Source organism: Bombella sp. ESL0385 (assembly GCF_009725755.1).
GTDB classification, from domain to species: Bacteria; Pseudomonadota; Alphaproteobacteria; order Acetobacterales; family Acetobacteraceae; genus Bombella; species Bombella pollinis.
In genome coordinates, this window is sequence record NZ_WNIJ01000001.1 from 974,777 (window position 1) to 1,030,984 (window position 56,208).

At 50.1% G+C, this 56,208-nt stretch carries 60 protein-coding genes, 1 tRNA gene and 1 pseudogene (2 of these 62 only partly in view); 38 read left to right on the top strand and 24 right to left on the bottom strand.

Features of this window, described 5'->3' with window-relative positions; all coding sequences use genetic code 11:
• The 3 genes in view from GM557_RS04500 to GM557_RS04510 are tightly spaced (each overlapping or abutting the next) and all read right to left on the bottom strand, a layout consistent with a single transcriptional unit that may run on beyond the window.
• Positions 1-383, bottom strand: the 5' portion of a protein-coding gene (locus GM557_RS04500; RefSeq protein ID WP_230880594.1) for a hypothetical protein. Its footprint begins 55 nt before the window's first position; only the first 383 of its 438 coding nucleotides appear in the window; its start codon is at positions 381-383; its stop codon lies off the left edge, out of view.
• Complete coding sequence (ssb, locus tag GM557_RS04505) at positions 383-877, bottom strand: single-stranded DNA-binding protein (protein ID WP_155573130.1); 495 nt, start codon at positions 875-877, stop codon at positions 383-385. Before ssb ends, GM557_RS04500 begins: the two co-directional genes overlap by 1 nt.
• Complete coding sequence (locus tag GM557_RS04510) at positions 877-1,644, bottom strand: hypothetical protein (RefSeq protein WP_155573131.1); 768 nt, start codon at positions 1,642-1,644, stop codon at positions 877-879. Before GM557_RS04510 ends, ssb begins: the two co-directional genes overlap by 1 nt.
• A gap of 308 nt (positions 1,645-1,952) precedes the next feature.
• On the opposite strand from GM557_RS04510, the gene GM557_RS04515 reads away from it, so the two are divergent.
• The 13 genes and pseudogenes from GM557_RS04515 (at position 1,953) to GM557_RS08915 (ending at position 10,415) form a co-directional block, all read left to right on the top strand.
• Positions 1,953-2,645 (top strand): helix-turn-helix domain-containing protein, encoded by a 693-nt coding sequence (locus GM557_RS04515; RefSeq protein WP_196424591.1) that lies wholly within the window; start codon positions 1,953-1,955, stop codon positions 2,643-2,645.
• Positions 2,646-2,690: 45 nt separating this feature from the next.
• Positions 2,691-3,464 (top strand): ABC-three component system protein, encoded by a 774-nt coding sequence (locus tag GM557_RS04520; RefSeq protein ID WP_155573133.1) that lies wholly within the window; start codon positions 2,691-2,693, stop codon positions 3,462-3,464.
• Positions 3,461-3,688, top strand: a complete 228-nt coding sequence (locus tag GM557_RS09020; RefSeq protein ID WP_370513426.1) for an ABC-three component system middle component 6 — start codon at positions 3,461-3,463, stop codon at positions 3,686-3,688. The genes GM557_RS04520 and GM557_RS09020 overlap by 4 nt, the downstream gene beginning before the upstream one ends.
• A complete protein-coding gene (locus GM557_RS04525) occupies positions 3,685-5,403 on the top strand; it encodes a DUF2326 domain-containing protein (RefSeq protein ID WP_155573134.1) in 1,719 nt (572 codons plus the stop codon). The genes GM557_RS09020 and GM557_RS04525 overlap by 4 nt, the downstream gene beginning before the upstream one ends.
• Positions 5,404-5,711: 308 nt before the next feature.
• Positions 5,712-5,993, top strand: coding sequence for a hypothetical protein (locus tag GM557_RS04530; RefSeq protein WP_155573135.1), 282 nt, complete (start codon positions 5,712-5,714; stop codon positions 5,991-5,993).
• Complete coding sequence (locus GM557_RS04535) at positions 5,990-6,304, top strand: hypothetical protein (protein ID WP_155573136.1); 315 nt, start codon at positions 5,990-5,992, stop codon at positions 6,302-6,304. Before GM557_RS04530 ends, GM557_RS04535 begins: the two co-directional genes overlap by 4 nt.
• 37 nt (positions 6,305-6,341) lie before the next feature.
• Positions 6,342-6,602, top strand: coding sequence for a hypothetical protein (locus tag GM557_RS04540; protein ID WP_155573137.1), 261 nt, complete (start codon positions 6,342-6,344; stop codon positions 6,600-6,602).
• Entirely contained in the window at positions 6,602-7,048 is a 447-nt protein-coding gene (locus GM557_RS04545) for a siphovirus Gp157 family protein (RefSeq protein ID WP_155573138.1), read from the top strand. The genes GM557_RS04540 and GM557_RS04545 overlap by 1 nt, the downstream gene beginning before the upstream one ends.
• Positions 7,045-7,863, top strand: coding sequence for a recombinase RecT (locus GM557_RS04550; protein ID WP_155573139.1), 819 nt, complete (start codon positions 7,045-7,047; stop codon positions 7,861-7,863). Before GM557_RS04545 ends, GM557_RS04550 begins: the two co-directional genes overlap by 4 nt.
• 172 nt (positions 7,864-8,035) lie before the next feature.
• Positions 8,036-8,227, top strand: a complete 192-nt coding sequence (locus tag GM557_RS09025; RefSeq protein ID WP_155573140.1) for a Lar family restriction alleviation protein — start codon at positions 8,036-8,038, stop codon at positions 8,225-8,227.
• Positions 8,214-8,369: pseudogene (locus GM557_RS09030) on the top strand (helix-turn-helix domain-containing protein); the annotation flags it as partial. The gene GM557_RS09025 and the pseudogene GM557_RS09030, both read left to right, overlap by 14 nt.
• A gap of 26 nt (positions 8,370-8,395) precedes the next feature.
• Positions 8,396-9,496 carry a site-specific integrase gene (locus GM557_RS04565; RefSeq protein WP_230880595.1) on the top strand — a complete coding sequence of 367 codons (1,101 nt, stop codon included), beginning with the start codon at positions 8,396-8,398 and terminating at the stop codon, positions 9,494-9,496.
• A 763-nt stretch (positions 9,497-10,259) separates the two neighbouring features.
• Positions 10,260-10,415, top strand: coding sequence for a VOC family protein (locus GM557_RS08915; protein WP_230880596.1), 156 nt, complete (start codon positions 10,260-10,262; stop codon positions 10,413-10,415).
• 398 nt (positions 10,416-10,813) lie between these two features.
• On the opposite strand, the gene GM557_RS04575 is transcribed toward GM557_RS08915, so the two are convergent.
• From GM557_RS04575 to GM557_RS04585, 3 genes are all read right to left on the bottom strand, one after another.
• A complete protein-coding gene (locus GM557_RS04575; RefSeq protein WP_155573143.1) occupies positions 10,814-11,305 on the bottom strand; it encodes a hypothetical protein in 492 nt (163 codons plus the stop codon).
• 126 nt (positions 11,306-11,431) lie between these two features.
• Entirely contained in the window at positions 11,432-12,184 is a 753-nt protein-coding gene (gene gpmA / locus GM557_RS04580) for a 2,3-diphosphoglycerate-dependent phosphoglycerate mutase (RefSeq protein WP_155573144.1), read from the bottom strand.
• A gap of 161 nt (positions 12,185-12,345) precedes the next feature.
• Positions 12,346-13,635 (bottom strand): MFS transporter, encoded by a 1,290-nt coding sequence (locus GM557_RS04585; RefSeq protein WP_155573145.1) that lies wholly within the window; start codon positions 13,633-13,635, stop codon positions 12,346-12,348.
• Between the two features lie 383 nt (positions 13,636-14,018).
• On the opposite strand from GM557_RS04585, the gene GM557_RS04590 reads away from it, so the two are divergent.
• Entirely contained in the window at positions 14,019-14,282 is a 264-nt protein-coding gene (locus tag GM557_RS04590) for a bacterioferritin-associated ferredoxin (protein WP_155573146.1), read from the top strand.
• Between the two features lie 39 nt (positions 14,283-14,321).
• Here GM557_RS04590 and bfr read toward each other — a convergent pair whose 3' ends face one another.
• Positions 14,322-14,816, bottom strand: coding sequence for a bacterioferritin (gene bfr / locus GM557_RS04595; RefSeq protein WP_155573147.1), 495 nt, complete (start codon positions 14,814-14,816; stop codon positions 14,322-14,324).
• 322 nt (positions 14,817-15,138) lie between these two features.
• On the opposite strand from bfr, the gene nfsB reads away from it, so the two are divergent.
• A complete protein-coding gene (nfsB, locus tag GM557_RS04600; RefSeq protein WP_155573148.1) occupies positions 15,139-15,795 on the top strand; it encodes an oxygen-insensitive NAD(P)H nitroreductase in 657 nt (218 codons plus the stop codon).
• Positions 15,796-15,866: 71 nt separating this feature from the next.
• Here the strand turns inward: nfsB and GM557_RS04605 are convergent.
• The 4 genes from GM557_RS04605 to GM557_RS04620 form a co-directional block, all read right to left on the bottom strand.
• Positions 15,867-15,957, bottom strand: a tRNA-Ser gene (locus GM557_RS04605).
• A gap of 25 nt (positions 15,958-15,982) precedes the next feature.
• Positions 15,983-16,636: an N-(5'-phosphoribosyl)anthranilate isomerase gene (locus GM557_RS04610; protein WP_370513427.1), complete on the bottom strand. Its 654-nt coding sequence runs from the start codon at positions 16,634-16,636 to the stop codon at positions 15,983-15,985.
• Positions 16,633-17,352 carry an orotidine-5'-phosphate decarboxylase gene (gene pyrF / locus GM557_RS04615; protein WP_155573149.1) on the bottom strand — a complete coding sequence of 240 codons (720 nt, stop codon included), beginning with the start codon at positions 17,350-17,352 and terminating at the stop codon, positions 16,633-16,635. The genes GM557_RS04610 and pyrF overlap by 4 nt, the downstream gene beginning before the upstream one ends.
• Before the next feature lie 12 nt (positions 17,353-17,364).
• Positions 17,365-17,697: a LapA family protein gene (locus GM557_RS04620; RefSeq protein WP_155573150.1), complete on the bottom strand. Its 333-nt coding sequence runs from the start codon at positions 17,695-17,697 to the stop codon at positions 17,365-17,367.
• A 234-nt stretch (positions 17,698-17,931) separates the two neighbouring features.
• Here GM557_RS04620 and GM557_RS04625 point away from each other — a divergent pair, with 234 nt between their 5' ends.
• The 4 genes from GM557_RS04625 to GM557_RS04640 are packed head-to-tail and all read left to right on the top strand — an operon-like array spanning position 17,932 to position 24,271.
• Positions 17,932-21,126, top strand: coding sequence for a glycosyltransferase (locus tag GM557_RS04625; protein WP_155573151.1), 3,195 nt, complete (start codon positions 17,932-17,934; stop codon positions 21,124-21,126).
• A 13-nt stretch (positions 21,127-21,139) separates the two neighbouring features.
• The gene (locus tag GM557_RS04630; protein ID WP_230880597.1) at positions 21,140-22,543 is read left to right on the top strand and encodes a M20/M25/M40 family metallo-hydrolase; all 1,404 of its coding nucleotides are present in this window, start codon (positions 21,140-21,142) and stop codon (positions 22,541-22,543) included.
• Positions 22,544-22,549: 6 nt separating this feature from the next.
• Positions 22,550-23,557 carry a 4-hydroxythreonine-4-phosphate dehydrogenase PdxA gene (gene pdxA / locus GM557_RS04635; RefSeq protein WP_155573152.1) on the top strand — a complete coding sequence of 336 codons (1,008 nt, stop codon included), beginning with the start codon at positions 22,550-22,552 and terminating at the stop codon, positions 23,555-23,557.
• Positions 23,558-23,575: 18 nt separating this feature from the next.
• Positions 23,576-24,271 (top strand): pyridoxine 5'-phosphate synthase, encoded by a 696-nt coding sequence (locus GM557_RS04640; protein ID WP_155573153.1) that lies wholly within the window; start codon positions 23,576-23,578, stop codon positions 24,269-24,271.
• A 9-nt stretch (positions 24,272-24,280) separates the two neighbouring features.
• Here GM557_RS04640 and GM557_RS04645 read toward each other — a convergent pair whose 3' ends face one another.
• Positions 24,281-24,976 (bottom strand): hypothetical protein, encoded by a 696-nt coding sequence (locus GM557_RS04645; RefSeq protein ID WP_230873278.1) that lies wholly within the window; start codon positions 24,974-24,976, stop codon positions 24,281-24,283.
• A 140-nt stretch (positions 24,977-25,116) separates the two neighbouring features.
• Between GM557_RS04645 and GM557_RS04650 the strand changes: the two genes are divergently transcribed.
• Positions 25,117-25,341, top strand: a complete 225-nt coding sequence (locus tag GM557_RS04650) for a DUF3126 family protein (RefSeq protein WP_099027357.1) — start codon at positions 25,117-25,119, stop codon at positions 25,339-25,341.
• A 34-nt stretch (positions 25,342-25,375) separates the two neighbouring features.
• On the opposite strand, the gene GM557_RS04655 is transcribed toward GM557_RS04650, so the two are convergent.
• The 3 genes from GM557_RS04655 to GM557_RS04665 are packed head-to-tail and all read right to left on the bottom strand — an operon-like array spanning position 25,376 to position 30,333.
• Positions 25,376-27,145 (bottom strand): aminopeptidase P family protein, encoded by a 1,770-nt coding sequence (locus GM557_RS04655; RefSeq protein WP_155573154.1) that lies wholly within the window; start codon positions 27,143-27,145, stop codon positions 25,376-25,378.
• A gap of 33 nt (positions 27,146-27,178) precedes the next feature.
• Positions 27,179-28,105, bottom strand: a complete 927-nt coding sequence (locus GM557_RS04660) for a 50S ribosomal protein L11 methyltransferase (RefSeq protein WP_099027355.1) — start codon at positions 28,103-28,105, stop codon at positions 27,179-27,181.
• Positions 28,102-30,333 carry an ATP-dependent helicase gene (locus GM557_RS04665; protein WP_370513428.1) on the bottom strand — a complete coding sequence of 744 codons (2,232 nt, stop codon included), beginning with the start codon at positions 30,331-30,333 and terminating at the stop codon, positions 28,102-28,104. Before GM557_RS04665 ends, GM557_RS04660 begins: the two co-directional genes overlap by 4 nt.
• A 96-nt stretch (positions 30,334-30,429) precedes the next feature.
• Here GM557_RS04665 and GM557_RS04670 point away from each other — a divergent pair, with 96 nt between their 5' ends.
• Positions 30,430-31,053, top strand: a complete 624-nt coding sequence (locus GM557_RS04670) for a JAB domain-containing protein (protein ID WP_155573156.1) — start codon at positions 30,430-30,432, stop codon at positions 31,051-31,053.
• A gap of 30 nt (positions 31,054-31,083) precedes the next feature.
• Positions 31,084-31,704 carry a RadC family protein gene (locus GM557_RS04675; protein ID WP_155573157.1) on the top strand — a complete coding sequence of 207 codons (621 nt, stop codon included), beginning with the start codon at positions 31,084-31,086 and terminating at the stop codon, positions 31,702-31,704.
• Between the two features lie 30 nt (positions 31,705-31,734).
• On the opposite strand, the gene GM557_RS04680 is transcribed toward GM557_RS04675, so the two are convergent.
• From GM557_RS04680 to rpmE, 4 genes are all read right to left on the bottom strand, one after another.
• The gene (locus GM557_RS04680; RefSeq protein WP_155573158.1) at positions 31,735-32,871 is read right to left on the bottom strand and encodes a 5-(carboxyamino)imidazole ribonucleotide synthase; all 1,137 of its coding nucleotides are present in this window, start codon (positions 32,869-32,871) and stop codon (positions 31,735-31,737) included.
• Entirely contained in the window at positions 32,871-33,362 is a 492-nt protein-coding gene (gene purE, locus GM557_RS04685) for a 5-(carboxyamino)imidazole ribonucleotide mutase (protein ID WP_155573159.1), read from the bottom strand. Before purE ends, GM557_RS04680 begins: the two co-directional genes overlap by 1 nt.
• A gap of 3 nt (positions 33,363-33,365) precedes the next feature.
• Entirely contained in the window at positions 33,366-33,977 is a 612-nt protein-coding gene (locus GM557_RS04690; RefSeq protein WP_155573160.1) for a DUF1013 domain-containing protein, read from the bottom strand.
• A 262-nt stretch (positions 33,978-34,239) separates the two neighbouring features.
• Entirely contained in the window at positions 34,240-34,467 is a 228-nt protein-coding gene (gene rpmE / locus GM557_RS04695) for a 50S ribosomal protein L31 (protein ID WP_099027348.1), read from the bottom strand.
• A 232-nt stretch (positions 34,468-34,699) separates the two neighbouring features.
• Between rpmE and mscL the strand changes: the two genes are divergently transcribed.
• Entirely contained in the window at positions 34,700-35,152 is a 453-nt protein-coding gene (gene mscL / locus GM557_RS04700) for a large-conductance mechanosensitive channel protein MscL (protein ID WP_155573161.1), read from the top strand.
• Positions 35,149-35,487: a hypothetical protein gene (locus GM557_RS04705; RefSeq protein WP_155573162.1), complete on the top strand. Its 339-nt coding sequence runs from the start codon at positions 35,149-35,151 to the stop codon at positions 35,485-35,487. Before mscL ends, GM557_RS04705 begins: the two co-directional genes overlap by 4 nt.
• A 75-nt stretch (positions 35,488-35,562) precedes the next feature.
• Here GM557_RS04705 and secF read toward each other — a convergent pair whose 3' ends face one another.
• Entirely contained in the window at positions 35,563-36,492 is a 930-nt protein-coding gene (secF, locus tag GM557_RS04710; RefSeq protein WP_155573163.1) for a protein translocase subunit SecF, read from the bottom strand.
• A gap of 5 nt (positions 36,493-36,497) precedes the next feature.
• Positions 36,498-38,036 (bottom strand): protein translocase subunit SecD, encoded by a 1,539-nt coding sequence (secD, locus tag GM557_RS04715; protein ID WP_155573164.1) that lies wholly within the window; start codon positions 38,034-38,036, stop codon positions 36,498-36,500.
• Between the two features lie 170 nt (positions 38,037-38,206).
• On the opposite strand from secD, the gene GM557_RS04720 reads away from it, so the two are divergent.
• Both GM557_RS04720 and GM557_RS04725 read left to right on the top strand, forming a co-directional pair.
• A complete protein-coding gene (locus GM557_RS04720) occupies positions 38,207-39,190 on the top strand; it encodes a Gfo/Idh/MocA family protein (protein ID WP_155573165.1) in 984 nt (327 codons plus the stop codon).
• 32 nt (positions 39,191-39,222) lie between these two features.
• Positions 39,223-39,645 carry a superinfection immunity protein gene (locus GM557_RS04725; RefSeq protein ID WP_196424610.1) on the top strand — a complete coding sequence of 141 codons (423 nt, stop codon included), beginning with the start codon at positions 39,223-39,225 and terminating at the stop codon, positions 39,643-39,645.
• 19 nt (positions 39,646-39,664) lie between these two features.
• Here GM557_RS04725 and GM557_RS04730 read toward each other — a convergent pair whose 3' ends face one another.
• The gene (locus GM557_RS04730; protein WP_155573166.1) at positions 39,665-41,482 is read right to left on the bottom strand and encodes an ABC-F family ATP-binding cassette domain-containing protein; all 1,818 of its coding nucleotides are present in this window, start codon (positions 41,480-41,482) and stop codon (positions 39,665-39,667) included.
• 133 nt (positions 41,483-41,615) lie between these two features.
• Between GM557_RS04730 and cydD the strand changes: the two genes are divergently transcribed.
• The 4 genes from cydD (at position 41,616) to recQ (ending at position 47,305) form a co-directional block, all read left to right on the top strand.
• Positions 41,616-43,313, top strand: coding sequence for a thiol reductant ABC exporter subunit CydD (gene cydD / locus GM557_RS04735; protein WP_155573167.1), 1,698 nt, complete (start codon positions 41,616-41,618; stop codon positions 43,311-43,313).
• Complete coding sequence (gene cydC / locus GM557_RS04740) at positions 43,310-44,950, top strand: thiol reductant ABC exporter subunit CydC (protein WP_155573168.1); 1,641 nt, start codon at positions 43,310-43,312, stop codon at positions 44,948-44,950. The genes cydD and cydC overlap by 4 nt, the downstream gene beginning before the upstream one ends.
• 61 nt (positions 44,951-45,011) lie before the next feature.
• Positions 45,012-45,428 (top strand): OmpA family protein, encoded by a 417-nt coding sequence (locus tag GM557_RS04745; protein ID WP_155573169.1) that lies wholly within the window; start codon positions 45,012-45,014, stop codon positions 45,426-45,428.
• Between the two features lie 56 nt (positions 45,429-45,484).
• Positions 45,485-47,305 (top strand): DNA helicase RecQ, encoded by a 1,821-nt coding sequence (recQ, locus tag GM557_RS04750; RefSeq protein ID WP_370513445.1) that lies wholly within the window; start codon positions 45,485-45,487, stop codon positions 47,303-47,305.
• Positions 47,306-47,326: 21 nt separating this feature from the next.
• Here recQ and GM557_RS04755 read toward each other — a convergent pair whose 3' ends face one another.
• Complete coding sequence (locus GM557_RS04755) at positions 47,327-47,815, bottom strand: copper chaperone PCu(A)C (RefSeq protein ID WP_196424593.1); 489 nt, start codon at positions 47,813-47,815, stop codon at positions 47,327-47,329.
• A gap of 165 nt (positions 47,816-47,980) precedes the next feature.
• On the opposite strand from GM557_RS04755, the gene nrdR reads away from it, so the two are divergent.
• From nrdR to thiL, 3 genes are read left to right on the top strand one after another with little or no spacing between them, the layout of a single operon-like run.
• Positions 47,981-48,457, top strand: coding sequence for a transcriptional regulator NrdR (gene nrdR, locus GM557_RS04760; RefSeq protein WP_155573521.1), 477 nt, complete (start codon positions 47,981-47,983; stop codon positions 48,455-48,457).
• Positions 48,454-48,942 (top strand): transcription antitermination factor NusB, encoded by a 489-nt coding sequence (gene nusB, locus GM557_RS04765; RefSeq protein WP_155573172.1) that lies wholly within the window; start codon positions 48,454-48,456, stop codon positions 48,940-48,942. Before nrdR ends, nusB begins: the two co-directional genes overlap by 4 nt.
• A 5-nt stretch (positions 48,943-48,947) precedes the next feature.
• A complete protein-coding gene (gene thiL / locus GM557_RS04770; RefSeq protein WP_155573173.1) occupies positions 48,948-49,892 on the top strand; it encodes a thiamine-phosphate kinase in 945 nt (314 codons plus the stop codon).
• Between the two features lie 15 nt (positions 49,893-49,907).
• Here thiL and GM557_RS04775 read toward each other — a convergent pair whose 3' ends face one another.
• Positions 49,908-51,089: a hypothetical protein gene (locus GM557_RS04775; RefSeq protein WP_155573174.1), complete on the bottom strand. Its 1,182-nt coding sequence runs from the start codon at positions 51,087-51,089 to the stop codon at positions 49,908-49,910.
• A gap of 61 nt (positions 51,090-51,150) precedes the next feature.
• Between GM557_RS04775 and GM557_RS04780 the strand changes: the two genes are divergently transcribed.
• From GM557_RS04780 to GM557_RS04800, 5 genes are all read left to right on the top strand, one after another.
• Positions 51,151-51,954, top strand: a complete 804-nt coding sequence (locus tag GM557_RS04780; protein ID WP_155573175.1) for an SDR family oxidoreductase — start codon at positions 51,151-51,153, stop codon at positions 51,952-51,954.
• Between the two features lie 83 nt (positions 51,955-52,037).
• A complete protein-coding gene (locus tag GM557_RS04785; RefSeq protein ID WP_155573176.1) occupies positions 52,038-53,021 on the top strand; it encodes a glucokinase in 984 nt (327 codons plus the stop codon).
• Between the two features lie 66 nt (positions 53,022-53,087).
• Positions 53,088-53,723: a phosphatase PAP2 family protein gene (locus GM557_RS09035; protein ID WP_155573177.1), complete on the top strand. Its 636-nt coding sequence runs from the start codon at positions 53,088-53,090 to the stop codon at positions 53,721-53,723.
• 206 nt (positions 53,724-53,929) lie between these two features.
• A complete protein-coding gene (locus GM557_RS04795) occupies positions 53,930-55,366 on the top strand; it encodes an SEL1-like repeat protein (RefSeq protein WP_155573178.1) in 1,437 nt (478 codons plus the stop codon).
• 144 nt (positions 55,367-55,510) lie between these two features.
• Positions 55,511-56,208, top strand: the 5' portion of a protein-coding gene (locus tag GM557_RS04800; RefSeq protein WP_155573179.1) for a hypothetical protein. 325 nt of this gene lie beyond the right edge of the window; 698 of the gene's 1,023 nt are visible here — the first part of the coding sequence; its start codon is at positions 55,511-55,513; its stop codon lies off the right edge, out of view.

Below are 56,208 nucleotides of genomic sequence, written 5' to 3' on the forward strand. Positions count from 1 at the left end.
CGGCGGCGGCACTTAACCGGCCTGACGATAACGTCCGCGTATTCAGGTGCATCATCAACAATCAGTCCGAGGCCGTATTTGTTGCGGATGCGCTGCTTCGCGCCGGGCGTTCGGACCTGTAGAGGGACGGGGGTTGTTAGGCAGTCCAGGAGTGCCTTAACCCCGCCATTCAGATTATCCTTATCAGGTGTTCCCACGCTCCAACGCTCAATTTCGACCCGTGCGAACTGGAAGGGGGAGGGAGGGATTTTATCCCTCACCTCGAACCAGACCACGTTGCGCAGCCTTTCTTTCTCACGAGACGCCCCGAACTTGTCCTTATACAGCGTCGTATTCAGGGACGGTGTAGGCCGTGGCAGCGTGAAGGTAATGACGCGGGCCATCAGAACGGAATCTCGTCATCGAGCGGCTGGCTGCTGCCGCCATACCCGTACCCGGCAGCATCGCTCATGGAGTTGCCGCTCTGGTAACGCTGGGTGCTGTTCTGGTTGGTGGCCTGTGCGGGCTGATTGTCGTTCCGGCCCTGCCCATCTCCGAGCATCACGAGATTGCCACGAAATTGAGCGATCACTACCTCGGTCGTGTACTTCTCCACGCCCTGCTTGTCCGTCCATTTGCGGGTGCGGAGTTCGCCCTCAATGTAGACCTTGCTGCCCTTGTGCAGGTAGCGTTCGGCAACATCACCGACACGCTCATTGAAGATAGACACACGGTGCCATTCTGTACGGTCCCGCCGCTCATCCGTGTTGCGGTCGTTCCATGTGTCACTCGTGGCGATGGCCAGATTAACGACCTTGCTACCGGACTGTGTGTTGCGGACTTCCGGGTCACGCCCGAGATTCCCCACCAGGATGACCTTGTTTACGCTGCCTGCCATTATGCGTCCCTCCGGCGTTCCAGCTCATCGTAGGCAACACGGCCCATCAGCTTCATGAGCGGTGTCGGGATCACACCAGCGTTGATGGCGGCAAGGTCAGAGTCCGGCAGCTGGCAGAGGAATGTTCTGGCCCGTGGCTCTACCAGAGCAGGGCAGCCATGCTTCCGTAGTTCGTCATCGGTAGGGCTGGGGAAACTGCCACAGTCACGCCGTTTTTCGTCTCCGGCAGGCCCGTCATGCATGGCACAGCCTGATTGATAGCAGGCGTGCCCTGCTACGCTCCCTGTGCACCCGGCGGAGTACGAGTCCGCCGGGTGCTGTTTATCAGAAGAAGGAAATGAAGATGTATGATGTGACCATCCTTCGTTGGGCTGAGCGTGCCGCAACGCCTGATGAGATACTTGTGATTTTTGAGAGTAGGGCGCAGCAGGTTGTGTCCGTCCAGTGGAGAGCTGTGCTGCATGAAGATTACCGGAACCGTCAATTTTCGTTTCCATGGCAGCTTTCTGGAGAAACGGAATTTCTTCTTCAAAATGTCCCCGATATTCTTCCTGGTAAGCGGGAACAGTGGTTGAAGGAGAGACTGGCCCAGTTGCTTCCTCGATAATTTCACCAGTTAGAGAGCGGAATGTTTTCGGCGTGCATTCCGCCTCACTCGTTTTGAGAAGAGCGACCATGAAGCGATATTGCTTCTTGGTTTCCTCTGGGCAGCCTAGGGCCAAGGCAATTTTTAATAGCTCAAGACGTGTTTTTTCACTGAGGCTCATGATGCGCTCCTCTGAGTGGGGGCTTTTTCGGGCTTGTATTCGTCCATAAAAGCGACAAGTCGCTCTTCTGTTTTGACCAAGATTGAATGACCGCCACGGAGACGCTGGACGATCTGAGGATAAATTTTTGCCTTACGCGCCAGAGTGGTTTCCCCCATTCCGGTGCGTCGGCAAAAACTCTCAATCTTGTTGAGTAGGGCTGTATGTCTCATAAGTTAGATATATGGTAGATTTATCTAACAAAGTCAAGAATAGTAAGATGTTTCTTCCTACCTTTTCATACGTATGGGTGTAAGATGCTTCTTACTATGCAGAATAGATCACCAGTTGCAGACCGCATTGAGGCCATCATGAAGATGGAGGGACTGAACAAAGCCGAAGTCATAAGACGTTCTGGCGTCAGTAAGGCTTATTTAACTGACCTTTTTAGTGGGAAGTCCAGAGAGCCAAGGAAAAGCAACGTGGAGAAAATTGCTAGGGCGTTGGGATGTTCTGCGGCTGAATTGTGGGGTGAAAGCAAACCATCTGCCAGTGACATGGCCCATCCCAAGCAAAGCCAGCTAGACGGCACTTATGGGCTGGTGCAGATACCTGAGTTTGACGTGCAAGCTGCGGCCGGCGCGGGGCTAGAGGTTCCTGACCTGCAAGACGTGTCCAAGATATGGACGCTGCCCAGAAGTGCGCTGGCTGGGGTACGGGCCACATCGCTCAACAATTTGGCCATCGTCACGGTAGCAGGTGAGTCCATGATCCCGGATTATCTTCCGGGTGAGAAAGTCCTTGTGGATGTGGGGGACCGGACCGTTTCGCATGATGGGGCCTACATCATCCACAATCGCTACGGTCTGGTGGTGAAGATGGTCCAGATCATCCCAGGTTCATCCCCTGAGCAGGACGTCCTCCGCATCATCAGCAAGAACCCTGATTATTCCCCGTATGACCAGCCCGTGGCGGACGTGATGATACAGGGCCGTGTCGTGGGGAAGTGGGTCTGGAAGTAACCCGTTTGAAGGTTATTGTTTTTTGGAGGGGGGGAGGAGGATGATATGACTGAAAATGATAAAAAAAAGAAAAGGAAACGGAAGGCTGTAAGTCAGGCTGTCCTGATACAGCTTTCTAGCCAGTCAGGGAATGAGTGTGCTTTTGAGGGATGCACGGAAAAACTCGCTCCTCTTGATGCACCTGGTACAAAAGGGGAAGCGGCCCACATCTGCGCCGCATCACCTGGAGGTCCACGTTATGACCCAGAAATGAGCGACGAAAAGAGAAACTCCTGTTCCAATCTCATGTATCTCTGCCCCAACCATCATACAGAAATCGACAAGACAAATCCTGATAAATATTCCGCTGATGATCTGTTTAGCATGAAGCGCAAGCATGAGCAGAGAGTTCTTGCAACCCGCTTTAATGATGTCAAATTTGAAGAACTGGAAGAGGTATCTTCACATATCATATCTAATTACCGCAATTATTCTGCCGCATCTGAGTTCGGAAAAATTCCGATGGATGAAAAAATAGACAGGAATAATTTGACTGAGGATGACCGTTACGTGATAGAGAGGGGACTTGAGATAAGCTCCATGATCGAGAAATTTTTAAAACAGAAGGTCGAAAAAGAAGACCCTGACTTTATTAATAGGCTGCTTGCAGGATTTCAGAACGAATATAGCGGATTGTATAGAAAGGGGAAAAGGGGGCAAGACTTATTCAAAGGGATGTGCGATTATACAGAGTCGTGTCACGGTAGTCCTGGTCTCCGCCAGGCGGGGGTAGCTGTCTTGGTATATTTCTTCGAAACGTGCGATCTTTTTGAAAGATGATACTTCCGACAAAATATATCCCTGTTCCGCGTTGCCTTCTAGGCGTGTGCGCTGCGATTCTTGAATGTCTGGATCGTTCGAAGACCGTTTCGGAGCTCTGGGAGGACACGTCACAATCCTATGAAGATCTCATATTCGAACGTTTTATTTTGGCGGCAGACCTTCTGTTCATCATGGGAACGGTCGACATGCGGAATGGACGTATTGAGAGAATGTTGAAATGATAGAAGCTATTTATGCTGATCATGACGGCTTTCATAAGGTGATTTTTACGGTCGGCGAGAATATCATTCTCGCCGACCGTACAGCAGCCTCCAGCAAGAAAGATACTCGCAATGCTGTCGGCAAGAGCCTTCTGCTTGAAATCATAGACTTCTGTCTCGGCAGTCAGCTCAGTGGAAAGAAAGGTCTGAAAAGCCCTGCGCTCAAAGACTGGTCCTTCACGATGAAGATAACACTGGTCGACGAGACAATATCCGTCACGCGACGTCTTGATGATAGTAAATCGGTGACGATTGAATATTTGTCTCAGAACAACCGGCAGAAAACCCTCTCCCTGCAGGAGTGGCAGCAAATTCTTGGGGAAAAATTATTTTCCCTCCCCACCTCTTTGAAGGAAGAAAAGTACGCTCCTACCGCACGTTCCCTTCTGAAACATTTTATTCGCACGGGAAAGGAATCCTATATTGACGCCTTTCGTCCTGTTCCGAAACAGAAGAGCTATGCTGCGCAGATCGACAACGCTTTTCTTCTTGGTCTGGATTGGCGCAACCCGCAATCTCTCCAGTTTCTGAAAGATAAAGATGCATCTCTTTCTGCGCTGAAAAAAGCTATAAAAGACGGTGTCATTGGTGCTGATACAACGTCGGTTGCAAAGCTTGAGACAGAACTCATTCTTCTTTCAAGAGAGTGTGAGGAAACAAAAAATAACTTGGATCGTTTTGAAGTTCTTCCGCAGTACCGCGACATAGAGGAGAAAGCAAATTCCCTTACGGTGAAGATAAGTCGCATGAATGAGGACAATTTCATAGATGGTGAATCTCTCAAGAATTATGAAAAATCAATAAAAGAACCTGAAGATGTTGATAATGAAAAATTAGCGCGTCTTTTTAAGGAAGCTGGATCCATTCTGCCCAGAAATGTCGTGAAAACACTTGATCAGGCAAAGGATTTCCATATCAGTCTTATCCGGGATAGAAGAGATTTTCTTGCCAACACGATAACATCCCTCAGAGAAAGCATATCCAGCAGAAAAAAAGCCTTGGAAGAAGCCGTTGAAGAACGTGCTGCTCTGCTTTCTTTATTGAAGAATAAACGTGCCTTGGATGAGTTTACCGTCTTCCAGGAGAAGTATACGGAGAAATTGACCAGAAAGAATATTCTGGAGGAGGAGATTAGTCGGAAGAAAGAACTGGGTAGAGCAAAGCAAAAACTCAAGGATGAACGTGATGATATTGAAAAAAGAACATGTGCTGACCGTGACGAGAAATCTTCTCTTGTTGATGAAGCCATCTGTCTTTTTGATGACTTCTTAAGGGCGTTGTATAAAAAATCAGGTAAGCTGATCATTTCCGCTGGAAGAAACGGCTATGAGCTCAGCACGGATATCGAAGGAGCTTCCAGCGAGGGAAAAGGTAAAATGCAGATATTCTGTTATGACCTTACTCTTATGATTCTTGCCAGAAAACGTGGTCTCGGAATTGATTTTCTTATCCATGATAGCACGATATTCGACGGTGTTGATTCCCGTCAGTGCGCCCGCGCACTTGAATTAGTAGCCTATCTTTCGGAAAAATACGATTTCCAGTACATCTGTACAATGAACACAGACTCTGTCCCTGAACAAGATTTTTCGGCAGATTTTAATTATAAGTCAAAGGTTAGACTAGTACTGAATGATAAAGATATATCTGAGTCTCTTTTCGGTATCCGTTTTTGATTACCTTCTTCACCCTTCTAGGAACTTCCTGATGTCGGTCATTCCCGATCCCGAGAAGGACGTCCGGCTCCTGAAAGATATACCTGTGCTTGTCGAGATTGCAGAAAGTGTCTAATGCGTGGCAATCGCTCGAATCAGCATTTTCCCATTACTGCCTCCGCCGCCCTCAGGGGCGGTTTTTTTGTGGCTGCGGGATGGTAAGGGATTATCTAAAATCTAACTAAAGTAAGATTTTTCTATTTTTTGCTTGCAATTGTTAGAAATATCTAACATATTAGCCTCACACCGCACAAACACGGAGGTGAGAGGTGGAGAATCGAGAAGCTGCATCAGCGGCAATTTTTGATGACGTTGTCATTGTTGGGGCGGGGGTGCCCTGTCTTACGACAGAAGCCCTGCTGGGCCAGCTACAGGAGCGTGCCCAGAACGCTGGCTCGCTTGCTGAGTGTCAGGTGATTTTAAAGGGCATCTCAACAATCCTCGGCGACCTCAGCAGTAGCCCTGCACTGCCCCCATACAATCAGGGGAAGGCCGACGCCGCTGGGGATATCGCCCTCCATGCTGCGATTGTGAGAGGGCTTGAGCCGTGAACTTGATAGAACATCAGATTATCGGCACCAGTCGCGCCAGTGATAACGGCTTGTTAGAGAGAATTGAGAGCAATCCTCGCCGCTCCGCTTATGACATGCTCGCTCTCATTACACGCTGCGCCAATCTTTTAGAGCGTGATGATTACATCATAGAGCGTTTAGAAGGTGACCAATATATCGCGTTTAATGCGCTGGATATTCTTCGTGGTCGTCTTAGTGACTGTATTAGTGATGATGAGACTGGACGGACTGAAGAACGTGCCAAAGAGGATGCTGTTAGAAATTACCACGACCAGTGGCGTTACGACTGATTACTAACTAACCACCAAATAAAGCGAGGATTTTGAGATGATGAAAGATGCAAACGGGACAAGTGCGTCCATTTTTCACAAATGGTTTGGAGTGCCGCCAGGAATTGCTGAACGCGCTCAACACCAACGGCAGGAACGCTTCAGGGCCGCAAATGTAGCACAGATTAAATCGCAGATTGTGGATGATTTGCGCGCCGCCGAAGCTTACGAGCGTAATGGGATGCTGCGCATTGCTGACACTCATCGATTGCACGTCGCAGATGGCGTTGCGGCGTTGGTGAAAGAAGGGGTGTTCTGATGAGTCTCGTTAAAATCATCAACGACAACCATGCCCCGTTGAAACGGGCCATTGATGATTACGTTCCGCTTCTTGCACAGGCCAGACAGGCCAATGAAATTCTCCCGGTAGCCGTACAGCTTCATGAAGTGCTGGGACAGATCGAAGCCATTGCAAAGGCAGCGCGAACCGCCATCAAGGCCGCCATTGTCAGCCAGATGATGGCGGATGGCGAGTTTCAGGTGGATGCAGGCCCATACATGGCCAGCATCCGCAAGGGGGCCACTCGTGCCGTGGTCACGGATGAAGCTGCCCTGAAAGATGCCGCCCCGGAGCTGTTCAAGCCTCAGCCGGACAAGATCGATGCCCGCGCCCTTGGCCAGATGCTGAAATTCCGCCCCGAACTAGCCGGGGCCGAACTGGTCGAGGGAGACCCGACAATCACCATTAAAGGAAAATCGAAATGAGTACAGAGCTTACAACGCATAATAATGCGCCTTCTATCCACGCATCTCCGTTACAACCCCGCAATTTCAGCGAATTAATGCAGTTTGCTGACATGGCGGCTCGGTCTGGAATGGTTCCTAAAGATTATAATGGCAAGCCGCAGGCAGTCGTAATCGCGTGCCAGATGGGAGCGGAGCTCGGGTTAGCTCCGATGCAATCCCTTCAAAATATTGCTGTTATCAACGGGCGCCCGAGCGTGTGGGGCGATACGCTTTTAGCTCTAGTGCGTTCATCTCCCGTTTGTGAGGATGTTGAGGAGAAAATTGAAGGAGAAGGCGAAAAACGGACTGCTATTTGCATCGCAACGCGGCGAGGGAAGAAGCCGGTTGTCGGGCGGTTCAGTGTGCAAGACGCTAGAAGGGCTGGGCTGTGGGATAAACAAGGCCCGTGGAAGCAATACCCTGAGCGTATGCTCCAGATGCGGGCACGTGGTTTTGCTTTGCGTGATGCGTTCCCCGATGTGCTGCGCGGATTGATTACTGCAGAAGAGGCGCAGGATATGGTGATTGATGTTCCAGCCAAAGAACAGCCAGAGGAAAAAGCAAAGCGGTTAGCGGATGAGTTGATAGATAAGATTCAAAGCATAAAAAGTATCGATGAGCTGAACAATCTTATTAATCACGCGGCGTATAAGAATAGAATGGTCACAATCGAAAAACATTTGCCTCGGCATGCGAGTACTGTTGAGGATAATGTTGAGGTTATGAAAGTGCGCCTAGAAGCTGCTGCAAAACGTGACGCTCAGACCGTTGATATGCAGGAGATTCCAGAATGACCTTATTAATATTAATTGCTGCCTGGCTCTACATCTGGGCGGGGCTCTTCGCGCGCTATCGAGAGACAATTTACCGCCGCCGCTGCCCTCGTGGGTTCTGGCCTGTGATGACCACAGTGCTGTTCTGGCCCTTTAAAATCGGGCGTGTGTTTTGGAAGAAGTGGAGGCGGGGATGACTGACACAAAATGGAAACCGTGCCCGTTTTGTGGGGAAGGCGGTTTCCTATGTTGGGGCCCAGATAAGAAATATGAATTTATTTTCTGTGAAAATTGTTATGCCCAGGGGCCATGCGAACTCACTGGGGAAGATGCGGAATATCTCTGGAATAATAGAGCGAGGGAGGCCAACCATGGCGACACCTGAGCAGCGCGTCAATGCTGCCTTTGTGGCAGGTTTTACAGGAATTCCCGCTAGTACGATTATCAAACTGGCCCAGCAGGGGAGGATGCCAGCAACCAAGATAGGACGAAGATGGACATTCAGCCCGTCCAGGATTGAGCAGTGGATCAAGGAAAAAGAGGACGAAAATTTATGTCGAATTCAGCTAGGAGAAAGCCAGAAAAATCTCCACAGAATTGCTTTAAAAGAGGGAATGTCTGGTGGGCGGAGATCATCGTTTCTGGTGTCAGACACAGACAAAGCCTACGCACGAATGATGCGCGGGAAGCGGCGCGCCGTGTAGCGCGTCTGCGGCAGGAGATCACTCGCAAGGCGGTCGGGGTAGAGGGTGAAAAATCCTGGAAAAGTGCAGTGGTTATGTGGATGGAACACGGACTTGATGGCGTTAAGCCGTCTGTTGCCCAGCGTTACCTGAGCAGCATAAGAAATTTTGATACTCTGTTCTCTAACCTCTTGCTTCCTAGCATCAAGACGAAAGATGTTGCCGACTGGGTGCGCTGGCGTAGGGACAGGGGACAAATGCCTAGAGGAGGAGCAGAAATAGACATTGGGAAGAAGCCTGTTTCGAATGCGACAATCAGACGCGACCTGACGGCCCTCTCGCGCTTGATGTCATTTTGCTGCTCTATTGGTTGGCGGGATGACAATCCTGTCCGAGCATATGATAGATCCATCATTAGGGAAAAGAGGGAACCGCAACGCCCTCCATCCATTCAGGAGATAGAAGAGGCCATCAAGGAAGCGTCCCCACCAATGGCTGGCATCCTCAAGCTTTTGTACCAGACAGGAATGAGGTTGAATGAGGCTGTACATCTGGAGAAAAAGCAGATCGATCCTGAGCGTCAGCAGATATTGCTGACACGGACAAAAAGTAGCCATCCGCGGGCTTTATCATGGGAGACGCCGGGCGGGAATGCGACTGATGCCATCATGGACGGAGCCGATGAGGGGATACTATACCCCAGCTCTGATACGGGAGAGGCTTTCCGCAATTTTTCATCCAATCACGCTCAACTCATGAGAAGGCTGGTTAGGATGAATCCTGAATACAGGCGGTTTAATGTCCATTCGCTACGGCATGCCTTCGCCATACGGTGGTTGAAGAATGGGGGAAGCCTGTATCGCTTATCACGGCATCTCGGGCATAGTTCAGTGAAGGTAACTGAGCACAATTATCTTGGTTATCTGACAGTCGAAGAACAGGAGATTGTCCAGATGCAAACAGATGTTTGAGTGTGGGGGATTTTGTGGGGGGTGGTGCGATAATAGGGATGTTTTTTGGCATGAACCGTTCTCGAAAAATCACAGTATTCCGTAAGTTACGGAAGTTAATATTAATTTCATGGGTTTGCTAAACCGTTATACGGGTAACTCCCGTATCGTGGGTTCGAATCCCATCCCCTCCGCCACGGATTACCAGAAAAAAGCAAAGAACACCTCAAAAATAGATTATCTCCCCTTTTTGAGGCCCCCAGCGAGGCCCCCAATTTTCTGCGCTCTCTCACAATTAATCTGTTTCTCTGCGGGCAGATTCGCGCGCGCTCTGTTATCTCGCTTCTTAGAAAACAGCCAAAAATAAACGTCAGAATGTGACAGATTGTGACATGAAGTGATAGTTAATGATAGGAAAATATGGGTAGTTGTGTGGGTAATAGCTCGGCTATAGAGGGAAAATGCTTACCGATATTGTTATAAAACGTTTCAACCCTAAGAGAAGCTTCATAGTAAAGAGGGATTAGTTATCAGAGTACTGCTTAATGGATCGAAAATATAGCTGCTCAGGTACAAGGTAAGTAGAAAAGAGAATACATTATTAATTAAGCCATATTTAGATGTTTCTCTGGCGCAGGCTAGAAAAGTCTATTTCTTGGTCGCAGTCTGTTATATTATTGGCAAAATGGTATAGAATTGGATGTCTAGCTATTTCGGGGTTAGCGAAAGCTTTTCGTCCGCTTCCTGTTATCACGCAGTCGCAGCATGAACATGGAGATAGACCATGCCTACTTTATTTGTTGAAGCGATTGATCATCTTGTTCTGAATGTTAATGATATTGATGTATCGTTTGATTGGTATTCAAATATTCTTGGAATGTGTGGGAAGAAGATTGTTTCAAAAAAAGTGGCGTGCGAAAAATATACTTTTCTTTGGTAATCAGAAAATAAATTTTAGACAGAAGGATATATCGCAAGAAGACTGGTTTACAGCGAGACATCCCCTTGAGGGAACAGCAGATCTGTGTTTCCTCGTCAGTCTGTCCGCAGATGATGTTGTAAAGCATCTGACACATCATAACGTAAAGATTGAATGTGGACCTGTAATAAAAGAGGGAGCTTGTGGGAAAATTTCCTCCGTTTATTGTCGTGATCCCGATGGGAATCTGATCGAATTATCCTCCTACTAAAGAGTCGGTTTTTTTTGCTAGTATATTTCTAAGATGTGTGGCAATCGTTAAATAGCTCTAGCACGGATATTATGATGGTCATCTTTCCATTGCTAGCGCTTGAAAAGTTATATTGTGATTTGTTTGGCTATCATGAGTTTTATATATATTATACTTTTTTCTTGAAAAATAACAAACAAATCACACAAATCGGGAGGAATATTTGAAAAAAATAAAATAATCTAAAGAACCATTGGCTATTAATTTTTTTGTTTTTATCATCACAACTAATTTGTGTTGTAAGTTGTATTGCCTCGTAGCCATAGGTTTTTAGCTTCTCTTCAATATCTTCTCCAACTTTTACTGCACTAATAAGAAAGTTTCTGTACCATTTTTCTGCAAAGAGACAGCTAAGAGCAATGATAACATAAAAAAATAATATAGAAATTATAATATATTTTTCATTATTTATATCTGAATCTTTCAACAGGTAAGCAGCGAATAAGAAAAGAGCCGAAAAACAAGTTCCGAGTAATCCTCTTACGCGCATACTAATATCGTTAAAATGTTCTTGTGTATCAATGACTCTTTTCCATGCCTCTAGATAAATATTAACTGAAGCAATTTTATCGTCTTCTGTTCTTCTAACTCCAAACATCATGATTCCTTTCTCATGAAAAAGTTTCACCATTTTATTTATTGTAGAGCAGCCTATGCGTCAGCTGACAATATAAAAAAGGGACGGCAGAAAAACCGTCCCCTTCTTTAACAAAGTAAAGCCAGAAGCTTACTTAGCCTTACCCTGGTTAGCTACGGCAGCAGCCTTAGCGGCGATTTCTTCTGCATCGCCGAGGTAATAATGCTTCACAGGCTTAAAGTTCTCATCGAACTCATAAACCAAAGGCACACCGGTGGGGATGTTCAGGTTGAGGATTTCATCCTCTGTCATGTTATCCAGATATTTCACCAGCGCGCGCAGGGAGTTCCCGTGGGCTGCGATGATGACCTTTTCACCTTTTTTGATACGGGGTAGAATGCTCTTCTCCCAATAAGGGATAACGCGCTCAATGGTGAGGGCGAGGCTCTCTGTGGTGGGAAGCTCATTAGGGCTAAGATGAGCATAGCGTGGGTCATGGCCGGGGAAACGCTCGTCAGACCGCTCCAGCGCAGGGGGGGTAACAGCAAAACCGCGACGCCATTGCTTAACTTGCTCATCGCCATATTTCTTGGCGGTCTCGGCTTTGTTCAGCCCTTGGAGCGCACCATAGTGACGCTCATTAAGACGCCAGTTTTTCTCAACAGGGAGCCATGCTTGGTCCACACCATCAAGAATGTTCCATAATGTATGGATTGCGCGTTTTAGAACGGATGTATAAGCGAAGTCGAAGGAATAACCCTCCTTACGCAGGAGCTCGCCCGCTGCTTTGGCTTCGCTGCGTCCTTTTTCGGACAAATCTACGTCATACCAACCGGTAAAGCGGTTTTCTTGGTTCCACTGGCTCTCGCCGTGACGAACCAGAACAAGCTTGGTTACAGCCATGATAAACTCCTTAATATATAAGGTTTAACGACAGGGAGAGAGTGCGCCAGTATGGCGAGAACTGCAAGGCCCTCACTAGGATTTGCGCGCATTGTTGTGCATGGCCGTTATGATGATCGAGAAAGGCCACGGTAAGTCGTCGTGGCCTTTCTCGTATGGGGTTAGTTATTTTGTTCTTCTTGTTGTTGAATGTAACGCCGTGCTTCAGGCGAAATGCGCAGCGTCATTGTTAGGCCTGCCGTGATGAGATAGATGACCGCGAATGTCCAGATAACATAGGCCATGCCTGTCCCGAAGATGAGCTCGCAGAGGGATACAATGGCCGGACCAACCCATGTTGAGGCCCCAGCCCCTAAGCCAAGAATAGAGAGGGCAGCGGCTTTCTCGCGGGGGCAAATTTGCGGCATAAGCCCAGAGAGAGGCACAAAGGCTGCGATAGAAGCCCCATATAAAATCCCAACTGCGGCGGCAGCAGCAAAATTACCCGGATACCAAAGTGGAATGTAATAAAAGAGGGGAATGGTTACGAATCCACCAATCCCACCAAAGACAGCTACAACAAAACGATAGCCGATTTTATCCGCCACCATGCCAGAGATGAGGTTAACAATAATATTGCTTAAGAAAATTAGGGATAGAAGATTTAACCATTGCCCAAGAGTAAAGCCTAGATGGTCCACAAAGAAGCCCGGCATAATAGCGAGAAAAGCATATTCGGAGGAGGTATCAACTGTTCTTACAATGCCTGCGATGAGAGTTTTAGGCTCCCGCCATATGATGCTGATAGACCCTAAAAACGCTTTTTTAGGGGAGACATCAGTGGGGAGGAGGCGTTGTGTACCGGTTGGTTCATGCGTGAAAAGGAGGGCCAACAACCCGCCAATAACGACAAGCCCTAATGAACACCAGAAGGTATTGATTTCACCAATCGCAGGAATTGCGAAACGGGCGAATTGAGAGCCTAACGTTGGCAGCCCGGCGGAGAAGGAAAACCAAAACCATCCAGCCGCCGCACCTAACATTGTACTTGGGGTTGCTGCGGCAATCCAAACCAAGAAGCCATAAGCAAAGAGGGGGTAAGCAAAGCCGCGTAACGTGTAAAATGTAAGAATCCACGTGCTATTATTAGGCGTTAGCCCGAAGATGAGGAAGCCGACCTCTAAAACAGCCCATAAAATAAGGCCAATCCACATTACTTTTTTAGGCCCCATTAGGTCCGATAGGGGGCCGGCGAACCATGCAGCAAGCATGACCGTAATGCCGTAACATGTGAAAAGCTCATTCACAAAACTTTGTGGATGGCCCGTATGAAGCATGAAAGTATCTAAATACCCTGCCTCGACACCATCGCCCACCATGAAAAGTAGTTGCCCAACAAAGGCCCAAAAGAGGGCTTTTGGGATGCCTATTTTCTCGACAAAACTTGTTTTTTTGGTCACAGAGTCTGCCATTAAAAATCTCTCCCATGATGTAAAGAAAGAAGAAAACCATATTAAATGGCTTTATCCCTTCATTCTTAGTGGATGATGAGGTGATATAGTGTTGAATATCCTCTCAATATTTAAGCCTAACACTTATAAGCTTACGATTATCCCCTCCATAGCATGATGAGGATATTTTTTCAATTATCTATGGGTGTTTGAGGGGCGACCTATATCTCTTATTATTTCTTATAATGATGAAGTTATTATGGGTATTCATCGGTTTTACGGAGTCTTTTCCCATGATGTGTTGCAAGAGTTGGAGGGAGGATAATGGCTTAAAGATTTTAGTTGCGAAAGAATGTCATTATCACTAGCGTGAAGAAAGATTAGCCAGCCAGAGGCGAAGATAGATGATTATATGCTCATGCAATGGGTTGTCGGATAGGGATGTGCAGACAGCCATCCAAGCCGGAGTTGTGAAACTCTCTGAGATTTATGCGGCGCGACAATGCCGGGTAAAATGTGGGAACTGCGTAAAGGGCGTAGCGTGTTTGCTCAAAGCGGCTCGCGAAACAAATTGCCCATGCCCCACAACCTTGGAGTTGGAGGAGCAAATGGCAGCTCAGGCTGTTGGGGATGAGGAGCTGGTTATAAAAAAAGAGGCCACCCTATAGGGAGGCCTCTCTTATAAGCTTAGCAGCTAACAGTAATTATTATGAGCCGCTATTCTGGTCTGCACTCTCGGAGTTGAGAGTGATGTAACGCTCGATGCCAATTTGCTTGATGAGGTCGAGCTGGGTATCGATGAAGTCCTCATGGGATTCTTCATCAGCGAGGATGCGGAAAAGAAGATCGCGGGAGACGAAGTCACGCACGCTCTCGCAATAAGCGATACCTTCGCGGATTTTCTCCAGAGCGAGAGCCTCGACCTTCAGGTCACATTCTAGAATCTCTTGAACATTCTCACCGATTTGCAGCGGGTTGAGATGTTGTAGATTCGGCAAGCCACCTAAGAAGAGGATGCGTTCAATCAGCCAATCGGCGTGACGCATTTCCTCGATGGATTCTTCATATTCCTTTTTGCCTAATTTTGTAACACCCCAGTGGTTCAGTGTCCGGGAGTGAAGGAAATATTGGTTAATGGCGGTTAGCTCATTAGCCAGTTGAGCATTTAAGAACTCGATAACTTTAGGGTCTTTTACAGGCATGTGCCTCTCCTTTGATGATTTTATAAAAGTAGGAACCATCCAACGGCAGTACACATAAAAGTTCTTTTGTAAAAAATCAATAAAAAAATTTTATTTCATGTATTCGTAGGTGATAATCATTATCATATATTGCTATTTGAAAAAGATTATCAGCTTCATCTTTGAAATTACATCATATCCCACATTTTTGGTTGGTTTTTAGGGGAGATAATAGGGGTAATAAGCTATGCCTTTCAGAGTATTCATCCTTTAGCAAAATGCTTTACGGGTTTCTGTTTGTTTGATAGAGATAGAACGATTAGAAACAAGATGGAGACACATCATGGACCTCCTCCATATTTTGCAGGCGCGTTACACGACAAAAGCCTATGACGCTACGCGGCGAATCCCTCAGGATAAAGTGACGCAGTTAATGGCGGCTCTGCGCTTCAGCCCGTCATCAGTGAATGCACAGCCGTGGCACTTTATTCTTGCTGATGATGAGGCCGGTAAGCAGCGTTTAGCTAAGGCAACCCCAGTGGAGAGCCCGGTGGCCTATAACAGGGAAAAAATTATAGATGCGTCCCACGTTGTCTTACTGTGTGCGAAGAATGAGCTAACAGATTCGTATCTGCACTCTGTGTTAGAACAAGAAGAAAAAGATGGTCGCTATCAGGATGCTGCGGCGCGCGATGGCTTTGCAGCAGCACGCGCGGGCTATGTGCAACAGCATAAAACAGCAGGTGATGTAGCCCATTGGAACCAAAAGCAGGTCTATATAGCGCAAGGGTTTTTGCTACTTTCGGCAGCTATGTTGGGGATTGATGCAACCCCTATTGAAGGCTTTGAGCCAGAAGCACTCTCTCATGAGTTTGGCTTAAAAGAGAAAGGCTTAACCCCACTTGTGATGGTCTCTCTGGGATATCATGCAGAACGCGATAATAATGCAAAGCGTCCTAAATCCCGCCTAGGGGAAGATGTTTTATTCTCTAAGGCCTAAGAGGCATAATTAATGGCTGGGGGAGAAACTCCCCTAGCTATAGGCTATATGACAATTTTTAGGGGGGATGCTGGCGGAGAGAGAGGGATTCGAACCCTCGGTACGCTATTAACGTACACACGCTTTCCAAGCGTGCGCCTTAAGCCGCTCGGCCACCTCTCCTGCGAGCGTGAGCCGGACAATAGCATCATTTATGGTGACTGCAATCCCCTTTTTGAGAATTTTTTATAAATGCCTCAATTAAGGCTGCGGATTTTACGCCGGGCCGTTCTTCCACGCCAGAGGATACATCAACTGCTGGAGCTTTGCTGGTGGTGATAGCCTCAGCAACATTATGAGGGGTCAGCCCGCCTGCTAACAGCCATGGGGCAGGGGCGTGCCATGTCTTTGTAAGGCTCCAATCAAAGGTACGGCCTAGCCCGCCGGGGCGGGTATCCCCAGCCTGTGCGGGGGCTTCGATAATATAGCCATCCAGAGCGGATGAGTGGGGTAAATCCTCTTTATGGGTTACTCCACGGGCGAGCCAGACCTCTTTACCAGTGGCGTGTTTTATATGGAGGGCTGTCGCTTCATCGGTGTAAAGCTGCAAAATATCGAGGGGAACATTTTGCAAAAGAGAGAGAATGTCCTCGCATGAGGGTTTAACGAATAACCCCACGCGGTAAGGCCCACCTTGTGCAGGTGTGGGGATAGCGGCGTGTAATGTTGCGGCGTGATGAGGATCTATAAAGCGAGGTGAGGCTGGGTGAAATACCAGCCCCACCCAGCGGGCCCCTAATGTAGCGCAAGCTTGTATGTCCTCAACCCGCGTTAGGCCGCAGATTTTAACATCTATGCTCACTGTGAGGCTGCCTGTAGTTCATCCTGAATCGCCTGCGCTGCGGCAGCAGGATCGTCCGCGCGGGTGATGGGGCGACCAACAACAATCCAATCCGCCCCTGCTTCAGCGGCTTGGGTGGGAGACATAACGCGCTTTTGGTCATCAAGCGCACTGCCAGCAGGGCGGATGCCGGGGACAATGAGTTCCGGTTTATTGCCAAGGGCATCACGCAGAGCAACAAGCTCGTGTGCGGAGCAAACAAGCCCATCTGCTCCTGCTTGAATGGCCATTTTCCCAAGGCGCACAACTTCATCAAGCGGTGTATCGTTGATGCCCACTTCAGCAAGGCTTTGCTCATTCATGCTGGTGAGGACTGTAACAGCAAGTAGCTTGGGGCGGTCTGGCCCGCCCTCAAAGGATTCCTCTAACGCTGCGCGGGCACGAGCAATCATCTCAGGGCCGCCAAGGGCGTGGATGGTGGTTAAAAAAGGACGGAGAGGCGCAAGAGCCTTTAAGCCTGATGCAACAGTGTTAGGGATGTCGTGGAGCTTGAGGTCCAAAAACAATTTTTGGTGTTCGCCAAGGGCGCGTACAGCATCCAGACCACAAGCATAGGTGAACTCTAACCCCAATTTAATGGCATCCACCTTTCCTTCAAGCTGGGTGGCCCATTGGGTGGCTTCCTCATAGGAGGCGGTATCAAGAGCAGCGATAAGGCGTGTGCGTGTGCTGGACATAAGAGGTTCTTCTTATTGAGGAAGGGGGTGTTTGGTCTCGGCAGATGATGCAGATGCGGCAGCGGGTTTAAGCTGGTCAAGTCTTTGGTGCAGCTCAATAAGCTGTTTTTGTGCGCCGCGTAATTGGGATTCGGCTTTGCGAGCGCGCCGGCGTTGGCGAATATCTCCTGCAGCCCCTAAGAGGAGGCCAAGGATGAGCGATGGGACAGAGAGCAACGCGATGAGCTTGCCCATTTTGATGGAAAAGCCAAAAGAGGCGATCCAAACAGTGGTGGCGTCCAAATTGCTCATAGAGAAAATGGCTATAAAAGCCACAAAGAGGACAATAATTAAAAGCCGTATCATTAAGGTACTCCTATCCCGCTTCAGACAGGGCGACAAAGCAGGGCGCAAGGGCTGAACTGCGTTGAATGGTGAACATAACTTTAGAAGAAGTTATCCATTCTGTCATCCTAGGGGTGTAAATTGTCTGCATAATGCTTTTTGGGGAGGCTGGCGAGGCTACGTTCCCTAAGGGGTAGAATCTCTGCTATAGGTTCGGGGAGTATCTTGGAGCAAGATAAGGTGGCGGGGAGATTTATGGATCAGGGTGAAGTTTTTGGTGAGGCACCAGCGAGTCTGAATCAGCAGGGGCCTTTATGGTCTGGGTTTGATGCTGCGTGGTATCGCCGTCGCTATGCGCATCAGCTTGCCCCAAAAGACGCTGCTTTAGATGATAAGGCACTGCATAATTATTGGGAGACGAACGAGGCGGCCAAACTTACGGCCCCTAATCGTTATTTTGATGAGGCGTGGTACCTAGAACATTACCCTGATGTGCGCCGAAGTGTGCAGGAGCAAGGCATTTTTCGGAATGGGTTTCAGCATTATGCGGAGGTAGGCAACCAAAGCTGTGCGGGACATTGGTTATTCTCGGCAGAATATTATCTTAAAGAGAATCATGATTATGGGTTCAGGGCCTTACGTAAGGCGGGATATGCAAATGCGTACGACCATTTTTTAGCGGTAGGGGATAAGCAATTCCGGTCTCCGCATGTATTTTTTGAGCCAGAAATACTGATTAAAAGTTGCCTTGCTAAGGATATTCCTTTTGACCCGTCCCAAGGGACATTCTCTCAGTATTTATCGCTTGATGATGTGGAGATGGGGACAGTCCGTACCTCGTGGTATTTTGACCCAGCATGGTATGTAGAGACTTACCCGCAGGTTAAAGCGTTAATAGAGCAGGGCCTTTTCATTAATCCGCTTCATCATTATTTATGCTGTGACGAGCCACAGAGTTTTAACCCTAACCCTTATTTTGATGAATCCTATTATTTGGAGCAGTATCCTGATATTCGTGAGGCTGTAGCCCAAGGAGCCTTCCGTAATGGGTATGCTCATTTCATGCGTAGTGGGATAAGGGAGCTGCGTAATCCCTCTGCTGAGGTGGATATGCGGGCCTTTGCCGCGGGGCTGGATATACCGCGGGATCTTCACCAAGCTCATGTGGCAAATATATTCCAACTTTTAGTAAAGCAGCGAGACGAGCCAGAGACGCCGCCAGTTGCTAAATTATCTGCCACAGCAGCGCGGACTGTAGCGTTAAAGAAGGTAGAGGCGAGTTTACCTTCTTTATGCCGCCAGCCTTTGTCTTTTAGTGCAAATGCGACCCCTCCCTTAACGGTGTTGCTCATCTCTCAAGGGAATTATTTGTTAGATGTAGCAAGCCTTACCGCTCTGCATGCGCAGGGGGTACCGGGCTTACAAATTATCATTATCGGGAGTGCATCACGCCTAGCGCGTCAGCGGCTGGAATTGGCTATTGAGGGGATTGATTACTTTAACAGTGATGAGCATTTGCCGCTTTGGCAGCGTGTGCAGGATGTTCTGCCCTTTATCCGTGGAGCGCATATTTTGCTCATAGAGTCGGGGATGCAGCTCTTTCCTATGACGTTACCGGCTATGATGGAGGCTCTGAATACACCTCATAGTGGGGGTAGTGGTAAGATTTTGGCGGCCAATAATGTTGTGTTGGAAGCCGGAAGCACCGTTTGCCGTGATGGAGCTGTGACCGCACGCAGGCAAGGTGTGGAGGCTTTAGCACATTCTGTGAGCCTTCAGCGTGAGATAGAAGCAGTGCAAGGTGGGTTGCTCTTTTGTGGCTATGACGGTCTTGAGCGCGCTTTATCTTATGTTGGTAAGCCAGTGGAGGAGGCCTTCTTTACCTGTCTTTCTATGGCGTTGCGGGCTGTGGGGGAAAGGTTGGTATATTGGCCTATCATCCAAGCAAAGGCCCTGCATGTTACCGCTGAGACTTACGCACAAGACCGCATCACGAAAGAGGCGTTACGCCGGATATTCCCCACATTCTTGCCCACACATTCTATCGTCCCGAGCGATGGAGATGGGGGGCTGAATCGTCAACCGCAGGTTATGATGATTTTTCAGCATCTCCCTAGGGCGGTAGAGGGTGGGCCTGCACGGCGTATCATGCAGCATATCCAGCTTTTCCGGCAAAAGGGCTGGCGGGTTATGGTCGTAGGGTTGGAGAGGGGAGAAGAAGACCGTCTTACCATCGCTTGTGATTATCCAGCGGATGTAGATTGTTGGTGCGGTGTGAAGGACATAGCGACTTTCATGCAGCAGCATCAGGCTGGGGTGAAGCTTTTTTGGCTGGTAGGAGCATCCTCTTTGGGGCGTGTGGGGCCTGTTTTGGCGTCTGGGACACTGCTCCTTCATGATAAGGCGATTATGCTGGATATTGTGGGGCAAAAAGGCACGGGCCTTAACGCCTTAGAGCAGCATATGCGCCGCCTTGTCGGTATGGTGGATGAGCCTCATACTTTGGTGCGAGAAGCCCAAAAAGAGCTGGAATATGCGTGGTTATGCCAAGGTATTCTTGCGGGTGATGATGTAGATGCCGCGCTGTTACATCGTCTGGGTTATGGTAATGTTGTGCAGCTCCCTTATGCTGTTGTACCGGAGCAAATGGAAACGGGGGCTGAGGTTTTTGCCCGGCGGAAGGGCGTTTTATTTCCCTTGCCTATCTATCAGGCCGGGGATGCTGGGCATGATGGATTTGATTGGTTCTGCCTTGCCATTATGCCGCATTTACAACGGCATTTTAAAGACCATTTCTCTATTGATGTGGGGGGGTATCATCACCCTTCTGTTGATATTGGGTTTTACGAGAGAATGGCCCCTCTGGATGGTTTTGCAGAGACGGAGCGGTTGGCTACTGTTCTTAAACAATGCCGTGTGGTTATGGATCCGGCGCGTGTTTTGGCGGCCACAGCCATTGAGATAGTGGAAGCTGCCGCCCAAGGTGTGCCCGCTATTATAAGCAGCGCGCAAATGGAGCGTTTGGGCTGGAAGGATGGCCAAGAAGCTCTTGATGGTGGGGTAAATGCTCCAGAACATTTTGCTCAGCAGATTATTCGCCTGTACGAGGAGCCAGAGCTATGGGAGAGCCTCCGTATAAAGGCCTATGAGTTTGTAAGCAAAGAGCATAGTGCCACAAAACAGCGGGAGATATTTGATCGAGTTTTAGAGCAGCTCTTTCAACAGCCGGTTGTGATAGACCCTGCCCCTGAGGTGCCCCCCTTTAAGCCAGAAAGAGTCTTCGCTCCCGCGCCATTGCGGATTCAGCTTAAAGTTTCGCCGGTGCCTGTGGTTGATGAGGCAGAGGAAGATGAAGGGGAAGACCAAGAGGCAGACGATGTCTCTCCCTTGCCGACCCATATCGGGGTAACATTATCAAATGATTATGAAAGCTCACGAGATGCACAATAAGATGAATGGCATAATGTCTGATGTTCTTCATTATGTTGATGAGCAGCAAGATGCTGCCCGCGAGCGGCTTTTTGATTTGCTACGCATCCCTAGTATTTCTACGCAAAAGGAACATCGTGAGGATTGCCGTCGCGCTGCGCAATGGTTGGTTGAGGAGTTGTGCACTATAGGCTTTGCAGCAGAGACGCACGATGTCAAATGGGCTGAGCCGGGGCATCCGATGGTTGTTGGTCATGCCGATGAGAATGACGCTTATGCCAAGGCTGGGCAAACGCATGTTCTTTTCTATGGGCATTATGATGTTCAGCCAACGGACCCGGATCATCTATGGCATAGCAAGCCTTTTGAGCCGTGCATAAAGGAGGATGAAACAGGGCGGAAGGTTATCGTGGCACGCGGAGCAAGCGATGATAAAGGACAGGTGATGACCTTTATCGAGGCCTGTCGAGCGTGGAAGGCGGTGCATGGCCGCTTGCCTGTGGCGGTGAGTATCCTTTTGGAAGGGGAGGAAGAATCGGGCGGGGAGAATCTATTGCCTTTCCTCAAGGCGCATCAGGCTGATTTACGCGCTGATATCGCCCTTATTTGCGATACGGCGATGCCTAATCGTCATACCCCAGCCATTACAACCTCTTTACGCGGTACGGTGGCGGAGGAGATTTGTCTAACAGCGGCTAAGCAAGATTTACATTCTGGCATGTATGGCAATGCGGCGGCTAATCCTGCTTATTTGTTATGTCGCTTTATTAGTGGCTTGCGCGATGAAACAGGCCGCATCACCTTACCCGGTTTTTATGATGGTGTGGTCGTGCCAGATGAGCAAACGCGGGCACAATGGGCGCATTTATACCCTGATGATGCCGCTTTGTTAGGTGAGGTTGGCTTGTCTCACGCGGCAGGGGAGCAAGGCTTTAGCGCAATAGAACAAACATGGTGTCGCCCTAGTTTTGAGGTTAATGGCATTGGCGGTGGGTACCAAGATGATGGGTTTAAAACCGTTATCCCGGCTCAAGCCTCAGCAAAATTATCGTTTCGCCTTGTGCCGGGGCAGGACCCGTTGAAGATTCGGGAGGCATTTCGGGCTTATGTGCGTGATAACCTGCCAGAGGATGTGACTGTCACTTTTACATCACATGGGGCCTCTGCTGGTTTTGCGGTGGAAAAAGAGAGCCCATATCTTGCCGCAACACTCAAAGCCTTGAGTGAAGAATGGGGCGAGCCAGCCGTTACAACGGGCTGTGGTGGGTCTATCCCCGTTGCGGAGGAAGTCCGGCATGCTTTGGGGATGGATGCCTTGATGGTGGGGTTTGCTCAAGCGGATGATCATATTCATTCCCCTAATGAGCAATATGGTTTTGAGTCTTTTCATCATGGGATCCGCTCTTGGGTGCGCATTCTCGCAGCTTTAGCGGAGTGAGACGATATGAAGGCGGCACCACTCGCACTCACAATGGGTGATCCCGCTGGCATAGGGCCAGAATTAACAGGCCGTGTTTGGCAAGCATTGCGGGATACGGGATGTGTCTTTTTCTGGATTGGTGATCCGACTTTGTTGGGTGAGGCGATTGTATGGCAAGAGATCACTCATCCAGCAGAGGCGAGAGCTTGTTTTGCCCATGCCCTGCCCGTTCAGCGGGTATCGTGCCCGGAGGTTGTGCAGCCGGGTAAGCCTTCCGCGCAAAATGCCCCCGCAGTTATAGAGAGTATAAAACAGGCTGTGCATTATAGCTTGGCGGGTCAGGCTGGGGCTGTGGTGACTAACCCGATTGCTAAGCATATATTAGCGGCTGCGGGGTTTCCTCATCCGGGGCATACGGAGTTTCTTGCCTCTTTATGTAAGGCTTCAGGACAAGAGGTGATGATGCTCGCCTGCCCAGAGCTGAAGGTCGCTTTAACGAGTATTCATGTTTCTCTCCAGCAGGCCATTAAGTGTTTATCGGCGGAGCGTATTGTTGAGGTCAGCAAAATCACGGCCAAGGCTCTAAAGCGTGATTTTGGGTTTACGAATCCTAGATTGGCTATTGCGGGTCTTAACCCTCATGCCGGGGAGCATGGCATGATGGGGGATGAGGAGGTGCGGATTATCCGCCCTGCTATTGAGGCTCTTACTAAAGAGGGCATTAATGTTATTGGCCCGATGCCCCCTGATACGATGTTTAGTGCCGCTGTGCGTAGCCATTATGATGCGGCGATTTGTTTATATCATGACCAAGGGCTTATCCCTGTAAAGACTCTTGATATGGCAGGGGGGGTGAATATCACGCTGGGCCTTCCCATTATTCGGACCTCACCTGACCACGGTACAGCCTTTGATATTGCCGTGGGGCGTGGGGAGAAAAGCCGTGCGGATTGTTCTAGTCTTTTATCAGCGATGAGAATGGCCCATGATATGGCGCATCAACGAGCAGTGACTGAGTCTCACTGCAAGTGAGCAAGAAAGGATAAGCCGATGATTCGTCTTGGTATTAATGTGGATCATGTTGCAACATTACGAAATGCGCGTGGTGAGGCTTATCCAGACCCTGTGCGTGCAGCAGAGCTTGCTTTACAGCATGGTGCTGATGGGATTACCGCGCATTTGAGGGAAGATCGCCGTCATATCCGAGATGAAGACGTAAAACAGCTGCGTGCTTTGCCCGCTCCACTTAATTTTGAGATGGCTGTTACCGATGAGATGGTCGCTATTGCATGTGACTTAAAGCCTCATGCCTGCTGCTTAGTGCCTGAGAGACGGGCGGAATTGACAACTGAAGGCGGCTTGGATGTGATCGGTCTGCGCGATCATCTTGCTCCGCATATCACGCGCCTGCTTCAGGCAGGTATTCGTGTTTCTTTATTCATCGACCCAGAGCCAGAGGCTATCCGTACTGCTGCGGCCTTGGGGGCCCCGGTGATTGAGCTGCATACGGGGGCCTATGCCGCAGGCAAAGCGGGAGAGCTGGAGCGATTGCATCAGGCTGCCCGCATTGCTGGGGAGGTAGGGTTGGAGCTCCATGCGGGGCATGGGCTGACCTATGAAAATGTTACGCCGATTACAAAATTGCCGCATCTTAAAGAGTTAAATATTGGGCATTTTCTAATCGGCGAGGCCATTTTTGTTGGGTTAGGGCCTTCGGTAAGGCGGATGAAGGATTTATTGTCGTAATAAATCCGTTTAGTCGCCGGGCTCATTAATAACGGGGAGGCCATTATCGCCCTGCTGGATGTTAATGAGCCCACGATTGCGGGGAACATCCGGTATTGTTCCATCCTTAGGAGCAGGCTGGATGAGAGGTGTGCCGGGCTTATGTTTATAGAAAGGTACATATTTACCCGATTGGTCTGAATAGGTGGCCTTGGGGCTTTGCTCTGGCGTTGGCGTAGAATGGAACGCAGAGATTGGCCCCATAGGCCAGATGCCCGGTGCATCCCGCATGGTCCCTTCTGGCTGACGCGCACAACCGCGTGTGAGCATGGAGCAAATACCATCTTGGCCGATATATTCATCATCATCACCCGTATAATGGACCTCTGAAACGCGGTCATGGTCTATGCGGATGAGCATACGGCAGCTAGCCCCAGCCCCACCAAAAATAGATTGATACGCACTAATGGCCGCACTGGCAGGAATCAAACCAGAATCCGGAAGTGAAGGAATGGAGCGGCTGATGTCATATTCCCACACAGCTGTTGTGTCGTTTAATGTCTTTGTCGAATTAGGGCCGCCCGCACAGGCTTGGAGGTCATAGGTCGTCATGCCGATCATCTCATATTGAGCGCGATGAGCTTCCCGCGCATCCCAATAGCCACAAGCTGTGAGAGTGACGGGCAAAAAGTAAGCAAGGCAACGGACAACCTTTGGGAGGGTCATTGTTTCTTCCATATGTGTAGAGTTACGAAATATGGGAGATGCTCTATCATGTTTTCCTTTCCATCGGGAAGATGGGTTTTCGTCTTCTTAGCAATGGGCTAGAGAGGGGAAAGATTCATTCCGTATTTGGAGCTTACTTTATGGCTGATATGTCCCACTCTGAAATCCTGCGCTTACAGGCGGCGTTACAACGTCTCTTGGGCTCTCCCAAGCTGACGGTGAATGTCCCCCCTCGTAAGGGTATGAGTGTGGAGATCGCTGTGGCAGGCGAGGTTGTAGGGACGGTATATCGTGATGAGGATGAGGGCGAAGTCTCTTATGCCGTCAACCTCACCGTGTTGGAGGAGGACCTCCCCGCTGCCTAAGGGGGGAGGCACCGTCCTTATTTTATGGGCTTGTTTAGGTGAGTGGGGCGCAGCTTTCTTTCACCCACTCATGAAGCTCCCTCTCTAGGAGGGGCAATAATCTTTCCTGCACTGTGGCGTGATAACGGTCCAACCATTGCCGCTCATCTGGTGTGAGATGCGCCGTGTCGATGAGACGTTTATCAATGGGTGTGTGGGTGAGGGTTTCAAACTCCAAGAAGGGGCCTGATGGGCCGTTAAGTGTGCTTTCCTTCACTAAGAGGAGATTCTCAATCCGAATCCCATACGCACCGACCTCATAATAGCCGGGCTCGTTAGAGAGAATCATGCCCGGTACTAACCCGGTTGGCCTTAGTGCTACGGAGATAGATTGCGGCCCTTCATGGACGGAGAGATAACTCCCAATGCCGTGGCCTGTACCGTGGTCGAAATCCAGCCCCATATTCCATAAGGCAGAACGTGCTACACTATCGAGCCGATACCCCGATAGGCCGTGCGGGAAGCGTTGGCGGCTTAGCGCGATATGCCCGCGCAACACAGCAGTAAAGGCCTTTTTAAGGGCGGCTGGTGGCTCATCAGGGCCAATCCATAGAGTGCGGGTGATGTCGGTGGTGCCGAAGGGATATTGCGCCCCACTATCGACAAGATAGACGCAATTCTCTGTGAGGATACTATCGCGCCCTACTTCCGCTCGGTAATGGGGATAAGCCCCATTCGGCCCCGCTGCGGAGATTGTTTCGAAACTAGGGCCTTTATAATCAGGTGATAAAGCCCGGAATGATTCTAACTTCGCAGCAAGTGCCGTTTCACGCTGGCCAACACCGTGTTTTTCTACCCAATGGAGGAAACGGGCAAGGGCAATACTATCAAGCTGATGCGCCCGGCGATTACCGTCTTGCTCTGTCTTGGTTTTTATCGCTTTGGGCAATGTGCAGAGGTCTGGCCCATCAGCAATTTCAGCCCCTGCTGCCTCTAGCGTCATACGGAACCAGAGTGGGGTTGTTGCTGGGTCTAGGCGGACAAGTTTGCCGGAAAGATGTTGTAAAGCCGTTGGTAAAGAAGATGGGGCTTTTGGTAAAATGCCGTCATCTTCTACAGCATCATGAAAGCGGCTTTGTTCAGCAAAAATCTCAACCTGCCCACTCGCATAAAGGATACCATAAGCATGGGCTATGGGGGTCATGGCAATATCATGGCCCCGGATATTGAGTAACCAAGCGAGAGACGGGCAATCGGCTATAATCATGGCCTCTTGGCCTGCCTTGCGTAATTGTTGGGCAAGCTCTGCTCGTTTCTCGCGGCTTGTTTTGCCGGTAAACTCTAATGGATGATGGATGATAGGGGTTGTTGGGGGGACGGGTTGGTCAGTCCAAGCGGCATCAATGGGATTGCCCTCTAGGGCGATGAGCTGAATATGGGGAGAGGACCATGCTGCAAGCTCCCGCTGGCTGACTAATTTTGGGTCATAACCAATGCGTAAGCCCTGGGCATGTTCTTCTAACCATTGCCGGGGCGGGGTCTTGCTACTATGGCGCGTTTCCCAATGCTCGGGGAGGGTTTGGTCCTTCATCTGCACGGTATAGCGTCCATCCGAAAAGACACAGCCTTTATCGTTTAGTAAGATGGCCAGCCCTGCGCTACCGGTAAAACCCGTCAACCATGCGAGCCGCTCTGCATAGGGGGCAACATATTCCCCCAAATATTCATCCCCGCGCGTTATGATAAACCCTGCAATATCAAAATGCGGGAATTGTTGGCGCACGAGAGCGGGACGGTCTTTTAGTGGAAGAGACGACAAAGACATAGGGGCACCATGCAGATAGGAGAAAGGATTCGCTTAAAAAGGTTTGCGGAGGACGAGGGTGCTCCAAGCACCTTCTTTTAGATGATGTTCTAAAACCAGCCCTTGGCGTTGATGAGCGACAAGAACCATGCGCGCTTGCGTGGTGAGCAGCCCAGCAAGGATGGCCGTACCCCCTTTTTGTAAATGGTAGGCTAAATCCTTGGCCATACGGCATAGTGGGCGGGCGAGGATATTGGCAAAAACAAGGTCGTAAGGGGCTTTTTTGCGCACGCTCTCGGTTAGCCAGCCATTGCCGAAGCGGCACTCTAATAACGGCCCCAATTTATTTAACCGTGCATTAGAGGCCGCCACACGGACAGACCAAGGCTCAATATCCACCGCTAAAACGGGGCGATGGAACAGCCGCGCAGCAGCCATTGCAAGAATCCCAGAGCCGCAGCCCATATCTAAAATATGTTGTGGTTTGCGGTACGCAATGCGTTCTAAAGCGCGCAGGCATCCACGCGTAGAGCCATGCTCGCCAGAGCCAAAAGCAATCCCGGCATCTAAGGTGATATTCAGCCGGTTGCGCGCCGCCTTATCTTTTAAATGTGTTCCACGAATACAAAAACGCCGCCCGACATATTGAGGAGGAAAGGCCTCTTGTGTGCGGGCTAACCACCCTTCTGCCTCCGTTTCCCGCCGGAGGAGCGGGGCCTCAACACCTGTCATAGCACGGACAAGGGCGAGGCCATTTTCTAATTCATCTTCATTCTTGCCGCGTTCTTTAACGGCCTCTAACCGCCAATAGCGTTGCTCATCATCTTCCTCAAACATCCCGACTGTATCGCACACCCCGAGGAGAACTTGCTCAAAAAGTGGAACATGTGCTTCCTCCACCACAATGGAGAGGGTCTCCAACATACGCGCATGGCGTGTGCCAATATGGGATGGGGCGATGGGGCTTTGTTTTGCCTTCATGATACGACCTTTACAAAACCGGCCATGATGCGTTTTAGGCCGACATCTTCAAAATTAACGGAGAGTCGCTCCCCTTCAACACCAATGACCACGCCTTCACCATAGCGGCTATGCTGCACAGTCGCCCCAAGGGGAATGGTAGGACGGTTGGAGAGGGCCTCTGGTCTATAACGACTAGAGGAGGGAGACCTGCTCATGTTGGCCTGAGCTTGGCGTGCAAAAAAGGAACCGGGACGCGGATTATGGCGCGCAGGGCTATGCCGTTTAATATGCTTATCGGGTAGTTCTTCAATAAACCGGCTAGGGATGGAATCTTGCCAATTTGCATAAATACGCCGGCTTGCAGCATGGAGGATAATTGCCCGCTCCCGCGCACGGGTAAGCCCAACATAAGCAAGGCGGCGTTCTTCCTCCAAAGCGCGATTGCCCCCTTCATCCAATGAGCGTTGAGAGGGGAAAATCCCTTCCTCCCAACCGGGAAGGAACACGGTAGGAAACTCCAATCCCTTAGCGGCATGGAGTGTCATAAGGCTTACTTTGTCGCGTTCTTCTTGGAGGGTATCGCTCTCCATAACGAGAGCAATATGCTCTAAGAAGGCCTCCATCGTGGGGAACTCCCCAATGGCGCGGAGAAGCTCACCTATATTATCCAAGCGTCCAGCGGCTTCTACTGTTTTGGGGTCATCACGCCACATCGTGAGGTAGCCGCTCTCTTCTAAGATAGTCTCGGTTGCGACTACATGCCCCTCTTTGGCAACAATCTTTCGTGCTTTCTCCAAAGCCGCGAGTAGCTCGGCTAATGTAGCGGCAGATTTCCCTTTGATGAGCTTATGCTCAATTTGTTGTTGGAGGGTCTGTTGGAGAGAGCGTCCCGCTTCGCGCGCAGTAAGGCGCAGGCGGGAGAGTGCCACGTTACCAAAGCCACGTTTGGGAAGATTAACGATGCGCTCAAAAGCGAGGTCGTCTAACGGGTAAAGAACGGCCCGCATATAGGCAATCGCATCGCGGATTTCAGCCCGCTCATAAAAGCGAAGGCCCCCGATGATTTGATACGGAATCCCCATGCGCATGAGGGCTTCCTCAAAAGGACGCGTCTGGAAGCCAGCGCGCATCAAAATAGCCATATCTCCATAAGCCTGCCCCTCTTGATGGAGGGTCTGAATACGCATCCCCACAATACGGGCTTCATCATCGGAATCAGGCGTGCTGATGACCTCTACTAACTCTCCCTCATCACTCTCTAAACCGGGGCGGAGGGTTTTGCCCAACCGGTCCTCATTATGGGCAATGATATGAGAGGCAGCACTAAGGATGCGCGGTGTAGAGCGGTAATTTTGCTCTAGCCGAATGATACGCGCACCGGGAAAATCGTTCTCAAACCGCAGAATATTAGCAATTTCTGCCCCGCGCCAAGAATAGATGGATTGGTCATCATCCCCCACGCAAGCGATGTTTGCAGGATCGCCGTCAGGATGTTTGGCTAATAAACGTAGCCATAGATATTGGATGGCGTTTGTATCTTGATACTCATCCACCAAAATATAGCGGAAACGATGGTGATATTGAGCAAGAACATCGGGATGCTGACGGAAGATGGTCACCATATGGAGCATTAAATCGCCGAAATCGCAGGCATTAAGCTCTTTTAGTCGGGCTTGATACGCTGCATAAATCGCACGCGCTTGCCCATTAGCGAGGTCCGTATCATGTGCGGCGGTAATCTCCTCCGGGAGGAGGGCTTTATCCTTCCATAACTGGATTTGGTGCATCAGCTGGGCAGGGGGCCAGCGTTTGAGGTCCAGCTTCCAAGGTTCCATCACTTGCTTGAGCAAGCGTAGTTGGTCATCAGCATCAAGAATGGTAAAGCTGCGCTCTAGCCCAACGCGGGGGGCGTGCTGGCGGAGCATACGCGCACAAAGGGAGTGGAACGTCCCTAACCAAAGCCCTTCGACCGGTTTATCCAAAATCACGCTAATGCGCTCGCGCATTTCTTTCGCGGCTTTATTGGTAAAGGTCACGGCCAGAATCTGCTCCGGCCAAGCGCGCTGTTGGAGCAGAATATGAGCAAAGCGCGTTGTTAACACACGGGTTTTGCCCGTTCCCGCACCGGCGAGAATCAGCAAGGGGCCTTCTGTTGTCTCTACAGCAAGGCGTTGCTCTGCGTTTAGCCCAACGAGATAATCAGGCTCGGAGGGCGAAAGACGGGGGGAAAAAAGATCATCAACCACAATTATCTGATATAATGCGATCATCCTCTAATAGCTAGGACATAACCGCAGATTGTGAGTAAAGTAGCACCTTCTAAATCAGGACATAGGGCCCGTATGCGCGAGCGTATTCTGGCCTATGGGGCGGAAACACTTGCAGATTATGAGCTATTAGAGGTGCTTCTTTTTTATGCCATACCGAGGCGAGATACAAAGCCGCAGGCTAAAGCTTTGCTCGCCCGCTTTGGGACAATAGGCAAATTGCTACAAGTTGCGCCAGATTCTTTAAAAGATGCGGGAATGAGTGAGAAGGCGATTGCGCTCCTTCAACTGCCTATCATAGCAGCGCGCGCCCTTGTGGAGCATGATGGTGATGCACCTTTGCAATTAAGTAATAGTGATGCCTTGATGCGTTATGCCCAAGGGGCGTTGCAGCATGTTTCCACGCAAACGATTAGCTTATTATGTTTGGATAGTAATAATAGGCTTATTGTGGAAAAGGAGTTGCCTAAACAAAGACAGATAAACACAATGCACCGTCTCATTGCTTGTATTCTTCTGGAGTGTCATGCTACAGCGGTAATTATTATCTATTACCATCCTCAGGCCCCCGCTACGGCTTTAGCGGCAGATGCACGGGGGTTGAAGCAGGCCTTATCGGCTTTAGATATTACGGTGCATGAGGGTATGTTAATCGCGCCAGATTGGCATGTTAGTATGAGTGAGGCTGGGTTATTATAAAAAGTGTCTCATCCGACAAGTCTTAAACATATGGCCTCCCCACAGAGAGACGATATCTTTGCTGAGATTGCGTCTCTCATCTTCACAGCGGAAGATGCACAGCAGGGTTTAACCTCTTATCTCATCGCACATTATGAATCATTTGCTGATTTATTATGCACTCCAACAATAAACTGGGAAAAATTACCGCGAGAAACGGTAGCTCTGCCTGTTTTATGTGCGATAGTGAAGGAGCTAGCCCATCGTTATAGTCGGGCCTTATTGCCAGAGGGGGACCTGCTAAAACATCCAGAATTACTCTATGATTATTTGATGATTCATATGGCGCGGGAGCGTGTAGAGCAGTTCCGGCTTTTATTTCTTGATAAACACCATCGTCTTATTTTGGATGAAATACAAACGCGGGGCACAATTAATCACGCACCGGTTTACCCGCGGGAGGTCGCAAAACGCTGCATAGAGTTAAATGCCTTTGGTCTTATTATGGTGCATAACCACCCATCGGGCCAAGTTATGCCTTCTAAGAAGGATGTCATCATGACCCAATCGATGGAGAGGGCCTTGCAGGTTGTAGAGGTCTCTGTGGTAGATCATCTCATTGTAACGCGTAAGGCCTTAACGAGCTTCCGTCAGCTTGGCTTACTTTCTTGAGAGATGATCTACCATCTATCTCTTACTGAATTAGGCCGAAAGGATAGGCTTATAATGCTGTAAGACCATAGCACCAGGTAATCCACCGCGTGGGAAGATGCGGTTTACATGGCCCATCTTACGGCCCGGGCGGGCATCTTCTTTACCATAAAGATGGAGAGAGGCATTTTCCTCCGCTACAATCTCTGGCAGGAGGGCCATATCTTCAGGGCCAATGAGATTATGCATATACACATCAGAATGACGCCGAGGCGGAGGGAGCGGTAACCCTGCAACCGCGCGTATATGCATCTCAAATTGATCCACCAGACAGGCATTCATCGTCCAATGGCCAGAATTATGAGGGCGAGGGGCAATCTCATTAACAAGGAGCTTGCCATTTTTATCTTCAAAAAGTTCTACCCCCATAATGCCGATTAAACCTAGTTTTTCAGCAAGCTGTGCAGCGAGTTTTTGCGCCTCCTCAGCTAAGGCAGGCATGATAGGGGCAGGGACGATGGAGACGCGTAAAATCCCTTCACGATGGTGATTTTCAGCTACATCAAAACACCGGACAGTCCCATCATGACCGCGCACGACCATGACGCTTATCTCCCGTGCGAAATCAATATACTGCTCGGCAACGAGGGGGTAAGGGAGGGTATCAGCTTGGCGTAATAGAGCCTGAAACGCCTCCTCATCTGGAAGGCGGAATTGCCCTTTACCGTCATACCCGAAGCGGGTTGTCTTTAAAATACATGGGAAGCCGAAGGAGGCTAGTGCTGTGAGGTCTTCAGTCCCTTTGATTTCATGCCATGGGGCGACAGGTAAACCATAAGAACCCAACATTGTTTTTTCAGCAATGCGGTCCTGACTGGTCTCCAAAATATGCCCTGAAGGGTGAACAGGGCAAAAACGTGCTAAATGTTTTAAGCCGCTGGCACTGATATTCTCAAACTCAAAACTAATGACATCACAGCTCTGGGCGAAGTTCTCTAAGCATGAAGGGTCATCATAAGAGCCGATCGTTACTTTGGCAGATGTCTCCGCCGCTGGGCTGGGGGCTGTGTTGGAGAGGATATGGACCTTATAGCCAAGCCGCGCCGCAGCCATAGCGGACATGCGGCCGAGCTGCCCGCCCCCTACGATGCCAATCCATGCGCTGGGTTGTAAGGGCTGCTGTGCCATTAAACGGGGACCTCCGCGACTGAAGCTGTTTGAGCCTCTCTATAAGCAATAAGGCGTTTGGCTAACTCTGTATCAGAGAGGGCCAGAACAGACGCCGCTAGCAAAGCCGCATTAACAGCCCCTGCACGACCAATCGCTAAAGTTCCAACAGGGATACCAGCAGGCATTTGGACGATGGAGAGCAAGCTATCTTGCCCTTTTAGGCTTCGACTTTCGACCGGTACACCAAAGACAGGTAGGCTTGTCCAAGCGGCACACATACCCGGGAGATGAGCCGCACCACCTGCCCCGGCGATAATCACCTTCAGCCCCTTATCATGGGCCGATTTCGCGTATGAAGCGAGGCGGTCCGGGGTCCGATGGGCGGAGACGATACGCGCCTCGTAAGGGATGGCGAGCTTCTCTAGCAGCTCGCACCCATGGCGCATTGTCTCCCAATCGGACTGACTACCCATAATCACACCCACTAAGGGGGCTGCGCTATCCGTCATGCCTTAAAGACCGTCATGTGATTCATCAGGGGTCGCGAAAAGACGGTTCGGGTCGTCTTCATGAGGTGTATCCTGCAATGCCGTCCCTTCACGGACGAGGCGATCATTAGCTGCTTGTACGGCTGCGTTGAGGTCAGTTTGTGTGCAAAGACCAAGAATGACAGGGTCACGCGGTTTGATATTGGGGCTGTTCCAATGTTCGCGGTTACGAATCTTTGCGATTGTATCCTTCGTTGTCCCCAATAGCCGGACGATTTGTGTATCGTTAAGCTGGGGGAATTGGCGCAGAATGAAGGCAATCGCATCGGGCCGGTCATGCCGCTTTGCCACAGGGGTGTACCGAGCACCTTTTGCACGGCGTGCCACAGGGTTGGGCGCGGCCTTCAATTTTAGACGTGCAGAGGCGTTGCCCTCGCAGCGTTTAATCTCAGCCTCGGTCAGTTGATTATTTTTAATGGGGTCGTACCCGTTGATGCTCCCGCCCACTTCACCATCTGCAATGGCCTGAATCTCTAACGGGTGCATCCCGCAAAAGACAGCAATTTGCTCAAAAGTGAGGGCGGTTTTCTCAATAAGCCACACAGCGGTAGCTTTGGGCATTAACGGTAGGGTCATGTTAACGCGGTCCTTTTGCAGAATGGTAGAAGGTCCGGCATTTGGCAAGCCCGGGCCACTCTGAAAAAGAATCACCCGCCACCCAAAAAGAGGCGGTGCCTGCATAATGCACGACAGTGACGCTACCATGCGTTAGGACGGGGGGAACGTCAAGCAGAGAAATTACGAGAGGAGAGTGCTGGGCCTTTATAATATGAAAAACCCTCTATTTCCGTGGGAAAGAGAGGGTCTCACATCATATCATCTTATAAAGATGACCGTTTTACTTCTTGATATTACCGATACCAGAGAAACGCTTGTTGAACTTAGCAACCTGCCCCCCTGTATCGAGAATACGCTGTACGCCTGTCCAAGCGGGATGGGTCTTGGGGTCGATATCAAGGCGTAGCGTAGCACCAGGCTCGCCATAGCAGGAGCGGGTTTTATATTCGCTGCCATCAGCCATCACGACTGTGATTTCATGATAGTCGGGGTGGATGCCGGATTTCATAATATTTCCTGAACCTAAAAGAAAGAAACTCCGATGCCGACCGGAGCAGACGCAGCCCTCTTACAGGATTTTTTCTATAAAATAAAGCGCGTTTCCTTTCTTTTTATGGGGTTCTTATGAGGAAGGTCGCTTGTGGTTTTGGCGAACATATACAATATGTCTCCCCATTGTTTTACGCCTTTATGGGCATAGGCTTGTTGGGGCGTTCCACTTTAAGGATTAGGTTAGGTTTATGAGTCGGATTAAGACGCCCGGTTGGGTTGCTGATTTCCAGAAGTTCATCATGCGTGGCAATGTTATGGATCTTGCCATTGGTGTTGTCGTTGGTGCAGCTTTTACGGGAATTGTAAATAGTGCCGTCAAGGATATGCTGACCCCTATTTTGGGGTGTCTAACAGGTGGTGTGGATTTCTCCAATATTTTTATCACCATAAAAGGACCTGTGAAGGATACTTTGGCAGAGGCGCAAAAAGCCGGATCTGTGACCATTAATGTTGGTTTGTTCCTTAATGCAGTGATTCAATTCTTAATCATTGCCTTCTTTGTCTTTTGGGCCATGAGATTGATTAGTAAATTGCATCGTAAAGAGGACGCTAAACCAGTTGCTCCGCCAGCACCTAGCCAAGAGGAAATCCTGCTGACGGAAATCCGTGACATTTTAGCTGGGCGTTCTTCCGACAAATGAGCCGTTTTCTTCCCTCCCTTATGCTTAAGCGTGGGGTAATGCTAAGCGTTGCCCTTTTTGCAAGTAGCCTTATTGGGGTTGGTCATGCTGATGACGCACCCTTTGGGGTGCCCATCTCTCCCAACGCGCATCTTTATTCCTATTTTGTGATTAATGGGATGGCGCGTGGTGCCTTTATGCTTGGCAAGTTACGGCAAAAAGATATGTCAACGCTCATTCAAATAGATGAGGCCACACGCAAGGCGGTTCTTCATAATATGAATGCTCAAACAATCCGCTCAGACTTTCAGGCAGATCAAGTTCTTGCGCGTTATTTGGAGCTTATCCCACGCTAAGTTGTTTGGATGAGAGCCTATTAAAAAAGGGAGGCCTTGTGAGCCTCCCTTTGTATATGTCGCGCTAGTTTTTACTTAGCTCGTTTTGCGTAAGCGTTTTTGCCCCATTAACAGCAAGAGTGGGGCTGCGATAAAGATAGAGGATGATGTCCCTACCACAATGCCAAAGAGCATCACTGTAGCAAAGCCTGTAAGTGTACTCCCCCCAAAGAGGGCGAGGGGCAGTGCGGCGAGGAAGACCGTCATAGAGGTACCCAAAGTGCGATTGAGAGTCTCATTGATGGAGAGGTCTAACAAATCCCGTAAAGGCATGGTGCGGTACTTACGCAGATTTTCCCGTACGCGGTCATACACAACCACTTTATCATTCGTAGAATAGCCGAGGATGGTCAAAAGAGCGGCGACCATCACAAGGTCAAACTCAAAACGTGAGATGACAAGAAAGCCAATCGTTTTGGTAAGGTCCAAAATCAAGGTAATGACCGCACTAAGGGCGAACTCACGCTCAAAGCGGAACCAGATATAGATAAGAATCATACCCAAACTAAAAAGCAGGGCTAAAACACCATCACGAAATAATTCAGAGGAGACAGAGCCACCAACAGCATCAGCACGTTGAATCTGCACACCGGGGACAGCCTGCACAATTACTGAGCGGACATGATCGACCAGCTTTTGGGTGACATGCTCATCTTCTCCACCGCGTGGGAGATTGATAGCAATGCGGATATCCTGCGGGGACCCGAAGGTCTGTACGGAGGCCGCATCAACCTGCCCAGCTTTGAGGATAGCCCGCATATGGGCAGGGTCCTCTGCGGTGGGGGAGTGTGTCTCTACAATGACACCGCCGCGGAAGTCCAAGCCGAGATTCAATCCCGGTTCAAAGAACAACACAAGGGAGGCGATAGAGAGCAATGCAGAGATGATTAAGCCCGCATGACGGCCACGCATAAAGTGGATCTGACGGTCATCACGCACGAAACGAAGAAGAGGACGAGAAAACATGATGATTAGACCGGCAATTCTTGTGGACGTTTATGCGCATACCACCGAATGATAAGCATGCGCGAGACAATAAGGGTTGTGAACAGCGTTGTGGCAATACCGATGGTGATGGTGAGTGCGAAGTTACGCACCGCCCCTGTCCCAAAGACAAAGAGCATCACATGGGCAAGAAACGCGGTGGCGTTACTATCGATGATGGTCCCTGTCGCGCGTTGGAAGCCAACCTGCAATGCTTGGAGTGGCTTACGCCCAAGGCGTACTTCCTCTCGGATACGCTCGTTAATGAGGATGTTCGCATCCACAGCCATACCAAGTGTGAGGAGAATACCGGCCATACCCGGTAGGGTCAGTGTTGCTTCAAAGAGTGACAGCACAGCCAAGATAAGCACCAAGTTGGCAAACAGAGCTATATCAGCATAGAAGCCAAACCGGGCGTAAAAGAGGAGCATAAATAGCACAACGAGGATGAAGCCAGCGGCGAGGCTGATAATCCCAGCATGGATGGAGGCTGCCCCGAGGCTTGGGCCGATGCTGCGTTGCTCCACCACGGTAAGCGGTGCAGGGAGAGCCCCAGCGCGGAGCAACAACGCCAAGTCTGAAGCAGAACGTGCGGAGAAGCTTCCTGTGATGATGCCTTGCCCTGCTGTGATGGGGCCATTAATGACGGGGCTGGTTAGGATACGGCCATCAAGCACAATGGCGAATGGCTTGCCAACATTGGCCGTGGTGATGCGGGCGAAATCCTCCGCACCTTTATTATCGAACTTTAAAGCAACAACCCATTGATTCTCGCTCATAGTTGCAGCAGCGTCAGCAAGGTTGGCCCCGTCAACGTCAATCTTATCTTCTACAGCAAGTTGCCCATGCCCATCTGCGAGCGGAAGTAAGGTGGTACCAGGCCCTGCATGGGTTAGGTCAGGGGAGAGGAGATGGAAGGTCATCCGCGCTGTTGTGCCGAGCAGAGCTTTAATACGTTGTGGATCGCTAATCCCCGGCAGCTCTAGGACGATGCGGTCTTCTCCTTCGCGCGCGATGCTAGGGTCAATAGCCCCGGTGCTATCAATACGGCGGCGGACAATCTCGATAGAGCGTGTTACGGCCTCCCGCGCACGGCTGCGGATGGAGTCTTTTGTCAGACTAATAACAAAAGACCCTCCTTTTTCCTCAAGAGTAAACTCTCCCGGTGTAGCGGCGATAAGCCCTTCTAAGGCTTGGCGGTCAGCATCACGCTCCATAAGGGCGCGTGGGGTGATGATGAGGCCGCTATGGGTATCATCACGCCGAATCTCACGATAGCCTAGATGAGCGTCTAATAGGCTTTGGCGGACTTGGCCCTCTAAAGACTGTAAACGGTCACGTTGAAGTGTCTGCGTATCAAGCTGCAATAGCAAGTAGGAACCGCCTCGTAAGTCGAGACCAAGATGCACTTGATGCCAAGGCAATGAGGGCCAAGGGGACTTTATAAAGTTAGGTAGGCAAAGCAGGGCAGCAATAAGGCAGACACCCGCCACGCCCAACATCCTGAGGCGGCTATAATACAACATAGGGGGTTCAAGAACCTCAAAAACGTTAATAATGGAGAGGCCAGAGGCCTACTGCACAGATGGTGCAAACCATGCCCTTTTAACGATTTTAATGCAACCATTATACATAGCCATGCTGTGCATGCAGCGGATGGCTTGTAAAATACGGCCTTATAGATATGGTGAACCCTATGATGGAAAAGCGGGTCCTTAATGTCGCAGTGGTGGGGGCTGGGTATTTTGGCCGCTTTCATGCTCTGCATTCAGCAAAACATGCACGAGAAGCTCTTATAGGGCTGTACGACTCTGATAATCTGCGGGCACAGGAGGTTGCGCGGGAGGTCGGGACGACTGTTTTTGAGGATTATGAAACAGTTTTACAGCAATGTGATGCGGTTATTATTGCCGCACCAGCGGAGGCGCATTACAGCCTAGCCCGTCAAGCTCTTGAAGCAGGATGTCATGTTCTTGTTGAGAAGCCCCTTGCCTCTACGCGGCAGGATGGAGAGGCTCTTGTCCGTTGTGCGGACGATAAAGGGTTAGTCCTGCAAGTAGGGCACCTTTTACGCTATTCAGCGGAATATGAGGCCATTAACACGCGCATTAAACATCCTCTTTATATAGAGGCAACACGCATTGCCCCATATAAATTGCGCGGGACGGATGTTTCCGTTGTGTTGGACCTTATGATTCATGATCTCGACCTCATCTTAGCGTTGGTTGAGAGTCCAATCCTGCATATTGATGCGATGGGAGCTGCTGTCTCTAGCACGCATGAGGATATTGCCAATGCGCGGGTACAATTTGCCAATGGTTGTGTAGCGTCTATCACAGCAAGCCGCATCTCGTTTAAAACAGAGCGGAAGATGCGTTTATTTAGCCAAGAAGGCTACCTCTCAGCCGATTTTACAAGCCGCACATTATCCTTTATTAACCGAAAAGAAGGTCTGATAATGCCGGGGAGCGGTGGCTTCCGGCGTCAGAGCGTGCAGTGGCGTGATCATGATAATTTGGCGGCCGAGCATGATGCGTTTGTTGCGTCTTGCTTAGATGGTAAGCCCGTTATTGTGGATGGAGACGCTGGCTTGCGTGCTTTGGATGCTGCTTTACGCGTTGGGGAAGACATGCAGCGCGCACGGCGGTTATTACAGAGTTCAGGCCTTTTATCTCATTAAATCTCTCCTTTGGAGAGGAAGGATTTTCTAGAATGAATGCGGTTGATTACTCTTACGCACATGTTGGTGGGTTAAATCCGTTTGTTAGCCTGCTCATTTTTGCCGTATTAATGCTCGCTTTGTTCGGGTTGTATTTTCTGCCGAGCGTGATTGCCCTCATCAGACGGCACCCGCAGAGATGGATACTCGTTGGACTAAACGTCTTATCAGGCTGGACGGGGCTGGGATGGATTGGCCTCTTGTTGTGGTCTTTGTGGCCGCGTGAGGAGCTTTTGGCAGTAAATCGGCGTTTAGCGTCATCTGGGCAGGATTGGGGCCCGTATCAAAACCGGGAACAATCTTTCGGCGGGCCGAGCCCAGCTGATGAGTTGGCCAAACTCGCCCAGCTCAAAGAACGCGGTGTTTTGAGCGAGGCTGAGTTCGAGCAAGCCAAAGGGCGGCTCCTGCATAAATAAAAGTGTAAGGGCTGGGTTGTTAGGATTCCAAACTCTCACGTTTGGCTTCTAACTCCAGCCATTGCTCCTCCGCTTCGCTGAGTTTTTTCTCAGTTTCAGCTAATATAGCCGTGATCTTCTCAAATCGTGCGGGGTCACGGCTATAAAGCTCTGGGTCAGCGAGGGCTTTGCGGCAAAGCATAGCGTCTTTCTCTAACGCCTCGATTGTGAGGGGGAGTTGGTCTAGCTCACGCTGCTCTTTATAGCTGAGTTTGTGCGTTGTCTTGTTGCTACGCGTAGGGGGAGCCTCTGCCTTCTCTTGCGATGAGGAAGTGGGAGCCGTTTTTTCCTGCCGCTCTTGTGGTGGGGTACCCTTGCGTTGGGCGAGCATATCGGAATAGCCACCAGCATATTCTATCCAACGGCCATCACCTTCCGCCACTAAGGTGGATGTCGCGAGACGGTCCAAAAAGTCACGGTCATGGCTTACGAGCAAGACAGTGCCCGTATAATCCCCGAGCATATCTTGGAGAAGGTCCAATGTTTCTAAGTCAAGGTCATTTGTTGGTTCATCAAGAACAAGCAAGTTAGACGGACGTGCAAGGGCCGCAGCAAGGGCAAGGCGGCCTCGCTCTCCCCCGGATAAATGGCTGACAGGTGTGCGTGCTTGCTCTGGGCGAAAGAGAAAGTCCTTCATATAACCGATGACGTGACGCTTCTCCGTACCAACCTGCACCATGTCGCCATGCCCATCGGTGAGGAAATGAGCCACCGTTTGGTCGCCTTCTAAAGCACTACGTTGTTGGTCCAGTGTGACCATCTGGATGGAGGGGCTACGGCGTATCTCGCCCTTTTGGGGCTCTAATGCGCCAATAAGAAGTTTAAGAAGGGTTGTTTTACCCGCACCATTGGCCCCGCAAACCCCTAGCCGGTCTCCTTTGCTTACTGTTAAAGTTAGGGAGTCTATGAGGGTTCGTTCCGGGTAGGACCAGCCAATATCTTCCGCAGCGATGACGATTTTACTCGTATTTTCTGCCTCATTGACTGCTAATTTGAGCGTTCCACGCTGACGGGAGGCGATATCGCGCCGCTCAGCTCGTAAGTCCGCAAGCTCTGCAACGCGCCGAACATTGCGTTTACGCCGCGCGGTGACGCCATAGCGCATCCAATCTTCTTCCCGTGCGATTTGACGGTCCAATTTATGAGCGGCGCGCTCAGCAAGTTCGATTTGCTCATCTCGCCATGATTCAAAATGGGAAAAATTAGCCTCTAAGCGTTGGGTTTTGCCTTGCTCCAACCATAAGACGGCACGGCATAATGTTTCTAAAAAGCGGCGGTCATGGCTGATGATAACCATTCCCGCTTGAGAGGCGAGGAGTTCTCGTTCTAACCAAGCAATGCAAGGGAGGTCTAAATGGTTAGTTGGCTCATCAAGGAGGAGAAGGTCAGGCTCGGAGGCCAAGGCGCGGGCGAGAGCACTACGCCGCGCTTCCCCGCCAGAGAGGGCAGAGCAACGCTCGCTACCATCCATTCCTAGTTCGCTGAGCATAGCGCGCGCTTTGTAATGAGCGGTTTCGTCTAAGCCAGAAGTGACGTAGTCAAAAACAGTCTGCCAAGCGGAGAGGTCAGGCTCTTGGGGGAGGTAATACACCTTCAACCCCGGTTGGAGAAAATGTTCCCCGCTATCTTGCTCCAGCTCCCCTGCGGCAATGCGGAGTAAAGTGGATTTACCAGAGCCATTACGCCCGACAAGGCATAGCCGCTCCCCCGGTTGGACGGAAAGCTCCGCACCATCCAGTAAAGGACGACCGCCGAGCGTGTAGCTGATATTTTGGAGATTCAAGATTGGTGCAGACATAGCTTTGATGTGCGCAAAAGAATGAAAATTTGCAACCTAAAACCGCCAAAAGGCAGAGAGAAAGATTTTCCCGATACAAAACTTATGCTTTGTTTGTTGTTCTTTTAAAGCCTTCCCTTGTATATGTCGCAGCATGAAGGCAGATAAGAAGATGCTAAAAGGCTGGGTACGGCAGCAAAATCGCGCTAATCGCTCGGCCACAATGAGTCTTGCCCTAATAGGGATGCTCAATGTTGTGACCGGTATGGTCTTAATGTGGAGCCTAGCGTCCATGCTCGCTACATGGCTTGCGGGCGGCCAACATGCCACACCGCATTCTATGGTGGTGCTTTTTATCATTGCCTCTCTCGTGCGTGTCTTTTTGGGGTATCTGCAAGAGACGCTTGCCCTTCATGCGGGGGAGACGGCCCGCAAACGTTTGCGGCGCAGCATAGTAGAGCGTTTTTTTGCACAAGGGCCATCTTTATTACGCCATCAGCATAGTGCAGCTCTTGCAGCGATGGTGACGGACCGCGTGGAAGCGTTGGAGGGCTATTTCGCCCGTTGGTTGCCAGCGTCCGCTTTGTGGGTTGTAGCGCAATGGTCTGTTGTTGTGGTGGTGTTTTGGCAGAACCATCATGCTGGCTATATCTTAGGCGCATGTTGCTTATTCTTACCCGTTTTCCAAGCTGTTTTTGGGATAGCCACGGCTATAGCTTCACGGCGGCAGATTTTAGCCCTTAATCGCTTACAAGTCCGCTTTTTAGACCGTATCCGTGGGATTGCCACCATCGTTCTCTCTGGCAATGCGGTAAAGGATTCAGAAGAACTTGGCCACGCAGCAGATGAGCTACGCCAAAGAACTATGAAAGTGCTGCGTGTTGCCTTCCTAACGTCTGCCTCAACGGACCTTGCCATGATTGTGGCTTTGATAGGGATTGTGATTGACCAACATCATAGGCTGCAACAGGGGTCTTTTTCATCAATAGAGAGCATTATTTTTGCCGTTTTGATGGTACCGGAAGCTTTCGCACCATTCCGTGCTTTATCCGCAGCTTATCAAGACCGGGCACAAATTACCCATAGCGGGGAGGCTTTGCAAAAACTTCCCGCTTTACAAGCATCAATCACGCCGGAGAGAATAAACTCTGCCGCGCCAGAGCGTACAAAGGCGGGAATCGCGTTGGATGTGCGGGACGTGTCTTATCGATGGGTGGAAGACCGACCACTTGCGTTGGACCATGTGAGTTTTCACTTAGAGCCGGGTCAGATTGCGCTTTTAACGGGGCCTTCTGGAGCGGGGAAGTCAACCCTCATAGAGGCGTTGCTTGGCTTTATTCGTCCGTTAGAAGGGCAGATTAGCCTTGGCGGTGTTGATATTCAGACCCTCCATCCTGCTGATGTAACACGTCAGATAAGTTGGATAGGGCAGAAACCCGTTCTTTTTGCAGGCTCATTGAAAGAGAATATCATGTTTGCCGCCCCTCATGCCTCGGAGGCGCAATTCCAAGCTGCGTTAGAGGCATCGGCGATTACGCATTACCTCCCCCTCTTGCCGGAAGGGGTGGAGACGCGCTTAGGGGAAGGGGGCTTCGGCCTCTCTGGTGGGCAGGCGCAGCGCATTGCGATTGCGCGCGCTTTTCTGAAAGATGCGCCGCTCCTGATTATGGATGAGCCTACAGCGCATCTCGACCCCGAGACCGAGGGTGATATTCTTACGGCTTTAAAGCCGCTATTGCAGGGTCGTACGGCAGTTATCTCCACCCATTCCCAGCAATTTCAAGGGATTGGTGAGAGGTACCATCTTCTTATGGAGCAGGGCCGGCTTACAGTGCAGGAGGGCCAGTCATGAAGCGGTTTTACCCTTTAATCAAAGTTTGGCAGGCCCGTTGGCTGCGCTTATTCATTGGGCTGATTTTGGCTGAACTCTCCATCTGCGCTGCATTTTTATTAATGGGGCAGACGGGATCTCGCTTGGGGTTAATCGCTACAGCAGGGGCGTTCGTCACATTTGGGCTGTTGCGCTGGGCGGGTTCGGCACGTCTCATCCTACGTTATGGAGAGCGGCTAGCGACGCATGATGCCACATTCCGCGTCTTGGCGGATATTCGTCTTTGGTTTTATCGGCGTCTAGCGCGGGGTGCGGCGGCAGGGTTGGGGTTTCGCCGTACTGGGGATTTACTCACCCGTCTCGTCTCCGATGTGCAAAGCCTCGATAGTCTTTACCTGCGGATTATTATCCCCTTAGCAACGGCGTTATTAAGCCTGCCGATTGTTATCTTTATCTGCCTGAAAGGCAGTATGCTGCTAGCGTTCAGCATTGCTATCATTTTTTGCCTGACAGCCTTTATCTTACCAGCCTTTATGGCACGTATGTCATATCGTTGGGGGCCTGTCTTGCAGCAGGCTCAATCAGAGATGAATAATCAAGCTCTTGAGCTGGTAAGCGGTATGAAGGAGCTTCGTATTTTTGGGCAAGAGGATGCCGCGAAGGCACGTCTTTTTGCCGCAGAGGAGGCCTTTTACCAAGCCCAACGCCAACAAAGCCGTGCTATGGCGCGGACTCATACGTTGGCTCTATTCCTTACACGCTTAGGAGTGATTTGCGCTCTAGGAGGCTGTGCAGGGTTGTTCTTCTCTAAAGAGCAAGCAGTGATAGGCATCACCGTACTCTTTGTTGTGATGACAGCTCTTGATAATATTGTGGACCTTCCGCGCGCTGGTCTTATTGCTGGGCAAGTATGCCATGCAGCAGAGCGCATTATAGAGGCGACAAAAATGCCCGCGTCTCAGCCGCCAGAAGGGGGTCGTCCTGCCCCTGAAGGGTATGAGATTACAGCAAAGGCTCTTTCCTTCGGCTGGTCGGAAGGCCGTAGCACACTCAAGAACATTAACTTCACCCTTCGCGAAGGGGAGCGAGTAGCTCTTATTGGTCCTTCCGGGGCCGGGAAGTCCAGCCTTGCTGCTTTGCTCTTAAAGGTTGTTTCGCCTCAAGAGGGGTGTCTTACCCTTGGTGGAGCTGACATTGCAGACATTAAAACCGAGATTGTGCGAGAGCGCATCGCATGGCTATCACAAGCGAGCCATTTATTTGATGATACAATCCGCGCTAATCTGCTCTTAGGGCGCGAAGCTCCATCAGATGAAGTGATATGGGCGGCGTTAGAGCAAGCGCAGATAGCTGATTTTGTACGCTCTTTACCTGATGGATTGGAGAGTTGGGTTGGTGAAAATGGCTCTCAATTATCAGGTGGGCAGGGGCGGCGTATTGCTTTGGCACGGGTGTTGCTCTCTAACGCTCCCATCTTAATTCTTGATGAACCCTGCACAGGGCTGGATATCGATACAGAGCGGGCCTTTCTCAAGACGTTGAACCAACTAGACCGCTCCCGCACTATTCTGCTAATCACACATCGTTTGACAGGTATAGAGCAGCTCGATCGCTTATGGACCCTTCAGGATGGTCTATTGACATCCCATATCCCATAAGGAACAGACTGTTACCCTGTAATTGGGGAGGAAACTCCCACTGAATGAGAAGGACGCTCCCATGAGGAAGATTTCTGCTTTTATACGTCAGTTGGCTCCTATGGGGACGGCCTCGCTCTTGGCCGTTACTGTGCTAGCTGGCTGCGCGTCTCATCCCCCGCGGAATGACTATGTCGTCTTTTTTGACACAGAATCCGTCAAGCCGAGTGCAACGGGTGTAGCTATTATCGCGAATGCGGTGAAAGATGCTCGCAAACGGCACATCTCTCAATTTACCGTTTCTGGCTCTGCTGGGAAAATGGGTGATGATGATGTGTTGAAGAAGCTCGCTGAGGCGCGTGCTGATAAGGTTATCGCCCTTTTACAGGCTGATGGCGTTAACCCAACAGACATCCATAAAGTACCTTTTACACCGTCCAGCCTTGAGGATTCTCGTGTGGCTTTTCGGCGTGTGACGATTCACCTTGGTAAGAATTGATTTCTACTAAGGCTCAAAATGTAGTGGGAGGGGAGGCTTCAGGGTTTGGAAACCCGATTGATAGCTTCCCCCGTTATATTGGCGAGACGCCGGAGACCGTACTGCACCGGGTTTTTGGTTTTGCCTCCTTCCGAGGATTGCAAGAGGAGGCCGTTCGCACGGTTATGAATGATGAGGATGCTTTAGTCCTCATGCCGACTGGGGGTGGTAAAAGCCTGTGTTATCAAGTCCCTGCTTTGTGCCGAGAGGGGGTAGGGCTGATTATCTCCCCGCTCATCGCGTTGATGGAGGATCAAGTTGCAGGTTTGCGGCAGCTTGGCGTGCGGGCAGCGGCTCTCCATTCTGAGATGGAGTATCAAGACCAACTTACAGTCCAAGAAGATTTAACGTGTGACCAGTTGGACCTCCTTTATATCTCCCCAGAGCGTCTTTTAACCCCGTATAGTTTGAACCTCCTCAAACGCTGCCGTTTATCTCTCATTGCGATTGACGAGGCGCATTGCGTTTCAGCATGGGGGCATGATTTCCGCCCAGAATATCGTGAGCTTGCCCATCTTAAACAGCGTTTTCCCCATGTCCCTCGCATTGCTTTGACAGCAACAGCGGACCCACGGACACGCCGCGATATTTTAACGGCTTTAGATATGCCCGATGCGCATATTTTTATGGGGAGTTTTCATAGGGAGAATCTGTTCCTTCAAGCGCAACCCAAAATCGCTGAGATGCAGCAGGTATTAACCGCTTTGAGCCGCCATATGGGGCAGGGGGCGGCTATTATTTATTGCGGTAGTCGTAAGAAAACAGAGCTTATGGCGCGGCAACTCCGAGAGAAAGGCTATACGGCTTTTGCCTTTCATGCAGGCATCTCCCCTGCGGATAAACGGGCTGTGTTATTGCGTTTTCGCTCTGGCGAGCCGATGGTAATTGCGGCGACTATTGCTTTTGGTATGGGGATTGACCGACCCGATGTGCGCACCGTTATCCATTTAGAGATGCCAACTTCCCCAGAGGGCTATTACCAACAGATTGGTCGTGCTGGGCGAGATGGGGAAGCCTCCCATACGTTATTGCTTTATAGTGGTGAAGGGGTGGCACGGGCGCGTTATTGGCTAGATGAATCACAAGCCCCTGAGAGTGAGAAAAAGGCTATGCAAGGGCGGTTGGAGAGCATGATCTCCTTAACCGAAACCACTGGATGCCGCACACAGGCTGTCTTAGCCTGTTTTGGTGAAAGCCTAAATGAGCCTTGTGGGCATTGTGATAATTGCCTCAACCCTCCCTCTACCTTTGATGCGACAGAGGCCGCGCAAAAAGTACTCTCTACAATTTATCGGACTGGGGAGCGATTTGGCATTGTCCAGCTCATCGCTGTTTTGAAAGGCAAGATGACTGAGGCGGTAGAGCGTCATGCCCTCCAACATCTTTCTGTCTTTGGCATTGGGAAGGATAAAAGCGATATATGGTGGCGCATGGTCATACGCCAGCTTATCGCCCGTGGTGCTATTGGCATGGTGGGAGAACATGGCGGCTTTGGGTTACGGCGCGATGCGGCCCGTCCGATTTTACGCGGGGATGTTGCTGTGCAGTTGCGGGAAGATAACTCTTTGCATGCCCTTAAAAACGTCACATCAAGACCGAACCCAGCAGAGGAACTCTCTGAAGAAGAACACCGTTTATTCCTCGCGTTAAAAATGTGGCGGCGTGAAGAGGCTTACCAGCAAGAGATTCCGCCCTACCTTATCTTCCGCGATATTACCCTGCGCGAAATTATCCGCGCTCACCCAATGGATAAGCCCGCTCTAGGAGAGGTGAAGGGGGTTGGCCAACGTAAGGTTGATCGCTACGGCGATGCTGTTTTGGCTATTTTGAACGCATAATAAGGCTGGTGCGAGCAGCCATTACGGGCCGACATTTCTCTCCTCAACAATCGGTTGCATTGTAAAGGAGGCAGTTACATCCCCTACATTTTGGAAGTGAAATGTAAAAGAGAGCGCATTCCCCGGTTGATAAGGGACTTTCAGCCCGTGGCAAATAAGATGATACTCACTGGTGGGAAAAACAAGCGTACTCTCACGCGGGATGGCCATATGTTGGAACATATCATCCATATCGTTAGGTGATTGAATGGCAACTTGGCTATTCCGGTTAGAGGTTACGCTATTGCAGCTAGGGGAAGAAATACCGCGCAATAATAAATCGGTTGTGCTGTGATTGGTAAGAGTGAAGGTCCCAAAAGCAAAAGGGGCCTCTTTATAGCGTGTATGTAAAGCCGTATCGCTAACGGTAATGTCCTTAACACTCGGTGCTGTAGGTGTATTAGCGGCCATTGCTATGCTGCTCTGAAACGCTAAAAGTAACGCAGCTGCTGAAAAGGCACTATATTGCATAATTATATCCTCTCTCATTCTCGCGGAATGACGTTACGAAACGCCTCAAGAGCGCAGAAAAAGACCCTTTCATATTCCTCAATGCGCTTATTTCCGATAGACTGCGTGGCATGTTGGGTCAAGCAATCAAGCGTGGCCTTACCGTTATTGTTTGTGGAATATGCCATGCATTGCCCTTTTTGTGGACATCAAGAAACACAGGTGAAGGATAGTCGCTCCACAGAGGATGGCGCGGCTATTCGGCGGCGGCGTGTTTGCTGTGCATGTGCCCAACGCTTTACAACGATTGAGCGTGTGCAACTGCGCGAGCTTACCGTCATCAAGGCTGATGGCCGCCGCATCCCGTTTGATCGCGATAAGCTTGCGCGCTCTATTCGTATTGCGTTGCGCAAACGCCCTGTTGATGATGTTCAACAAGAGCATTTGCTTAATAAGTTAGTGCGGCAGCTAGAGGCTTCTGGCGAGCAAGATATACCATCGCGGCGCATTGGCGAGTTAGCAATGGAAGCTCTCCGTAGCCTTGATGGCGTGGCTTATGTCCGCTTTGCAAGCGTGTATAAAGATTTTCGGGAGATTGAGGCGTTCTCGAAGATTCTTACTGATATGAATATGCCTTCTAATCCCTCGCAGGAAACCTCATGACTAACGCGCCTTCCGCTCCTCCTCGTAAACGCAGCCGCACGATTGCCCGCATGGCGGCAACGCAAGCTCTGTATCAATGTGAACAAACTGGCATGAATGCGGAATCTGTCCTCGCAGAGTTCTCACGCCATCGCCGGAATAACTCCGCCGGTAGTTTTGAGGATGGTTATATTCCTGATGCCGACCTTACTTTGTTAGATGAGATTGTTCTCCAAGCTGTAGCAAAGCAAGACGCTATCGATGCAGCTTTGGTGCAATTATTACCCGAGAGCTGGCCTATGGGACGGCTGGACCCGGTGCTTCGTGCCCTTTTACGCGCTGCTCTCGGTGAATTGATGGCCGATTTGCCCGTTCAAATTGCTATTAATGAATATCTTGATGTTGCTCATGGCTTCTTTAACGGGGATGAGCCGAAGATGGTCAATGGCATTTTGGATAAGTTCGCGCGTCAGAAAGCTGAAGGCAACAGCGCGACACAAAGGTAAAATCTATGGGTGAGTTTGATTTCATAGCACGGCATTTCCGTCCCTTAGCGGGAGCTGGTGCTATGGAGCTGCGTAATGATGGTGCCGTGATGGACCTTCCCGCGGGGGAGGAGCTTGTTCTCTCTAGCGATACGATGGTCGAAGGACTGCATTTCCTCCCTGATGACCCTGCTAAAACCATCGCGCAGAAGCTCTTACGCTGCAATCTTTCCGACCTCGCTGCTATGGGTAGTCGTCCTCGTGGTTATATGTTGAACATAAGCGTTCCGCCTCATCGGCATTATGATGAGGCATGGTTTACTGATTTTGCAAAAGGACTCGCTGAGGACCAAAAAACCTTTGAGTTTCATCTGTTAGGAGGGGATACGACTGGCAGCCCATCCCCGTTGGTGCTCGGTGTTACGATTTTGGGGAGTGTCCGTAAGGGTGAAGCCCTCCGCCGGGATAGAAGTCAGCCGGGCGATGGTGTTTGGGTAACGGGGAGTTTAGGGCGTGCAACTCTTGGGTTGCAGGCGCGGCTGGGAGCGTTAGAGGATGAAGATGGCTCTTTAACCCAAGCCTATCGCGTACCAACGCCGCGCATTGGCTTATCCCTTTATGGGATTGTGAGTGCCGCCATGGATATTTCAGACGGGCTCATCCAAGATTGTGGTCATATCGCTGAAGAATCAGGCGTCTCCATCACGCTATATGAGGAGAGATTGCCCCTTACCCCGGCTGTTCAGAAGCATCTTGCACAGCATAAAGAGCGTATTTTGCTAGGGGGCGATGATTATGAGCTGCTCGTTACATGCCCTGCCGCAAAAGAAGCAGCCCTACAAGCGCAGTGCGCTGCACAGTCTGTTCCCATTACGCGGATTGGGGAGGTGAGAAAGGGAGCAGGGGTTACAATGTTGGATGAGGAAGGTAAGCCGCTCCGTTTTTCTCGCTCCGGGTGGCAGCATTTCTGAGAGAAACACTGCGCCTTATGCGGGAGGTAGTTCTTTTTCATATAAACGATGCCGTTTATGCGGGTGAGGGACGAGCGATTCGGCAAGATTTCTCATACCTGTATCACTTTCCAAAACCCAGCCGAGTTCGACCCATGTATAAGGCAAATTATGCCCCCGGCGCATCAGCTCAACAATCGCGAGGGATGGCAGGAGTGAGCCAAGCATGGTCCCGCGCAATTTGCTCGTAACACCAAGGAGAATCACGCGGGCGGAATGAAACTTATGTGTCGCTAAGCGATAACCGAGGCGCACCCATCCCAGCGGGCTAGGGGCCCCGCCTAAATCCCCTGCAATATCGTAAAGATTCGGCAATACCATAGCCATGGCAACAGGCTCACCATTCTGGTCAATCTGCACATAATGCTCGGGGCGGAGTAACGGCTTGATTTGCTCAATCATGGCCGTCATCTCATAATCCTGCATGGGCACAAAATTATATTTATGTGACCACGCATCATTATAGAGCTTCCGCAGCACTTCCCCTTGGGTGGTGATTTCTTTTTTGGAGAGATTCCGCGTTGTGATGCTGCTTAACCGCCCTTCGCCGAGCTTCAAATTACCGGGGACTTTAAAACGTTCCTCCGTATTATCACCTAGCTCTAAACGATAGCTTAGGAGGTCTTGCGTCTTTTTATAGCCAGCTTGGCGAATAAACTCATCCAAGCCTTTCGGATGCCAAGGAATCGCAATCATAGGGGCAGAGCATTGCCCATCCACCATGGTGCCAGTCTCCGCATTTCCACTAAGGGTCACAGGGCCGCGGACCTTGGAAATCTGCCGTTTTTGTAGCCATTCCTCTACCTTCTGTAGAAGGGCGGAAACAATGGGGGATTCTGGCAAAGCATCTAACGCGCCAAATTGGCCGATCACTTCCTGCCAATGTTCAATGGCTTTGAGATCAACAATAGCAGCGATTCGCCCAACTGGCTTGCCATCACGCCATGCAAGGAAGTATTGAATCTCAGCATGCCGGAAAACAGGAGATTCCTTAGGGTTTAGTAAATGCCTCTGCTCCATATCCAAAGGGGAGACAAAGCCTGTCATTCCTTTGTAGATATGACGCGGAAGTGTGATAAAACGACGCAAATCTCCCCGTGTTACGACGGGACGAACATCGATCTCACCAGATTGAGGGTTTGACGCTTCACATTGCATAGCAATGGCTATACGCGTACATGACCTTTCCCGCTAGAGGGTAAAAAATGAAAGGGCCACTATGTCCAGACCAGAAAAAGAGACAATGACAGTGCGACATCACATTCTTATTACGGGGGCTTCCAGCGGTATTGGGGCAGCTCTAGCAGCCTATTACGCACGTCCCGGCGTGTTGCTGACATTGTGGGGACGCAATGAGGAGCGTCTTGAAAATACGGCGTCCATCGCTCGTAAAAAAGGGGCCGCGGTAGAGACGCTTTGTATCGATTTAACGCAGGCAGACAAAGCTCTAGCGGCTTTAATTAAGGCAGATGATGAATGTCCGGTCGATATTTTGATTCTCTCAGCTGGGATGGCCGATATTCGCCCACATAATGCCCTTGCTGAATCTGCGGAGACAGCTTTGCGGATGTCCATGGTCAATTTTGCCACACCAGTGGCTATGGCTACAGAGATGGCAAATCGTATGGCAGAGCGGCGGCGTGGGCGCATCGCATTGATGGGGTCTGTCGCTTCGTTCCATGACCTCCCCTTAGCAACCGTGTATAGTGGATCTAAGGCAGGGATTGGGCGGTTTAGCACGGCTCTGCGTGCCGCGATGGACCCTTACAACGTGCGCGTTTGCCTGATTGCTCCCGGCTTTATTGATACCCCTATGAGCCAGCGTCTCGATGGTGAGCAAGCCTTCCTTGTGCCTGTCGATAAAGCCGCACGTAAAATTGCACGCAGCATTAATGCGGGGCGGGCTGTTCTCGTATTCCCATGGGTGTTCCAGTTGACGCGCCTGTTGGAGATGCTTCTTCCACGCCCGATTGCGCATCGGATTTTGCGGCGTCTGGATGTGATGCAACACCCAGAGGGATAGTGATTTTTGATCAAACTTGCAGCTCTCAGCGTAGCGTGGGAAAAGGGGGGTATATGCCTTTAGGTGAAATGAAGGACGAGTCCATGAAAGAAATTGTTGCCGTTGATATTGGTGGCACCCACGCACGTTTTGCCATTGCGCAAGTTAAAGAGGGCAAAGTTGTCTCTCTAGGTGAGGCTACAACGCTAAAATGTGCCGAGCATGCTTCGCTTGCATTGGCATGGGAGGCTTTTGAGCGGTCTTTGGGTCGTTCCGCCCCACGGGAGGCCGGTATTGCTGTGGCTTGCCCTATTAACGGCGACATCCTCAAAATGACTAACAATCCATGGATTATCCAGCCAGCTCAATTAGGAGCACGGTTGCATTTAGATGATTTTGTGTTGGTCAATGATTTTGGTGCGATTGGACATGCTGTTGCTCAAGTCGGCCCGGAATATATGAATCATCTCTGTGGCCCCAACACAGACCTGCCGAATACGGGAACGATTACGATTTTAGGCCCCGGCACAGGCCTCGGTGTTGCACTTCTTCTGCGGAGAGAGCAGGGGTATCATGTGATTGAGACAGAAGGCGGGCATATGGATTTCTCTCCGCTTGATGCCATTGATGATCATATTCTCTGCGCCTTGCGGGCACGTTTCCGCCGTGTCTCTGTGGAGCGAATCGTCTCTGGTCCGGGGCTGACAAATCTTTATGAAGTCATCGCGGAATTGCAGGACCGCCCTGTCACTATCAAGGATAATCGTGCCTTGTGGACAACAGCGATGGAAGGGACGGATAATCTCGCTGCGGCTGCGTTAGAGCGTTTCTTCCTTAGTTTGGGGGCTGTGGCTGGGGACTTAGCTCTTGCTCATGGTGCGCATGGTGTTGTGGTTGCTGGGGGCCTTGGGCAAAGATTAGCGAATATTCTGCCTCATTCTGGTTTTGCAGAGCGTTTCTTAGCGAAAGGGCGTTTTGAAACTATGATGAGCGAAATGCCTGTAAAGATTATTACGCATCCTCAGCCGGGCCTTTATGGGGCGGCGGCGGCTTATGCAAGCAAGCTTGCTCATAAAGTCAAAGCTTAAGGCATCTTTTATAGGGTTCTCTCGCTTAGAAGGTGAGGGAACCCTCTCCATAAAGGGGCGTAGAAGGTGAGGTTCACTCCTTTTGTCATGGTGATTCTTGCAGGGCTTGCTGGCTATGCTGGCTTTGTAGCAGGGCATCATAGGCCATCCTTTACGAGGTCACGTCTCCCGCCACCACCTGCTTTGGGCTCGCGAGATGCTGAGCTGGATAAGCAGATATATCTAACAACGCGACAGTTGATAGGATCGGCACGATGGCAACAAGCCGTTGAGGATGCAAAACTGAATGATGAAGGGACTGTTCAAGCTTTTGTAGAGGTTGAACAACTGCATCTCTCCCCGGTGGAGAAAGAAGCCCTCATGCAGCGATTGAGAGTCGTGCAGGCTATGGCACGCCGCGCTATGGGCGGAGAGAAATATATTTGGCAACGCCGCCGCCCCTTTATAGATTATGGCGGGCAAAGTTGCGTTATTGATATTCAACGCTTTCTCACAAGTTGGTCCTATCCCTCGGGCCACACGGTACGTGCCTACGCGCTAGCATTGGCTTTATCGAAATTATACCCCGAACATCGAGCTGCCTTCCTAGCAAAAGCCCATCAATTTGCAGAAAGTCGCGTGATTTGTGGGATGCACTGGGCGTCCGATATTAAGGCAGGTGAAGCATTTGCAACTCGATTGATGGAGACTGTTGCCCCGTAGCTAGGCGTATGCGTGCAATGGGCATAAAAGCTAGATTTTATTCAGTTTAGAGGCTCCTTTGCAGTGTCATCCTTATTATGAGGGACTGCGAATAAAGTTACCCAATGTTGCTATACAATTCGGGGTTTGGTGAGGGGATTGCTTCTTAATAATCCCTTCTCTATTCCAGTGATTCAGTATAATTATAATATCAATAATGGATTTATATGGAGTTTAATATGAGAAAGAGCGTAATTGGTTTATTTATTCTCTCAAGTTTCTTACCCCTAAAAGCATATGGATATCCTAAAGTTAAAAAAGATAATGTGCAGTATAATTCGGAGGGTTCCTATGAAAGAGGCCGAGGAATACCGCAAGATTATGAGAAAGTATTTGAACGGTACCAAAAAGCAGCGGAGCAAGGAGATGCTAAGGCTCAGTATAATTTGGGAGTTTCTTACGAAAACGGTGAAGGGGTTCCGCAGGATTATAAAAAAGCTGTTGAGTGGTATCAGAAAGCAGCAGAGCAAGGGTATGCTCCAGCTCAGTATAATTTAGGATTTTCCTATTATCATGGCCAAGGAGTTCCGCAGGATTATAAAAAAGCTGTTGAGTGGTATCAGAAAGCAGCAGAGCAAGGGTATGCTCCAGCTCAGTATAATTTAGGATTTTCCTATTATCATGGCCAAGGAGTTCCGCAGAATCATGAGAAAGCGGATGAATGGTTGCAAAAGGCAGCAGAGCGAGGAGATGCTAAGGCTCAGTTTAGTTTGGGGATTCTTTATTATAACGGCGAAGGAGTTCCGCAGAATTATAAGAAAGCTGTTGAGTGGTACCAGAAAGCAGCGGAGCAAGGGTTTGCTCTTGCTCAGTTTAATCTAGGAGTTGCCTACGATATTGGTCAAGGGGTTCCGCAGGATTATAAGAAAGCATTTGAATGGTTGCAAAAAGCAGCGGAGCAAGGAGATGTTAAGGCTCAGTTTAAGTTAGGGGTCCTTTATCATGATGGCCAAGGAGTTCCGCAGAATTATAAGAAAGCTGTTGAGTGGCTCCAAAAGGCAGCTGACCAAGGGTATACTGACGCTCAGTATAATTTAGGGATCCTTTATTCTGATGGCCGAGGAGTTCCGCAGGATTATAAGAAAGCTGTTGAGTGGCTCCAAAAGGCAGCTGACCAAGGGTTTGCTCTTGCTCAATCTAATTTAGGATTTTCCTATGCTATCGGCCAAGGCGTGCCACGGAATTACGAGAAAGCTGCTGAGTGTTTCCAAAAGGCAGCGGAACAAGGGTTGGCTGACGGTCAGTATAATTTAGGATTTTCTTACGAAAACGGCAAAGGAGTTCCGCAGGATTATAAGAAAGCCATTGAATGGTACCAGAAAGCAGCAGAGCAAGGGGTGGCTGACGCTCAGTATAAGTTAGGATTTTTTTATGATAACGGCGAAGGAGTTCCGCAGGATTATAAGAAAGCAGCGGAGTGGTATCAAAAAGCTGCTGACCAAGGGTCTGCCTCAGCTCAGTATAGGTTAGGACTTTTCTATGCTATTGGCCGAGGAGTTCCAAGGGATTATACGAAAGCTATTGGATGGTTCCAAAAAGCAGCGGAGCAAGGGTTTGCTCAAGCAAAATCTATACTAAAAGAATTCTCAAAAAGTCAGCCTTAAATACATTATATATGTGCTGCCCCGTAAGGTGTGGAATTAGCGCATCGGTCATGTCGAGTGTGGGTCCGTTTCTTCATGCCTTTTTGATGTTGTAGCATAATTTCGTTGTAGGGGGGTGAAGACATGTTACGGTTGGGGGTTGTGATGCGGGGATTTGTTGCGGGGATTTTGAGTTTTGTGGCGTTTGTTTTGATGCCTGGTTTGGGTGTTTGTGCTGATGGGATACCGCCTATAGAGGAGGGGTTGAAGATGGTTGCGGCGCAGCAGCAATATGCGTTGCAGCGGATGGGCTTGAGTGCGTCGTTAGCGCGGCAGGCTTTGTGGGGGGCGAAGTATAAGCCTGAGTCTATGTGCGCGCAGCATGTGAGTTTGCTGTTGAGCGGGTATGATGCGTTGCATCCTGAGTTCCCTGATGATGGGCCGCCGGATAAGGATAGGCAGGAGCGTATTCGCTTAGCGAATTCTGGGTCATGGCGGTTTGTTTACGATATTGAGCAAGTGCATATTTGTAGTAAGGCCTTTTTGGATAAGACGCCTGCGAAGCCTGTAGTTCGTAATCATGCAGAGGTGGTTGCAAGGGACTTTCTAACCGATCGTCAAGGGACGATTAAGGCAATGATTGACGCTGGTGTAGAAAAAGGTGTTGCGGAGAGTGCAGCTGTTCTTTTAACGACTCAAAAAGGAAGGTTTGAAGCCTGTGCTGTGACAGTAGACCTTTTATTGCACGCTCATCAACCGTTGATGGGGCTGGATACGGATATTGCCCGGGAGTTGAATGCTCGGAGTTTTGAAACAGCGGAAACAGATTGTGACATTGGGCGGATGTATCAAGACCCGAATGC

Bases quoted from the DNA above. Each gene is read 5' to 3' on its own strand.
- ssb (WP_155573130.1), bottom strand. From the start codon at position 877: ATGGCAGGCAGCGTAAACAAGGTCATCCTGGTGGGGAATCTCGGGCGT.
- GM557_RS04510 (WP_155573131.1), bottom strand. From the start codon at position 1,644: ATGAGCCTCAGTGAAAAAACACGTCTTGAGCTATTAAAAATTGCCTTG.
- GM557_RS04515 (WP_196424591.1), top strand. From the start codon at position 1,953: ATGCAGAATAGATCACCAGTTGCAGACCGCATTGAGGCCATCATGAAG.
- GM557_RS04520 (WP_155573133.1), top strand. From the start codon at position 2,691: ATGACTGAAAATGATAAAAAAAAGAAAAGGAAACGGAAGGCTGTAAGT.
- GM557_RS09020 (WP_370513426.1), top strand. From the start codon at position 3,461: ATGATACTTCCGACAAAATATATCCCTGTTCCGCGTTGCCTTCTAGGC.
- GM557_RS04525 (WP_155573134.1), top strand. From the start codon at position 3,685: ATGATAGAAGCTATTTATGCTGATCATGACGGCTTTCATAAGGTGATT.
- GM557_RS04540 (WP_155573137.1), top strand. From the start codon at position 6,342: ATGATGAAAGATGCAAACGGGACAAGTGCGTCCATTTTTCACAAATGG.
- GM557_RS04545 (WP_155573138.1), top strand. From the start codon at position 6,602: ATGAGTCTCGTTAAAATCATCAACGACAACCATGCCCCGTTGAAACGG.
- GM557_RS04550 (WP_155573139.1), top strand. From the start codon at position 7,045: ATGAGTACAGAGCTTACAACGCATAATAATGCGCCTTCTATCCACGCA.
- GM557_RS09025 (WP_155573140.1), top strand. From the start codon at position 8,036: ATGACTGACACAAAATGGAAACCGTGCCCGTTTTGTGGGGAAGGCGGT.
- GM557_RS04565 (WP_230880595.1), top strand. From the start codon at position 8,396: ATGTCGAATTCAGCTAGGAGAAAGCCAGAAAAATCTCCACAGAATTGC.
- GM557_RS08915 (WP_230880596.1), top strand. From the start codon at position 10,260: ATGCCTACTTTATTTGTTGAAGCGATTGATCATCTTGTTCTGAATGTT.
- GM557_RS04575 (WP_155573143.1), bottom strand. From the start codon at position 11,305: ATGATGTTTGGAGTTAGAAGAACAGAAGACGATAAAATTGCTTCAGTT.
- gpmA (WP_155573144.1), bottom strand. From the start codon at position 12,184: ATGGCTGTAACCAAGCTTGTTCTGGTTCGTCACGGCGAGAGCCAGTGG.
- GM557_RS04585 (WP_155573145.1), bottom strand. From the start codon at position 13,635: ATGGCAGACTCTGTGACCAAAAAAACAAGTTTTGTCGAGAAAATAGGC.
- GM557_RS04590 (WP_155573146.1), top strand. From the start codon at position 14,019: ATGATTATATGCTCATGCAATGGGTTGTCGGATAGGGATGTGCAGACA.
- bfr (WP_155573147.1), bottom strand. From the start codon at position 14,816: ATGCCTGTAAAAGACCCTAAAGTTATCGAGTTCTTAAATGCTCAACTG.
- nfsB (WP_155573148.1), top strand. From the start codon at position 15,139: ATGGACCTCCTCCATATTTTGCAGGCGCGTTACACGACAAAAGCCTAT.
- pyrF (WP_155573149.1), bottom strand. From the start codon at position 17,352: ATGTCCAGCACACGCACACGCCTTATCGCTGCTCTTGATACCGCCTCC.
- GM557_RS04620 (WP_155573150.1), bottom strand. From the start codon at position 17,697: ATGATACGGCTTTTAATTATTGTCCTCTTTGTGGCTTTTATAGCCATT.
- GM557_RS04625 (WP_155573151.1), top strand. From the start codon at position 17,932: ATGGATCAGGGTGAAGTTTTTGGTGAGGCACCAGCGAGTCTGAATCAG.
- GM557_RS04630 (WP_230880597.1), top strand. From the start codon at position 21,140: ATGTCTGATGTTCTTCATTATGTTGATGAGCAGCAAGATGCTGCCCGC.
- pdxA (WP_155573152.1), top strand. From the start codon at position 22,550: ATGAAGGCGGCACCACTCGCACTCACAATGGGTGATCCCGCTGGCATA.
- GM557_RS04640 (WP_155573153.1), top strand. From the start codon at position 23,576: ATGATTCGTCTTGGTATTAATGTGGATCATGTTGCAACATTACGAAAT.
- GM557_RS04645 (WP_230873278.1), bottom strand. From the start codon at position 24,976: ATGACCCTCCCAAAGGTTGTCCGTTGCCTTGCTTACTTTTTGCCCGTC.
- GM557_RS04650 (WP_099027357.1), top strand. From the start codon at position 25,117: ATGGCTGATATGTCCCACTCTGAAATCCTGCGCTTACAGGCGGCGTTA.
- GM557_RS04655 (WP_155573154.1), bottom strand. From the start codon at position 27,145: ATGTCTTTGTCGTCTCTTCCACTAAAAGACCGTCCCGCTCTCGTGCGC.
- GM557_RS04660 (WP_099027355.1), bottom strand. From the start codon at position 28,105: ATGAAGGCAAAACAAAGCCCCATCGCCCCATCCCATATTGGCACACGC.
- GM557_RS04670 (WP_155573156.1), top strand. From the start codon at position 30,430: ATGCGCGAGCGTATTCTGGCCTATGGGGCGGAAACACTTGCAGATTAT.
- GM557_RS04675 (WP_155573157.1), top strand. From the start codon at position 31,084: ATGGCCTCCCCACAGAGAGACGATATCTTTGCTGAGATTGCGTCTCTC.
- GM557_RS04680 (WP_155573158.1), bottom strand. From the start codon at position 32,871: ATGGCACAGCAGCCCTTACAACCCAGCGCATGGATTGGCATCGTAGGG.
- purE (WP_155573159.1), bottom strand. From the start codon at position 33,362: ATGACGGATAGCGCAGCCCCCTTAGTGGGTGTGATTATGGGTAGTCAG.
- GM557_RS04690 (WP_155573160.1), bottom strand. From the start codon at position 33,977: ATGACCCTACCGTTAATGCCCAAAGCTACCGCTGTGTGGCTTATTGAG.
- rpmE (WP_099027348.1), bottom strand. From the start codon at position 34,467: ATGAAATCCGGCATCCACCCCGACTATCATGAAATCACAGTCGTGATG.
- mscL (WP_155573161.1), top strand. From the start codon at position 34,700: ATGAGTCGGATTAAGACGCCCGGTTGGGTTGCTGATTTCCAGAAGTTC.
- GM557_RS04705 (WP_155573162.1), top strand. From the start codon at position 35,149: ATGAGCCGTTTTCTTCCCTCCCTTATGCTTAAGCGTGGGGTAATGCTA.
- secF (WP_155573163.1), bottom strand. From the start codon at position 36,492: ATGTTTTCTCGTCCTCTTCTTCGTTTCGTGCGTGATGACCGTCAGATC.
- secD (WP_155573164.1), bottom strand. From the start codon at position 38,036: ATGTTGTATTATAGCCGCCTCAGGATGTTGGGCGTGGCGGGTGTCTGC.
- GM557_RS04720 (WP_155573165.1), top strand. From the start codon at position 38,207: ATGATGGAAAAGCGGGTCCTTAATGTCGCAGTGGTGGGGGCTGGGTAT.
- GM557_RS04725 (WP_196424610.1), top strand. From the start codon at position 39,223: ATGAATGCGGTTGATTACTCTTACGCACATGTTGGTGGGTTAAATCCG.
- GM557_RS04730 (WP_155573166.1), bottom strand. From the start codon at position 41,482: ATGTCTGCACCAATCTTGAATCTCCAAAATATCAGCTACACGCTCGGC.
- cydD (WP_155573167.1), top strand. From the start codon at position 41,616: ATGAAGGCAGATAAGAAGATGCTAAAAGGCTGGGTACGGCAGCAAAAT.
- cydC (WP_155573168.1), top strand. From the start codon at position 43,310: ATGAAGCGGTTTTACCCTTTAATCAAAGTTTGGCAGGCCCGTTGGCTG.
- GM557_RS04745 (WP_155573169.1), top strand. From the start codon at position 45,012: ATGAGGAAGATTTCTGCTTTTATACGTCAGTTGGCTCCTATGGGGACG.
- GM557_RS04755 (WP_196424593.1), bottom strand. From the start codon at position 47,815: ATGCAATATAGTGCCTTTTCAGCAGCTGCGTTACTTTTAGCGTTTCAG.
- nrdR (WP_155573521.1), top strand. From the start codon at position 47,981: ATGCATTGCCCTTTTTGTGGACATCAAGAAACACAGGTGAAGGATAGT.
- nusB (WP_155573172.1), top strand. From the start codon at position 48,454: ATGACTAACGCGCCTTCCGCTCCTCCTCGTAAACGCAGCCGCACGATT.
- thiL (WP_155573173.1), top strand. From the start codon at position 48,948: ATGGGTGAGTTTGATTTCATAGCACGGCATTTCCGTCCCTTAGCGGGA.
- GM557_RS04775 (WP_155573174.1), bottom strand. From the start codon at position 51,089: ATGCAATGTGAAGCGTCAAACCCTCAATCTGGTGAGATCGATGTTCGT.
- GM557_RS04780 (WP_155573175.1), top strand. From the start codon at position 51,151: ATGTCCAGACCAGAAAAAGAGACAATGACAGTGCGACATCACATTCTT.
- GM557_RS04785 (WP_155573176.1), top strand. From the start codon at position 52,038: ATGAAAGAAATTGTTGCCGTTGATATTGGTGGCACCCACGCACGTTTT.
- GM557_RS04795 (WP_155573178.1), top strand. From the start codon at position 53,930: ATGGAGTTTAATATGAGAAAGAGCGTAATTGGTTTATTTATTCTCTCA.